This is a genomic window from Alteriqipengyuania sp. (genome assembly GCF_964222115.1).
Classification (GTDB): domain Bacteria; phylum Pseudomonadota; class Alphaproteobacteria; order Sphingomonadales; family Sphingomonadaceae; genus Alteriqipengyuania.
Map to the genome: position 1 here is coordinate 58,911 of NZ_CAXQBM010000023.1, position 54,809 is coordinate 113,719.

The following is a 54,809-nucleotide window of genomic DNA, read 5'->3' on the forward strand; positions in this document are numbered from 1 at the left end:
GGTCTTGGTGGGCGTGATATCGCGCACCGAGGCGATGATCTGCGCAGGCTCGTCCGCATTGCTCGAACGGATCGCCGAGCAATTGGCTTCGAGCCATCGGTCGGCTTGCGTTTCGGATCGGCGGATCGCCCGGAACGCGACAAGCGCGCGGTCGCGCTTCCCGGACAGGATATCGTCAACCGCGTCCGATACGGCAGGCAAATCCTCGGCGACGATCCCCTCGAACAGCTTTTCGCCCAGCAATTCCTCGACCGGACGCCGCAGGACATCGCTGGCCGATGGCGAGGCGTAGAGGCACGTCCCGTCGGGCGCGAGGCGCAGGATCGCATCGGTGATGTTGTCGGCCAGTTCGGTCAGCAGGCGGTCACGCTCCGCCAGTGCGCGGGTCATTTCGCGCTGTGCCGTGATGTCGACCGCGGCGCCGTAATACCCTTTCAGATTGCCTTCCTCGTCGAACTCCGCCGTATTGTAGGTTTCCATCCACAGGTCGGACCCGTCGGCAGCGCGAAAGTGGATTTCCCTGCGGCGCACCATGCCCGGCACGAAATTCCTGAAGGGCGGATCGTCGAGTAGCGGCTGGGGATCTGCGATCGATTCGAACCAGCCACGGCCCAGCATTTGCTCAACTGTGCGCCCGACCTTATCGGCCCACCACTGGTTGATATAGGTGAGGCCACCCTGCTTGTCGGCGCGGAACATGCCGACCGGAGCAGACTCGGCAATCATCCGGAAACGCGACTCGCTCGCCTCCAGCGCGCGTTCCTGCGCCTTTTCCTCGGTCACATCGCGAATATTGCCGATTGTACCGGCAAAAGTTCCGTCCTCGTCCTCGACCCGGCGAATACCGACCTCGATGGTGCGAACATCTCCCGACCGGTCGATAAAGCGCTGTACCAGATCGATCTCGTCGATCTCGCCAGTGGCAACCCTTGGATAAACGCTCTGCGTCTCGGCAAAATCTTCCGGGTGGAGCAGCCGTGTGGTCGGCCAGCCGAGACTCTCCTCGACCGGATATCCGGTCAGCTTTTCCCATGCGGGATTGAGCGATGTCCAGCGCCCTTCGGCATCCGCGCGGAAGATAATCTCGCGCACATTGTCCAGGATCTCACGCGTTTCGTCCCGGCTCCGCTTAAGCGCCGCACGATCCCGCGCACGTTCTGCCAGCAGGGCAGCAACGGGCAGGCCGACTGCGAAATTGGAAGCAAGGAACACCTGGAAGGCAACCAGCATCGCACCAGGGCCGCCCCGGACAAGAGTGATCGGGCCGCTGCCGAGCGCGGTCGCGACCGTGGCCACGATGGTTGCGATCAGGATTGCGGCAGCAGTGCCAGTTACCCCGGTGCGGAACGCAGCATAGACAACGAGTGGGGTGACGAGGAACAGGAAGGGATAGCGCGACTGCGCAAACACGCCGATGCTGCCGAGCGTGACCAGCAGCGCCATCACCGCCCATTCGCGGATCATTAGCTTGCTCGGAGTCTGCCGACGGCGAAACGTATCGATGGCGATCAGCGCAATTGGCAGCACGATCAGCAGGCTCAGGGCGTCGGCGACGAACCAGCGCTGCCAATTGGCGAACGAGAGGAATGCGCCATCGACCGACAGGCCGAGCATGGCAATCGTGGCCGATGCTGCTGCGCCCGCACATGTGGCTGCGATCAGCCAGCCATGATTGGCGATCCGGGCCATATCCGGTTCAGACCCGCAGGTTCGCCGCATGGTCCATACAACGAGGCCGATTTCCAGCGCGTTGGCAGCCGAGAGCGCACATGCGACCAGCCAGCCGTCACCGACGATCCGGTTCGTTACGATATTGGCGATAATGCATGCGACCAGGATGCCTGCTATCCGCCCCCCATTATTGCGCAGCAGCCACGCGGCGACCAGCGCGTTTGGCAGCCACAGAAGCGCGATACGGCTGGCTTCCCTCGTCAGGGCGATCCCGGCGTAGGCAGTTGCCGCAAACACGATGGCGATTACCAGCGCGGGCAAGATATCGCGGCGGAACAAGCTGATCATTCGGGCTCCCTATCCCGTTGAACCTGCCGCAGCCATCACACCTGCATGGTTAACGAACTGCAAATCGGCGGGGTGAACCGCCCAAACAGTCGTCGTTCGTCGTACGTGTCGATCAGCTCCCGTCTTTGTCCGTGCGTTTGAACTCGAAAGGCGGCAGGCGGTTGACCGCCTCGCGCAGCGAGATGCTCCACTGGTCGGATATCCGGCGGAAATAGGGGTCGTTCTCCGCCACGCGCTGCGTCTCGCCGAGGCGGTACGTATCCTTCTCGTGCACTGCGAGATCGAGCGGGAGGTCGACCGCTAGGTTCGACCGGATGGTTGAATCGAAAGACACCATCAACAGCCGGATCGCATCTTCGAACGGCATGCCCTTATCGTAGGTGCGCACAATGATCGGCCTGCCATACTTGGTCTCGCCGATTTGGAAGAACGGGGAATCATCGCCCGCTTCGATAAAGTTGCCTTCGGGGTAGACGAGGAACAGGCGCGGCTCGCTGCCCCTGATCTGGCCGCCCACGATCAGGCTGGCGCGAAAGCTCGAACTCGCTTCCTGCCCTTCGTTGCGGAGTGAGGCAATCACCTCGCGCAGAGTATCGCCCACGATGGTCGCGATCTGGAACATGGACGGGGCGGAAAGGATCGAGGGGTCGCGTTCAGCAGGGGCCTTCGTTCGCTCGTCCAGCAGGCTGACCACCGCCTGGGTGGTCGCCAGGTTGCCTGCCGAAAGCAGGGTGATGACGCGCTCTCCCGGGATTTCCCAATGGCGCATCTTGCACACCTGCGAGACATCGTCGACGCCTGCATTGGTGCGCGTATCCGACATGAAAACAAGGCCGCGGTCGAGCCGCATGCCCACGCAATAGGTCATTGTAGAACGGTCTCTCGTGGTGGTCTGGCTAAGTTATTGCTCGACCTTGAGGCTGACAAGCACGCCCTCGTCACTTCCCCCCATCCGCATGCCGCTGACCGGGGCCGCTTCGCGAAAATCCATGCCGGTGGCGATGCGGATATAGCGTTCGTCCGGCGAGTAGCCGTTGGAGATATCGAACCCGACCCAGCCGATCCCGTCGAAATGAGCTTCCGCCCAGGCATGGCTGGCGTCCTGTTCCACCCGGTCGTTCATCATCAGGTAGCCCGAGACATAGCGTGCGGGCAGGCCCATTGCGCGCGCGGCGGAACAGAAGATGTGCGCATGATCCTGGCAGACGCCGGTGCCGCCCGCGATGGCCTCTTCGGCAGTCGTGCCTGCGTGCGTATTGCCCCCCTCGTAGCCGACCGTCTTCAGGATCGCTTCGGAGAGCCGATGCCCGGTGGCGACGTTGCTGCAATCGACCTCGCCCAGCGATTCGATAATGCTGCGCACGCCCTCGCCCGCTTCGGTGAGATCGGACGAACGCCTGAAATGCCACAGCGGCAGGAAACCGCGATGCGCACCCAGCACGCCATCGCTTGCACTATTCTCGATCAGGCCGACGCAGCGGATCGCAGTTTCGGTCCGGCCCGGTTCGATCGCAATCATGTCGACCGCATTGCCGTTGTGATCCTCGTAGCGAAGCTGACTCTCGCCGCCCTCGATCTTGATTTCCCAGTCGAGCACTTTCTGCCCGCGGGTATCCTTGGGCCGCAACCGCACCTGCTGGAGGCCGTAGGCAACGGGCGCATCGTAGGAATAGCGCGTTTCGTGATCGACCCGCAGCCTCATGCCGTCACCTCGAACGAATAATCCTTGGCGATTTGCGTGGCGAGGCGTCCATTAGCGCCGAGGAAGCCCTCAATATACTCGTGCAGGCCATCGTCGAAGATCGCGTCCATCGAACGGCGCAGGTAGTCGAGATGGATGCGGTCCGCCGTTTCGCACGCCTCGGTCTTATTGTCGTAGTTCTTGGCCAGATAGCCCAGATTGTCGCAGATCTTGTTGTAACAGAAGGCGAGGCTGCGCGGCATCTGTTCGTGCAGGATCAGGAACTGCGCGATGTCGCGCGGATTTACCGTCGCGCCGTGCAACCACTGGTAGCTGCGCAGGGCGGAGACCGAACGCAGGATCGTCTCCCACTGCTTGATGTCCAGTGTAGAGCCGACCTGGCTGATCGAGGGCAGCAGCAGGTAATATTTCACGTCGAGGATGCGCGCGGTGTTGTCCGCGCGTTCGATGAAGGTGCCAAGCCGCAGGAAGTTGTAGCCATCATTGCGCAGCATCGTGCCGTTGGTCGCTCCGCGGACCAGCGCATTCTGCTGGCGGATCGTGGTCAGCGTATCAGGCAGGTCGGCCTCGGGAATCCTGCCTGTCAGCAGCTTGTCGAGCGTCATCCAGCTCTCGTTGGTCGCCTCCCACACCTCGCGGGTGAGCGCGATGCGCACGGCCCGGGCATTGTCGCGTGCGGCCTTGACCATGCAGATGATGCTGGAGGGATTGTCGCGGTCGCTCAGCAGGAATTCCATGACCTTCGCCGAAGTCGCTTCGCCATGGCGCTGCCTGAACGCGTCCAGCTGGCCGACAGTCGTCAATACCGATTCCCATTCCGAGCGAGACGAGCCGGCGCGAGTCAGCGCGATGCGGAAACCGGCATCGAGCAGGCGCGCGGTCGATTCCGCCCGTTCGAGGTGACGGAACATCCAGAACAGGCCAGCGGCGGTCTTACCCAGCATCGCGCGCCTCCGGGGTCATGGCGCAATCAGTCATCGAGCACCCACGTATCCTTAGTGCCGCCGCCCTGGCTCGAATTCACGACCAGCGACCCTTCGTTCATTGCCACGCGGGTGAGGCCGCCGGGTACGATGTCAATCGAGTTGGGCGCCATCAGCACAAATGGCCGGAAATCGACGTGGCGCGGAGCAAGTCCCTGTTCGGTAAAGATCGGCACGGTCGAGAGCGCGAGCGTGGGCTGCGCAATATAGCCTTCGGGCTTGGCCTTCAGCTTGGCACGAAACTCCTCGATCTCGGCCTTGCTCGCGGCCGGCCCGATCAGCATGCCGTAGCCGCCCGATCCATGCACTTCCTTGACGACCAGCTCGTCCAGCTTGTCGAGCACCTCGGCCAGCTGGTCCGGTTCCGAACAGCGCCATGTCGGCACGTTCTGAAGCAGCGGACGCTCCCCGGTGTAGAACTCCACGATGTCGGGCATGTAGCTGTAGAGCGCCTTGTCATCGGCGATGCCGGTGCCCGGTGCGTTGGCGATGGTGACCCCGCCCGCGCGATAGACATCGAAGATGCCCGGCACGCCCAGCATGGATTCCGGGTTGAAGTTCAGCGGATCGAGATACTCGTCGTCGATCCGGCGATAGATCACATCGACCGGCTTGTAGCCTTGCGTCGTGCGCATCGCGATACGTCCATCGACCACGCGCAGGTCCGACCCCTCGACCAGTTCCGCGCCCATCTGGTCGGCAAGGAAGCTATGCTCGAAATAGGCCGAATTGAATGTGCCCGGCGTGAGCACCGCTACCGTCGGCTTGTCGAGACATGCAGGCGGCGCGCAGGCGGAGAGCGAGCGGCGCAGCCAGCTTGGGTAGTCGCTCACCTCGCAGATCGGGATTTCCGCGAACAGCTCGGGGAACATCTGCAGCATGATCTCGCGGTTTTCGAGCATGTAGGACACGCCCGAGGGGGTCCGCGCATTGTCTTCCAGCACGTAGAATTCGTCCGGCCCGGTACGCACGATATCGGTGCCGATGATGTGGGTGTAGATGCCGCCGGGCGGATCGAACCCCATCATCTTGGGCAGGAAAGCCGCGTTGTTGGCGATCAGGCTGGTCGGCACGCGCCCTGCGCGCAGAATCTCCTGCCGGTGGTAGATGTCGTAGAGGAAGGCGTTGATCGCCCGCACGCGCTGCTCGATACCCTTGGAGAGCTTGCGCCATTCATTGCCCGAAAGCACGCGCGGCACGACATCGAACGGGATCAGGCGTTCGTCTGCCGCCTCTTCGCCATAGACATTGAAGGTAATGCCGATCTTGCGGAAGAAGTTTTCCGCCTGTTCGGATTTTCGGGAAACCCGGTTTTCCGGTTGCGCATCGAGCCATTTGCGAAATGCCTGGTAGGCCGGCCGGATATCGCCCGACTGGCCCCCGTCGTGTCCTAGCATCTCGTCGAAATTCAATTCGGCCCCGGCCTTTCCGATGTGTTCTGTTCTTTCCCTGGCATGCCGCAGCGCGGTATCACAAACCCAACAGACGCAGCGGAAGGTTTGTTCCGCAAGGCGAAATCTTCACGCCTAACCGCCAACGCGCCCTTCGATCAGCCTGTCGACCAGCGACGGGTCTGCCAGCGTCGAGGTATCGCCCAGCGATCCGTAATCGTCCTCCGCAATCTTGCGCAGGATGCGCCGCATGATCTTGCCGCTGCGCGTCTTGGGCAGGCCGTCGGTAAAATGGATACGGTCGGGTGTGGCGACTGGGCCGATTTCCTTGCGCACCCACTGGCGCAACTCGGCAGCCAGATCGTCCGAATATTCCTCCCCCGTATTCAGGGTGACGTAGCAATAAATGCCCTGCCCCTTGATATCGTGCGGGAAGCCGACGACCGCCGCTTCGGATACCTTCGGGTGCAGCACCAGCGCGCTCTCCACCTCGGCGGTCCCCATGCGGTGGCCCGACACGTTGATGACATCGTCGACCCGGCCAGTGATGCGGTAATATCCGCGCTCGTCGCGCAGGCAGCCGTCCCCGGTAAAATACTTGCCCTTGTAGGTGCTGAAATAGGTCTGCTCGAACCGCTCGTGGTCGCCATAGACCGTGCGCGCCTGCCCCGGCCAGCTGGCGGTGATGCAAAGGTTGCCCTCGTTGGCGCCGTCCAGCACGCCACCCTCATTATCGACCAGTTGCGGCTGCACGCCGAAGAACGGCAAGCCTGCACTGCCCGGCTTCATCGCGTGGGCATGCGGCAGCGTGGTGAGCATCACCCCGCCCGTCTCGGTCTGCCACCAGGTATCGATCACCGGCACACGCCCCTCGCCCGGCACGTCGCGATACCAGCGCCATGCTTCGGGGTTGATCGGCTCGCCCACCGAGCCGAGCAGGCGCAGCGAAGAGCGGTCATGCGCGGTCACGAATTCATCGCCCTCACGCATCAACGCACGAATAGCGGTCGGCGCGGTGTAAAAGATCGAAACCTTGTGCTTTGCGATGGCTGCCCAGAACCGCCCGTGATCGGGGTAGTTGGGTACGCCTTCGAAGATCACCTGCGTCGCGCCGTTCAGCAGCGGGCCATAGGTGACGTAGCTATGTCCGGTGATCCAGCCGATGTCAGCACTGCACCAGAAGATATCGTCGGGCCGGTGATCGAACACATAGTGGAACGTGGTCGCGGTCCACACGCCGTATCCGCCGGTCGTGTGCAGCACGCCCTTTGGTTTGCCGGTCGATCCCGAGGTGTAGAGGATGAACAGCGGGTCTTCCGCATTCATCGGCTCGCACGGGCACTGGTCGCTCACGCCTTCGCTCAGTTCGTGATACCAGTGGTCGCGCCCTTCCTTCATCGCGACCTCGCCGCCCGTGTGGCGCACAACCAGCACGCCTTTGACGGCAGCCTTCTCTACCGCAGCATCGACATTGGCTTTCAGCGCGATCGGCTTGCCGCCGCGCACGCCTTCGTCCGCGGTGATAACCCAGTCGCTTCCGCAATCGGCAATACGACCGGCGAGGGCATCGGGCGAAAAGCCCCCGAACACCACCGAGTGCACCGCGCCGATCCGCGCGCAGGCGAGCATTGCGATCACGCCTTCGGGCACCATCGGCATGTACAGGGTTACCCGGTCGCCCTTGGCAACACCCATTGCCCTGAGCGTGTTGCCCATCGTGCCGACCGCGGCCAGCAGCTGTTCGTAGCTGATTGTCCGCCCTTCGGCGTCGGGATCGTCCGCCTCGAAGATTAGCGCGGGCTTCTCGCCCTGCCCCGCCGCGACATGCCGATCCACCGCGTTGTGACACAGGTTGAGCGTGCCGTCGGCGAACCACTTGATGTCCACCGGATCATACGACCATTCGCCCCCTTTCGTCGGGGCCTCTATCCAGTCGAGCCGTTGCGCCTGCTCCAGCCAGAAACCGTCAGGATCGGAGATCGAACGCGCATATTGTGCTTCATACTGATCGGCGGTGCAATTCGTGTCGGTGGACTTGGGCGGCTGGATAAAATCGCTCACGGCGCGGTCTCTCCCTCTCAAACGGGCAATCGCTAACCGATCATTTCCGCTTTGGCGACCGTTCAGTCCCCCGCTGCTAGGTCGTGACGCCGATGCCTGCCACCGAACACGTGCTCTGGATGCTGAAAACCAGGCAGTCGGGATAAACCTCCCATTGCTTGGCAAATCGCAGGTAGATTTCGTTGAAGATCAGCACGACCACAAAAGACGCGAGGACGTAAAGATACCACTTACAGGCGCTGAACAGCATGAAGACCACGCAATACATGATGAAGGTCAGGTAGCGGTAGATCGAACTCGGCAGGAATATCAGCGAATTGATCAGAAACTTCCGGAACTGGGGGCTCTTGAAACGATCATGGGCATCGTGAGGCACCTGGTCGTCCAGTCGCGAAAGGCGCCTGAAACCCCAGATCAGGTATATCGTGAAAAGCCAGGCGGGCAGCGCATCGAGCGAGACGGCACGCCCTCCGAAAACGGCGATGATCAGCAGGACCGGTGCACAGAATGCAGCGGTTATCGTGACTAGCGCCGCAACCGCTGCATATTGCAGATCGCCGTCCTTCAGCCGGACTTCGGCCGACTTTTGCAATAATTGCTCGCTCACGAAGATCGTAAGCGCCTCCCAGAACACCATAGTCCCACGCAGCCTGAGGCTGTGAATGTTGGCCGCCGAGAAAAGGACACCGGCAAGGATCAGGATATCGACCGCCAGTGGCGGGATCTGGATGCCGAACAAGGCTGAAAGGTAAGCGACCAGAGGGCCGGTCAGGCCTTGGTAGAACGTCACGATCCAGTTCGCGACCTCCGACCAGCGGATGATATCCTGATCGAGCCCGATGAGCGAAATCAGGCCCGCGACGAAAAGAATCCGCTGCACCCACACGAGCTGCGGCTTTTTCGGCTTTACTTCGTCCCCGGTATTCGCCTGATTCATGCCGCCCGCCCCCTATGCCCGACAGTCCGATGAAAGCGCCCGCCCTCCCTGCCGTCAATACGCAATGGATCGGGTGTGCGCAGACATGGCGAGGTCGGCCCAGCCCGGATCAAACGCCAAGCCTGATCGATCAACGACATGGCCTTTCCCTTGCACCGGGAGGCCGGGATAAATAGCAGGTGATGCTGTAACATCGGCGCGATGTCCGCGTCGAAGACCGCATCAGGGGATACACATGCGTACCAGGGCCATCACCATCGCCGCCTTGCTGGCAGGCGTCGCAGTTCAGCCGCTTAGCGCCAAGGAGGGGATGTTCACCCCCGAACAGCTGCCCGAGATTGCAGACGACCTGCGCGAAGCCGGGCTGGAGCTCGATCCCGAAGCCCTGTCGGACCTGACCGGCTTCCCGATGGGTGCCGTCGTTTCGCTGGGCGGCTGCTCTGCCAGCTTCGTCTCCCCGAAGGGTCTCGTGGTCACCAACCACCACTGCGCGCGCGGATCGGTGCAGTACAACTCGACTGCCGAGAACAACTATCTCGAAAACGGCTTCCTTGCGAAGACCATGGGCGAGGAACTGCCCGCCGCGCCGGGATCGCGCATCTATGTGACGACCGAGTTCAGCGACGTGACACAGCGCGTTCGTGAAGCCACCGAAGACCTCTCGCCGAACGATCGTTACGACACGGTCGAGCAGCGCATGAAGGACATCACCGCCGAGTGCGAACAGGAAGCGGGCTTCCGCTGCCGGGTCGCGAGCTATTACGGCGGCGCGGAATACAAGCTGATCAAGCAGCTTGAAGTGAAGGACGTTCGCCTCGTCTACGCCCCGGCCGACTCGATCGGGAAGTACGGCGGCGATGTCGACAACTGGATGTGGCCGCGCCACACCGGCGACTTCTCGTTTTATCGCGCATACGTGGCGCCCGACGGTTCGGCAGCAGAATACGCCGAGACCAACGTGCCTTACGAGCCGGAGCATCACCTCAAGGTGAACGCAGCCGGCCTCGACGATGGCGATTTCGTGATGGTCGCGGGCTATCCCGGCTCGACCTCGCGCTATGCGATGCTGGCCGAAGTCGAGAACACCTTCGGCTGGAACTACCCGACCTTCCAGACCCTGCTGACCGACTGGATCGAAACCATCGAAACCGCGGCACCGGAAGGCTCGGACGCGCGCGTGAAGTACGAATCGCGCCTCGCCGGGCTCAACAATTTCGAGAAAAACCTGCGCGGCCAGATCGAAGGCGCGCGCCGTGTCGGCCTGATCGAACGTCGCCGCCAGCGTGAAGAAGCGCTTGCCGCGTGGATCGCCGCCGATCCCTCGCGCGCCGCGTACAGCAGCGCCATCTCGGACCTCTCCGACCTGTCGCAGGAAAGCGCCGCCGCCACCCGCACCAGCTTCTGGTACGGCAACGCGACCCGCGCACAGCTGCTCAACGTGGCCCAGCGTCTCTATCGCCTTGCGAAAGAGAACGAGAAGCCGAATGCCGAGCGTGACTCCGGCTATCAAGAACGCGACATGGCGTTCTTCCGCCAGGGCATGCAGGCGCTGGACCGGCGCTATGACGCTTCCGTCGACAAGGCCGAATGGTTGCTGTTTCTGGAAGGCTATCTCGCTCAGCCCGAAGCCGAGCGTGTCGCCGTGTTCGACGAAGCTCTGGGGCTGACGGGTATCGACGATGCGAAGCAGGTCGAAGCGATCCTCGACAGCTATTATGCGGGCACCTCGCTCGACGAGAGCGCCACGCGCCTGGCGCTGATGGATGCCAGCGTCGCCGATCTGGAAGCGAGCGACGATCCCTTCATGAAGCTTGCGATTGCGCTTTACGATTACGAGCAGGGCCTCAAGACCGAGGGCGAGGAACGTGCCGGTCGCGCGTTGGCGCTGCGCCCCGCCTATATGGAGGCGATCACGCAGTGGCAGAGCGAACAGGGCCAGCTGCCCTATCCCGATGCCAACTCGACCCTGCGTATCACCTTCGGCAACGTGATGGGCGGTTCGCCCTTCGACGGGATGGAATACCTGCCCTTCACCACGCTGGAAGGGATCACCCAGAAGGATACGGGCGAAGATCCCTTCAACGCTCCGGAGCGCCAGCTCCAGCTGATCGAGGCGAAGGATTACGGCAAGTACGAACTCGATTCGATCGACTCGGTGCCGGTGAACTACCTGTCCGACCTCGACGTGACCGGCGGCAACTCCGGCTCGGCCACGCTCAACGCCCAGGGCGAGCTGGTCGGCCTGCTGTTCGACGGTACGTTCGAAAGCGTGAATTCGGACTGGGACTTCGACCCGCGCACCACGCGCTCCATCCATGTGGACTCGCGCTACATGCTGTGGGTGATGGAAAAGGTCGACGGCGCGACCAACCTGATCGAGGAAATGGATATCGTCGACTAAGGCGACTTCCCTTGCGAAAACACGAAAGGGCGGCCCTCGGGTCGCCCTTTTTTGTCACCTATGCACCAACCCGAACTGCCGGAATGCCTCCAAAACCGTAACGGCATTTACCTTTCCTAGGGAAAGCTTCTCTAGGCTGCGCGCATGACGTTCGACGACGAGCCCGCCGATCTTTGCCCTGACAGGCCTGAAGGCTGTCTGCGCGCGGAGCGCGGCCCCCTTCCCTGGCTTATGCAATGGAGCCGGGGGACCCCGGTGGAACTGCGACCGGCGATGTACGGCGCCCTGCTCTCTTCACCCGGCGCGATCATCATGGGCGCGATCAACGGGCTGTTCGTCGCCGGCCTCGCCCATTTCACGATCGGCGGCGGCATCTTCGTAGTCATCATGATCGCTGAGTTGATCGTTCTGTCCACGCGGCTCGTCAGCCTCAGGCGGCTCCGGGCGGCCCGATCGAAGGGTGAGATTCCGCAGATCGACATACCGATCACGCTCTCCATCCTGTGGTGCACCCTGCAAGGCCTACTGTTCTTCTTCGCCATGCGCACGGGCAGCACGGCGATCATGGTGGTAACAGCTGCACACTGCATGGGCCTCGTTGGGCCATTATGCGCGCGCAACTACGCAGCGCCCCGGCTGGCGCTGCTGCTGGTCGGCCTTTGTGTGCTCCCCTTCGTTTTCGGCGCGGCCAGCACGGGCGAGCCGCTGATGCTTGCCCTAGTGGCGCTGCTTCCCGGCTTCGTGCTCGGCGTTCTGCAGTTGATGGCCCATTATCGCGGCGCGATGCTCACTGCGCTGAGCGCGGAAATGACCAATGCGGAACGCGCGCGCCACGATCCGCTGACCGGGCTGCTCAATCGTCACGGGTTGGAAAAGGTCGTGCAAGGCCTGTCGCGCGGCGAGGTCTTCTCGCTCGTGTGCTTCGATCTCGACGGGTTCAAGCCTATCAACGACCGTTTCGGCCATGCTGCGGGCGACCAACTGTTGCGCGAGGTCGCCGACCGGATGCGCTCGGCACTGTCCGACGGGCAGGTGCTGGCGCGAATCGGCGGAGACGAATTCCTCACGCTGCTCCCCGGCCAGGGGCCCGATGCCACCGAAGCCACGATCCAAGCCATCATCGCTGAGGTTTCCGGCACGCCCTATGCGGTCGAAGGCAAGAGCCTGGTCGAGATCGGCATGACCGCCGGCTTCGCGTGCTACCCCGATGATGCCACGGCAATGGCCGAACTGCTCGTCCTCGCGGATCGCGCGCTCTACGCGGCCAAGAACGCGGGCAAGGGGTTCGGCGCGCGCTACGCGCCCACATTGGCGGCCTGACGGCCACCCACCTCCCCTGCGCTCGATATAGTTGCAGGAAATGCAACATTTCGTGCAGATTCGGAGCTAGTGCAAACTTTTTGTAAATGATAAAGCGAGCGCATGTTCGATGGCTCAGACGCACTCTTGCTCGCCCGGATACAGTTCGCCTTCACGGTGAGCTTCCACTTCATTTTCCCGGCCTTTTCGATCGGGCTCGCGAGCTATCTCGCGGTGTTGGAGGGCCTGTGGCTCAAGACCGGCAAGCCGGTCTACATGGACCTGTTCAAGTACTGGCTGAAGATCTTCGCAATCGCCTTCGCGATGGGGGTCGTGAGCGGCATCGTCATGTCCTACCAGTTCGGCACGAACTGGTCGGTCTTTTCGGATATTGCAGGCCCCGTCATCGGCCCGTTGATGGCCTACGAGGTGCTGACCGCCTTTTTCCTGGAGGCTGGATTCCTCGGCGTGATGCTGTTCGGAATGAACCGGGTTGGCAAGAAGCTGCACTATGTGGCCACGCTGATGGTCGCAGTCGGCACTTTCATCAGCGCGTTCTGGATATTGTCGGTCAACAGCTGGATGCAGACACCCGTCGGCTACGAACTGGCTGCTAACGGGCAATACCTGCCCGGTGACAGCTGGATCGAGATAATCTTCAATCCCAGCTTCCCCTACCGCCTCGTCCACACGGTGCTGGGCGCCTACATCACAACCGCCTTCGTAGTTGGCGGGGTCGGCGCATGGCACCTGCTAAAGGATCGCGCGAACCTGCACGCACGCAAGATGTTCTCGATGGCGATGTGGATGGCCGCGCTGGTCGTGCCGATCCAGATCGTCGCAGGCGACATGCACGGGCTCAACACGATGGAGCACCAGCCGCAGAAAGTGATGGCGATGGAAGGCCATTACGAGAGCCACCCCGATGGCGCGCCGCTTTATATCTTCGGCCTGCCCAATGACGAGGAACAGCGGCTCGATGCGGCAATCGGCATTCCCAAGCTCTCCAGCTTCATCCTCAAGCACGAATGGGATGCGCCGATAGAGGGTCTCGACACGATCCCCGATGACGAGCAGCCGCCCGTCGCCATCGTGTTCTGGTCGTTCCGCATCATGGTCGGCCTCGGCTTCCTGATGCTGGGCGTCGGCCTGTGGAGCCTCGTCGCCCGCTGGCGCGGCAAGCTGTACGACTGGCCGTGGTTGCACAAGGCCGCGCTGGTCATGGGTCCGTCCGGCTTCGTTGCGGTGATCGCTGGCTGGATCACCACCGAAGTTGGCCGCCAGCCCTACGTCATTTACAACCTGCTGCGCACCGCCGATGCGGCGAGCCCGCTAGACGCGCCCGCGGTCGGTGCCTCGCTGCTGGCCTTCGTGGTGGTCTACTTCGCGGTCTTCGGTACCGGCACCTGGTATATCCTGCGCCTGATGGGCAAGGCACCGCAGGCCCACGAGACCGGCGTCAAGCGCGGCGACACGGGCCCGATCCGTACCGCCGGGATCACTCCGGGCCCCACGCAGGATCCGGGCAACCTGAGCCCGGATTCGCTCAGCTCGATCGAGTATGTCGAACCGCAGGATGACGACGCGCCGGATGTCGGCATAGGGCGCAAGGAGGACGGCGAATGATCGACCTGACCGTGATCTGGGCGTTCATCATCGCTTTCGCGATCTTCGCCTATGTGGTGATGGATGGGTTCGACCTGGGCATCGGCATCCTCTTCCCCACCTTTGCGCCGGGGCGCGAACGGGATCGGGCGATGAATTCCATCGCACCGGTGTGGGATGGCAACGAGACCTGGCTGGTGCTGGGCGGCGGCGGGCTGTTCGCCGCCTTCCCGCTCGCCTACGCGGTGATCCTGCCTGCCACCTACCCGCTGATCATCGCGATGCTGCTGGGCCTCGTCTTCCGCGGCGTGGCTTTCGAGTATCGCTGGCGCGACCCTGCACACCGCAAGTATTGGGACTTTGCCTTTACCGGCGGCTCTATCGTCGCCGCGCTGGCGCAGGGCATGATCCTGGGCGCGTTGTTGCAAGGCATCGAGATTACGGACCGCGCCTATTCGGGCAGTTGGTTTGACTGGCTGACGCCCTACACGCTGCTCACCGGAGTCGGCACGCTCGCTGGCTATGCACTGCTGGGCGCGACCTGGCTGGTATGGAAGCTCGATGGCGATGCGCAGGCCCATGCCCGCAAACTCGGCAAGCTGGCGGCGCTTGCAACAGTCGCGCTGATGGGTGCGGTTAGCCTGATGAACCTGTTCGTCCGGCCCGAGTATTCGGAACGTTGGCTGAGCGCACCCGAAGTCTATTGGGTTGCGCCCATCCCCATCGCCACGCTGATCGTGGCCGGGTTCATGTGGCACGCGCTTTCAAACGACCGGCATTCGAAGCCCTTCTGGCTGGCGCTGGCGCTGTTCTTCTTCGGCATGGCGGGTGTGGGCGTAACCATCTGGCCCTATGTGGCACCACCGTCGCTCACGATCTGGGACGCTGCCGCACCCGTGCGCAGCCAGGTGTTCATGCTGGTCGGCGTGGCCATCACCATGCCGCTCATCATCGCCTACACGATTTGGGCCTACTGGGTGTTTCGCGGCAAGGTTGGCGACGAAGGCTATCACTGATGGCGGATGAGGAAATCGACTCCCCGTTGTGGAAACGGCTCGGCTGGATGGCGGCCATCTGGGGCATGAGCGTGGGCGCGCTGGGCATTGTCGCCTACCTGATCCGGTGGTGGCTGGCACCCTAGGCACCATGCATCCACCCGGGTTGGGTCGCCAATCGAAACTTATTTTCGCGCACCCTCTCGCCAATTAGTGAACGGTGCCGTATAGGCTCGCGATATGCGCACCGCGATTCTCTCCGGGCTCCTCGCCCTTGCCCTTTCCGGTTGCGTCAACATGGCGCCGGAGCGCGCGCAGCCGGAAGTGACCGCGCAGCTTCCCGATGCCTTTCCAAACAGCGAAAATGTGGCGGCTTACCGCCCCGAAGCGTGGTGGACAGCGTTCCAGGATCCCGTGCTCGACGCGCTGGTGAAGGATGCGCTGGCCGACAATCTCGACATTGCCGAAGCATCTGCCCGCGTGGCTCAGGCTGCTGCGCAGGCGCGGGTAGCGCGTTCGGCATTATTGCCAGCAGTGAACGCCAGTGCCGATGCGAATTACTCGAACACGCCCTTGGCGGGCAGTGCATTCGGCGGGCTTGCGGGAGGCGGCGGCGCCACGCCCGACAGGATCGAGAACGATTCCTACTCGCTTGGCCTCGGCGCATCTTACGAGATTGACCTGTTCGGCCGCGCCCGCAAAGATTACGCCGCCGCGCGCGCCGATGCGGTGGCCGTGGAATACGATTACCGCACGGTACAGCTTGCCGCCGCAGCCGAGACCATCGCCACCTATTTCGAGATCGTCGACGGGCGCCGCCAGATCGAACTGACGCTGGAAACCATCGACCTGCTGGCCGAACGCACCGGACAAACCGAAGAGCGATTCCGTCGCGGCCTGACCCAGAGCTTCGAGCTTTACCAGGTGCAGCAGGACCAGCGGAACACGCAAGCGTCGCTGCCCCAGCGTGAAGCCGCGCTAGATGACGCGGAAGGGCGTCTCGCTGTTCTTGTGCGCACGTATCCGCAATCCATGGAGCAGCGGCTCGACCAGCCGCTGACGCCGCGCCTCGTGTTCGACGAAGTGCCTGCCGGACTACCCGCCGACCTGCTTGGCCAGCGGCCCGATGTCGCCGCGGCATGGGCGCGGCTGGAAGCAGCGCGGGCACGTGTGGGCGCGCGACGGGCGGAGCGGTTCCCTTCGATCACGCTGACCGCCGCGCCGGGCACGCAAGCAGGCGACATTGGCGGCGTCTTCGATATCGCGAACAACTGGGCCGTGAACCTCGCGGCGGGTCTCACCGCGCCGATCTTCAACGGCGGGCGGATTTCCGCCAATATCGAGGCTGCCCGGGCAAGCTACGACCAGGCGGCTGCCAACTACGCGCGCACCGTGCTGACCGCTTTTCGCGAGGCGAACAGCGCGCTGGAGGATTACGAAGAGAACCGCCAGCGATACCAGCTGATCTTGGCGCAGCGCGACGAAGCGCGCTTTTCCGCCGACCTGCAGGCCCGCCGTTTCGAAGCGGGCGTCGGAGATTATGTCAGCTACCTCGACGCCTTGCGGGCGCTGTACCAAGTCGAATCCTCGCTCTCATCGGCAGGGCGCGCGGTCGCGGTCTCCCGCCTCGGCGTGCACCGCGCACTCGGCGGCGACTGGGATGCCGATACCGAACCCAATCCCGTCACGCTGACCCCGGCACCACAGGAAGGAAATGCACAATGAGCCGTCAGGTCATCCTCGCGCTTGCCGTACTCGGCGGGGCAATCCTGCTTGCCGTGCTGATGGTGACCTTGCGGCCGGAACCCGAGGAGCAAGAACGGGTCGAGCAGGCTCCGCTGGTGGAAACGGTCGCATTTACGCAAGCCACCGGCCCGCTCGAAGTGCGCGGAAGCGGTACCGTGCAGGCGCGCGAGACAGTGACAGTGGGTGCCGAGGTCGGCGGGCGGCTCGTCTATGTGAACCCCGCCTTCCGCGAAGGCAGGATCGTGGGGCGCGGCGCGACCTTGTTCCGCGTGAACCCGGTCGACTACCAGAATCAGGTCCGCACCGCGCGCGCCGATGTCGCCGCGCAGGATGTCGCCGTGCTGCAGGCGCGCGAGGAAGTGGCTATCGCGCGTGACGAGCTGGAGCGCTTCGCCCAGCGGCAACAGTCGCGCGACGTACTGCAGGCGGGTATCGATCCCGATGACTATGCCGCGCGCATCCTCCCGCCGACCGTGCTCGCGCAGCAGGCCTTCGGTGTGCAGCAAACATCGGCCCCCACCCGTCTCGCCACGCGCGAACCGCAACTCCGCTCTGCACAGGCCGCGCGCGAACGGGCGGCAGCCAATCTGGAGGCAGCGCAATTGTCGCTTTCACGCACGCTGATTTCCGCACCTTTCGGCAGCCTCGTGCAGGAAGAAAGCGCCGCCGTCGGCACGCTGGTGCAACCCGGCCAGGTGCTCGGGACGCTGGTGGCGACCGACGCGTTCGAAGTCCGCGTCGCGCTGACCGAAGGCGAGGCAGCCCTGATTCCCGGTCTCCTGCGCTCAGGGTCGGGACGGACACCGGCCAGCGTCACCTTCGATTTCGGCGGCATCACCTACCGCTGGGACGCCTTCGTTGACCGCGCGGACCCGATCCTCGACCCCCAGACGCGCACGATCGACGTCTTCCTCCAAGTGCCCTCGCCCCTGCAAGCCGGACGCCCGGTGAGCGGCGAAGGCGATGCACCTGCGGGCCCGCCCCTGCTGCTTGGCAGTTTCGTCGAAGCACGGATTACGGGCGACACCAGCGTGCCCTTTGCGCAGATACCGATAGAGGCGCTGCGCCCTGGCAACCTCGTGTGGGTGGTTCGCGATGGCCGGCTGCGCATCCTGCCGGTGCGGGTCATCCAGCGGACCGACGAGATCGCTTACGTCACGACGCCCAGCCTGGCGGCTGGCGGCGCCATCGTGACCAGCAATGTCCGCACACCGACCGACGGCATGCGGGTGCGGACCGCCAACCAGCGCCCGCAGGGGCAACCGCGCGGTGAGTGACGGCGAAGTGCCTTCCGGTCCGGTCGACCGCTATGGCAACGAAGCGGATCGCGCGCGCGACCGCGGTGGCCCGATTGCCTTCATGGCGCGCAATGGCGTGGCCGCCAACCTGCTGCTGCTGGCCATGCTGGTCGCCGGCTATTTCTCCTACACCAGCATCGTGCAGGAGGTGTTCCCAGAAAGCAGCCTCGACACGATATCCGTCTCCGTAACCTATCCCGGCGCGACACCGGAGGAGATCGAGGAATCGATCATCCTCAAGGTGGAAGAAGCGGTCGAGGCCATCGACGGGGTCAAGGAAATCACCTCGGTTGCGTCCGAAGGCGGCGGGGTTACCAATGTCGAGCTGGAGCTGGGCACGGACATTGCTCGCGCGCTGGACGAGGTGAAGTCCGAGGTCGATCAGATCCAGACATTCCCGGACGAGGCGGAAGAACCCGATATCCGGGAGCTGACCACGCGGCAGGTGGTATTGCGCGTTGCCCTGTTCGGCGATGTGAACGAGCGCACCTTGAAGGAAACGGCCTACCAGCTGGAAGATGCAGCCGCCGCGCTGCCCGAGATCAGCTATGTCGAGACATCGGCGATCCGCAATTACGAAATCTACGCCGACGTGCCGCAATCGCACCTACGCGCGCTTGGCCTGTCGCTGCCGCAGGTGGCGCAGATCGTAGGTCAGTCCAGTCTCGACACGCCTGCAGGGGCGATTGAAACGGGACGCGAGGAAGTGCGCGTACGCACCATCGGCCAGAACTACGACCAGCAGGATTTCGAGAATATCATCGTCCTCACCACGCAAGGCGGCGCGACGCTGACCCTGGGCGACATTGCCGATGTTAAGGACGGGTTCGAGGACGCCGATCTCATCACCCGGTTCAACGACCAGCCGGTCGCCTTTGTCGATATCTACCGTACTAGCGACGAACGCGTGCTGGATATTGCCGACGCAGCGAAGAAACTGGTGGAAGAAGATTTCGACCTGCCACCGGGCATATCCCATGCGATCTGGGAGGACAGTTCCGAAGTCCTCGAAGACCGGCTGGACCTGCTGCTGCGCAATGCCGCACTCGGCCTGATCCTCGTGCTCGCGGCGCTGACCCTGTTCCTCGACCTGCGGCTGGCCGCGTGGACTGCTGTTGGCATCGGGGCGACCTTCGTGGGCGCGATCTTCATCCTCGACTGGGCCGGATCGAGCATCAACATGTTCTCCCTGTTCGGGTTCATCCTCGCGCTCGGCCTGGTGGTCGACGATGCGGTGGTGGTGGGCGAGAACGTGTATTCGGAGCGTGAGCGGGGCCGGACCGGTATCGGCGCCGCCATCGCAGGCGCGCAGCGGGTCAAGGTGCCGGTGTTCTTCGCGGTCGCCACCACGGTCACCGCGTTTCTCCCGCTGCTCGCGGTGGGCGGTGTGATCGGCAAGATCCTGGCCGATATCCCGCTGGTGGTGATCGCAGTGCTCAGCCTGTCGCTGGTCGAAGCGCTCTACGTACTCCCGCATCATCTCAGCACGCTGCCCGACCCCCATCAAGCGCCGGGCAATCCGGTGACCCGCTTCTTCGCGGGGGTGCAGGGATGGGTCGATGCGCGGTTCAAGGCATTTGTCGACGGCCCGCTCGACCGGGCGCTCACATTCGTGGTTGCGATGCCCTACTTCATCGTGGCGGCCGGCGTCGCGCTGCTGATCCTGTTCGTGGCCATGCTGCCCGGCGGGATCATCAAGTTCTCGTTCTTCCCCGAAATCGAGGGAGACATCGTAACCGCTACGCTCGAGATGCCGTCGGGCACGACGGTCGAGCGTACTGCTGACATTGCGGCACGGATCGAGGCCGCCGCAGATCGCGCCATCGCGCGCTTCGACGACACCCCACCCGGTGCCAAGCCCGAAGGCGAGCCCGAGACCGATGGACGGCCCTATTTCCTCGAAGCAGTTTACACCACAATCGGGCAGACGCAGGCCAACAACGGACCGAACGGCCCGGAGACTACGCTCCGCCCCAACCTTGCAAATATCCAGCTCAGCCTGGTGCCCGCGGCAGAGCGCGAAGTCTCCGCCCTGGCCATTGAGGAAGCATGGCGCGAGGAGCTTGGCGATGTTCCCGAGGCACGGTCTCTCACCATTTCTTCTTCGCTTCTGGGTGTGGGCGAACCGGTCAACGTCCAGCTCAGCCATCCCGACGATGCCGTGCTCCGCCAGGCATCGGACCGGTTGATGAACGAGTTGTCGAGAGTATCGGGCGTATTCGATATCGAAAGCGATCAGGACGCGGGCCAGCAGGAAATCGAACTGCGGCTGAAACCCGCAGCGCGCACGCTGGGCGTGACCTTGCAGGATGTGGCGGGTCAGGTGCGCGCCGCGTTCTTCGGCGCGGAAGCCGTGCGCGTGCAGCGCGGCCGCGAGGATGTGCGGGTCTATATCCGCCTGCCCGAAGAGGAGCGGGACTCGATCGCCGATATCGAACGCTACCGCGTGCGCGTGCCCGGAGGCGAGGTCGCGCTCTCCAGCCTGGCCGATGTATCCTTCGGCGAAGCGCCCTCGGTCATCCGGCGCGAAGAAGGGCATCGGATCGCCACGATCACCGCCGATGTGGAGAGCGAGACGATCACCGGGCAGGAAGTTGCCAACCTGCTCGACCAGCAGATCATGCCTGCATTGCAGGCGGACTATCCCGCCCTCGCCTACGATTTCGGCGGGGAGCAGGAAGAACAGCAGGAAAGCTTCGGCGATCTGGGGAGTGCATTCCTGCTCGCGCTGGTGGCAATCTATGCGCTGCTTGCCGTGCCCTTCCGGTCTTACGTGCAGCCACTCATCATCATGGCCGCGATCCCGTTCGGGATGATCGGCGCACTGATCGGGCACCTGATACTGGGAATCCCGCTCGGCATCCTGTCGATGTTCGGGATCATCGCCCTCTCGGGCGTCATCATCAACGGGTCGCTGGTCCTGATCGACTTCCTGAACGAAAATCTCGCCAACGGAATGACGCCTGAAGAGGCGATCATCGATGCTGCAAAATCGCGCTTCCGCCCGATCATGCTGACCGCGATCACGACCTTCCTGGGTGTCGCACCGATCACCTTCGAGACCAGCCTGCAGGCACAGTTCCTGATCCCGATGTCGGCCAGCCTCGGTTTCGGAGTGCTATTCGGAACCGCGCTGCTGATCCTGCTCATCCCCGCGCTGGCGATCATCCAGATGCGCGCCGTCGCCCGGATCCAGCGCTGGCGCGGCAAATCCGGCGAGGGGGCCGATCATGGTGGGGAGCCGATGGCGGCCTGAAGCCGCCACCGCCCTGCAAGTTCTATCAGGCGACCTTGCGACGCAGCAGGACCACGCCCGCTGCGAGGCCGAACAGGATCGCTACCGGAGGTGCGGGCACTTCGGTCGCTCCACCGCGGGTACCAGTGGGTTCGCCTTCGGGCGGATTGGTATAGGCGGCAGCGGGTACCGCGAAGGTCATGAATGCAATGCCTGCCAGAGCCGTAATCTTGTTCATTGGTGCCTCCCGTTGATGACCCGGCGATTTTGTGAACAACGGCGAGGCTGTGTCCACTGCGCAGCCGGGGATGGCCGAAATCGGGGCGAGGCAATCTTCGAAGGTTAACGCGCTTGCACTCCCCGATAGACGTGCACGAACCCTCAGTCGGGCAGGCTGGGGAGCCGAATTACGAGAGTATCTTGCGCACCAGGATGGCGCCAGCGGCGAGGCTGACGATCAGCGCCATCGGGAAAGCGGGATCGGGCTTGTGTGCGGGTTCCTGCTGTAGCGCGACAGACGGCACACTCTCGCCAGTCGGCACCGGCGCGGCGACCGCCATCATCGCTATTCCTACAATTCCTGCCAGCATGCCGCGTGCCCCCTCCTGTCCCCGAAGACAGGACGATGCTCCGATCAGCGGCGCTGTCCAGCGACAAGCGCAAGCCTGACCGGAAACGGCACGCTTGGGGATATATTGCTACTCCGCAGCTTCCGCCGGCATTGGTTCCTGAGTCAGGGGGTGTTCCAGCTTGTCGAGCATATCCTTGGGGCAAACCTGCCAGAATCTGCCGAGACTTTCCTCCCAGCGATCGAGCAGGCCACGTGCGAATGCGCTATCCGTGAGCTGTGCGTGGCGCTCCACCTGCTGGCGCAACCGCTCGCGCCAGTGATCGCTGGCGACACGTTGCCAAAGTATCGAACCCGCATTTGCCATGGCCGGAAAGTTGCCTTCCGCATCGAAGACAAAGGCCATGCCACCCGTCATACCTGCACCGAAATTGCTGCCCACCGGCCCGAGGATGACGGCCATCCCACCGGTCATGTACTCGCAGCCATTCGCGCCGCATCCCTCGATCACGGTATTCGCACCCGAATTGCGGACAGCAAAGCGCTCGCCAGCCTTGCCCGCCGCGAACAGGGCACCGGAGGTTGCGCCATAGAGTGCGGTATTGCCGATAATGCCATTGTGTTGGCTTTCGCGTGGCGCTCCGGCGGGTGGGTGGACCACGATCTCGCCACCCGACAGGCCCTTGCCGACATAGTCGTTGGCATCGCCCGCAACCGTCAACCGGATGCCGCGCGCCAGGAATGCGCCAAGCGATTGGCCCGCACAGCCGGTCAATTGCAGGTCGAGCGTGCCCTCGGGCAGTCCCTCTGGCCCATGCCGCGTGACAATATGCGACGAGAGCCGCGTGCCAACCGCACGGTGGACATTGCGCACTTGTGCGTGGAGCGTGGTTTGCGCGCCCTGCTCAATCGCCGGGCGCGCGCCCTCCATCACCTCGGCGTCGAGGCTGTCGGGCACGGGATTGCGATATTCCTCGATATTGAAGATGCGCGATTCGTCGGTCTGAACCTTTTGCAGGATCGGGTTGAGGTCGAGATCGTCCAGATGCTCTGCCCCGCGGCTGACCTGCCTGAGCAACTCCGTCCGTCCGATGACCTCTTCCAGCGACGCAACGCCTAGCTTCGCAAGGATGCGGCGCACATCCTCGGCCAGGAAATCCATCAGCTGGATGACCTTTTCCGGGCTGCCACCGAACATCGCGCGCAAGCGCGGATCCTGCGTGCAGACCCCGACAGGGCAGGTGTTCGAGTGGCATTGGCGGACCATGATGCAGCCCATCGCGACAAGGCTCATCGTGCCGATGCCGAACTCCTCGGCACCCAGGATCGCACCGATCACGATCTCGCGCCCGGTCTTGAGACCCCCGTCGACGCGCAGCTTCACCTTGTGCCTGAGGCCGTTGAGCGCGAGCACCTGGTTGACCTCGGCCAAGCCCATTTCCCACGGCGTGCCGGCGAACTTGATGCTTGTCTGCGGGCTAGCGCCCGTACCGCCCGTGTGCCCGGAGATCAGGATCGCGTCGGCATGCGCCTTGGCCACTCCAGCAGCAATCGTGCCGATCCCGGCTGCGCTGACCAGCTTCACGCATACGCGCGCGCGCGGGTTGATCTGCTTGAGGTCGTAGATCAGCTGCGCGAGGTCTTCGATCGAATAGATATCGTGATGCGGCGGGGGAGAAATCAGCGTCACGCCCGGGGTCGAGTGCCGCAGTTTGGCGATCACCTCGTCCACCTTGAAGCCGGGCAATTGCCCTCCCTCGCCCGGCTTGGCCCCCTGTGCGACCTTGATTTCGATCTCTTCGCAATTGTTGAGGTAGTGCGCGGTGACGCCGAAGCGCCCGCTCGCCACCTGCTTGACACCGCTATTGGCCAGGTCGCCATTGGCGCGCGGGGTGAAGCGTTCGGCGGATTCCCCGCCTTCGCCTGAAACCGCCTTCGCCCCGATCCGGTTCATCGCGATGGCCAGCGTCTCATGCGCTTCGGGGGATAGAGCACCCAGCGACATGCCCGGCGTCAGGAAGCGAGTGCGGATTGCCTCACCCGGTTCGACCTTGTCGAGGGCCAGCGGCTCGGCCTTGTCGGGGAAGCCCAGCAGGTCGCGCAGATAGATGGGCGGCTGCTTTTCGACCACGTCGACGAAGCGGCGCCACAGCTTCTCGCTGCCGGTGGCGCAGGCGGTTTGCAGCGCGTGCATGCCCTCGGCACCCCACGCGTGCGTCTCCTCGCCCGAGCGCTGGCGGTAGAAGCCGCCGATCGGCAAGTCTGCGTGGCGAGCACCAAATGCGCTCCTGTGCCGATCCTGTGCGCTCAGGTGTAGCGAGTCGTACCCTTCGCCAGAGATCTTGTTCGGCATGCCGGGAAACAGATCGTTCGTGATGGCGCGGCTGAGGCCGACCGCCTCGAAATTATAGCCACCGCGATAGCTGGAGATGACCGAGATCCCCATCTTCGCCATGATTTTCAGCAGGCCGTCTTCCAGCGACGTACGGAAGTTGAGCAGCGCCTGCTCCAGCTCTATCTCGCCATAGAGCCCGCGTGCATGACGCTCCGTCAGGGCAGCCTCGGCCAGATAGGGGTTCACCGTGGTCGCGCCCACGCCGATCAGCACAGCCAGCGTATGCGTGTCGAGGCATTCGGCAGAACGCACATTGATCGAGGTGAAGCTGCGCAGCCCCTCGCGGGTCAGATGCGTGTGAACGGCAGCCGCAGCCAGAATCATCGGCACGCCCATCCGATCTGGTCCGGTTGCCTCGTCGGTAAGGAAAATCTCCCCCTTGCGGTCCGCCGCGAAGGCTTCCGCTTCCGACCGGATGCGATCGATCGCCAGCCGCAGGTCCTCCGCCGTACCCCCGGCGGGGAAGGTGCAGTCGATCACGCCGATCTTGTCGCCAAAGCCCGCTTCCATCCGCGCCCATTCGCGCGAGAGGAGGATCGGGCTTTCGAGCACCAGCACGTTGTCGTTCTGGTCTTCCTCCTCGAGGATATTGGCCAGATTGGCAAAGCGCGTGCGCAGGCTCATCACATGCCGTTCACGCAAGGAATCGATCGGCGGATTGGTGACCTGGGCGAAGTTCTGGCGAAAGAACTGGCTGACGTTGCGAGGCTTGCCGCTGATAACGGCGAGCGGCGTGTCATCGCCCATGGACCCGATGGCTTCCTTCCCATCGAGCGCCATTGCATCGAGGATCAGCTCCAGATCTTCGGTCGTCATGCCCGCCGCGGTCAGGCGGCGGGTCAGTTCGTCGGGTTCGAAAGAAAGGCTTGCATCCTCGATCTCAGGCAGGTCCTCGATCCCGCGGAACCCGGCGACGAGATCGCCATAGGGCGCCTCGCGGGCAATCCGCGCCTTCAGCTCGTCATCGCGCAACAGCTCGCCTTCGTCGAGGTCGATGGCAATCATCTGGCCGGGGCCAAGTCGCCCCTTTTCGACAACGCGATCCTCTTCCAGCGAAACCATTCCGCTTTCGGAGCCGACCACAAGCAGGCCGTCCTCGGTCCGCGAAAAGGCGAGCGGTCGCAAGGCATTGCGATCGAGGCCCGCGACCGCCCAGCGCCCGTCGGTCATGGCGAGCGCGGCGGGACCATCCCACGGCTCCATCACCGATGCCATGTACTGGTACATCGCGCGGGTTTCGTCGGGAATGTCGGGCGAAGCCTGCCATGCTTCGGGGATCAGCATGGACTTTGCGGTCGGCATCGCCTTGCCGGAGCGAACGAGCAGCTCGATCGCCGCATCGAGGCTGGCGGTATCCGACGCACCGACCGGGATAACCGGCTTGATGTCGTCCGCCACACCCGAGAAGGCGAGGCTCGCCATCTTGATTTCGTGCGTGCGCATCCAGTTCTTGTTGCCGCGGATCGTGTTGATCTCGCCATTATGCGCCAGGGTGCGGAACGGCTGCGCCAACCACCATTGCGGGAAGGTATTCGTGGAATACCGCTGGTGCAGGATCGCCATCCGGCTGGTGAACAGCGGATCGCGCACATCGGGATAGAATGTCGCGAGGCTCTCTGCGAGGAAAAGGCCCTTGTAGACAATCGATCGGGCAGAGAACGACGCGATATAGAAATCGCGCAACTGTGCTTCGACGATCCGCCGCTCGATCCGGCGCCGCACGATGTATAACTGCTTTTCGAACTCGTCGCTCGATTGCTCGTGCGGCTCGGGCCCGGCGATCATCACCTGTTCGATCTCGGGCCGGGTCTCCTTCGCCTTGCGCCCGATCACGGACGCATCGACGGGCACCTGCCGCCAGCCATAGACGAACAGGCCCGCGCGGATCAGCTCTGCCTCCACGATTGTGCGGCAGGCATCCTGTGCGGCCAGATCGGTACGCGGGAGGAAAATTACGCCCACCGCTAGCCGTCCGGGACGCACCTCGTGCCCGCTCGCGTCAATCGCGCTGGTGAAGAATTCCACCGGCAGGTCGAGCAGCAGGCCCGCCCCGTCGCCGGTCTTGCCGTCTGCATCCACCGCGCCGCGGTGCCAGATGGAGGACAGTGCCTCGATTGCAGCATCGACGACCCGCCGCGTGGACTTGCCCGACACTTCGCCGATCAGCCCGACGCCGCAGGCATCGTGCTCGCTATCGGCATGGTACATGCCATCGCGCGCGAGGCGCAGCGCTTCTTCCTGCTGCCGGGTCATGCCGCTGCCGCGCTCGGCTTGCGTTGGCTGGAAAGGTAAGTGTCGATCTTGTCGGCCACGTCGCGCCCATCGCGTACGGCCCACACCACCAGGCTTGCCCCCCGTTCGATGTCGCCACCCGCGAACACCCCGGGAAGCGAGGTCATCATATCGTCATCGCATACCAGCGTGCCCCACTCGCTGACCTTCAGATCGGGATCGCCGAAAATTGCGGGCAGCGGCTCGGGTTCGAAGCCCAGCGCCAGCACGACGAGATCCGCATCGAGGGCAAAGCTGCTCGACGGGTCCACCACGGGGCGACGGCGGCCATCGGCATCGGGCTCGCCCAATTGCATGCGGTTCGCCAGCACGCGCTCGGCACGCTCTCCCCCCTCGATGGAGGCGGGGCCGGAGAGCCACAGGAATTCGACGCCTTCTTCCTCGGCATGGGCCACTTCAGTGCGGCTGCCAGGCATGTTTTCGCGGTCGCGCCGATACAGGCACTTCACGCTGGCTGCGCCCTGCCGGATGGCGGTGCGTACGCAGTCCATCGCGGTGTCGCCGCCACCGATCACGACGACGTTGCGATCCTTCGCCATCAGGCTGCCATCGGCATGGGCTGCGACCTCGTCCCCCAACCCGCTACGGTTCGAGGCGGTCAGGAAATCGATTGCGCGCACGACGCCCTGCTTGTCTGCCCCTTCGACGGTCAACTCGCGCGACTGGTAAACGCCCGTGGCCACGAACACCGCATCGTGGCGTTCGCGCAGTTCGGCCAGGGTCACATCCGTACCGACTTCGACCCCGCGATGAATCGCGATGCCGCCTTCCTCAATGCGCTGTACGCGCCGGTCGACCACGCTCTTGTCGAGCTTGAAGTTGGGAATGCCGTAGATCAGCAGCCCGCCTGCACGGTCGTGCCGGTCGTAGATATCGACCTCGTAGCCTGCGCGGCGCAGATATTCGGCGGCGGTCAGCCCGGCAGGGCCGGCACCGATGATGCCGACCGACTGGCCGTTCGACGGGCCGGGTTCTATCGGACGCACCCAGCCCTCTTCCCAGGCATTGTCGCCCAGGTATTTCTCGATGCTGCCGATGGTGACGGCACCGTGGCCGGAAAATTCGATAACGCAATTGCCTTCGCACAGCCGGTCCTGCGGGCAGATTCTGCCGCAAATTTCGGGCATGGTCGAAGTGCGGGCGGACAGATCGTAAGCCTCGCGTAGCCGACCCTCCGCCGTCAGGCGCAGCCAGTCGGGGATGTGATTGTGCAGCGGACAGTGCGACTGGCAATACGGCACGCCGCATTGCGAGCATCGGCCCGCCTGCGCACGCGCGGCATCATCGGCATAAGGCGCGCCAATCTCCAGGAAGTCGGCGCGGCGCGAATCCGGCGCGCGCTTCTCGGGATAGGCTTGCTCGCGCTCGACAAACTTATTGGTGGAATTACGTTCTATCGGTCCGGCCCAGCTGCAAGCGTGAAAATCTATGATTCGGAAAGTCGACGCCCCCTCCGGCGCACAACTTTTACAGCATTGGCTAGGCGGAGTGAAATTTCAATGCAAAAATATTGCGGTTGCGAACAAGCTGAGCTTTACGCGCCACAATTGCCAGGATCGGGAAGATGGTGAGCCGTGCTGGGTTCGAACCAGCGACCTACTGATTAAAAGTCAGTTGCTCTACCGACTGAGCTAACGGCCCGACCAGAGCGGGTCCCTAGGCAGGGGGCGCGAGCGGGTCAAGCGTGCGTGCAGATGGCGCAGCTTCAGTCCACCGGAGGTGACGTGCCAATCGTCGGCAATGAGCATGGCGGGATCGAGCACGAAGCGGCGCTCCGCCAGCCCGTGGTGCGGGATCTGTAGGCCACGCGAGTGCCAGATACCGCCGCTCCACAACACGATATCGAGATCGAGCACGCGGTCGCCCCAGGCCTGCCCGCGTCGCCGGCCGAATTCGCGCTCGATCTGCTTGAGACCGCGCAGAAGCTCTGGCGGAGGCAGCTCGCTCTCCAGCTCGATCACGGCATTGGCGAACATCCGCTGCGCCGCGCCCATCGCGGCGCTATCGATTACCGGACTGCGCTTGGTCACGGTGCCAAGCGAGGATAGCTCTTCCATTGCGGCACGTACGACCCCGTGCGGATACCCATATCCACCATGGGGTCGGTTGGAACCGAGCGCGACGAGATAGCGATGGTTCAGACGTCCTCCGCCAGACGGCCATACAAGTCGGGCCGCCGATCCCGGAAGAAACCCATGCCAGCCCGGTGCTTCGCCGCGGTGTCGAGATCGAGCGTGGCGACCAGCACTCCGTCTTCCTCGCGCCCGAACTCGACCAGCTTGTCGCCCCATTCGTTGGTGATGAAGGAGTGGCCGTAAAATGCCTGCCCCTCTTCCGTCCCGATCCGGTTGGCCGCGATCACGGGCATGCAGTTGGACACGGCATGGCCCTGCATCGCGCGCTGCCACATCGCGCTGGTATCGAATTCCGCGTCATAGGGTTCGGATCCGATCGCAGTCGGGTAGAACAGCAGTTCGGCGCCCATCAGCGCCATCGCGCGCGCGCACTCGGGGTACCACTGATCCCAGCAGATGCCCACGCCGATACGCGTGCCGAAGACATCCCATACCCTGAAGCCGGTATTGCCGGGACGGAAGTAGTACTTCTCCTCGTAGCCCGGCCCGTCGGGGATGTGGCTCTTGCGATAGACCCCCATGATCTCGCCATCGGCGCCGATCATCGCGAGCGAGTTATAGTGGTGCGGGCCGTCCTTCTCGAAGAAACTGGTCGGGATCGCCACGCCCAACTGCTTTGCCAGCTTCGCCATCGCACGCACCGATGGATGCTCAGCCACTGGCGCTGCGCGGGCGAACAGACCCTCGTCTTCGACCTTGCAGAAGTACGGGCCGTCGAACAGCTCGGGCGGCAGGATCACCTGCGCGCCGCGCGCAGCCGCTTCCTCCACCAAGGAAGAGACAGCCGCAATGTTCTCTGCTTCGTCCGGCGAATTGAGCGCCAATTGCAGGGAGGCGACGGTGAGCGTGGTCATGTCGTGCGCCTATGGTCCGGCATCGAGGAAGTCCAGATCAGCTGCTGTGGTCGGCGACGATGCGCCATCCGTCCGGCCCGTCTGCGAAGACGACCGAGGCTATGCCCGTGGCCGGATCGGCGCCGTCATATGCCAGGTGGTAACGCACGATGATGAGCGCATGGTCCGCCCCGAGCATCCGGAAGTCGAGCGTTTCGAAGCCGAGCGTCCCCTGATCGCCAGTAGTGAAGCCATAGCCACCACTATAGCGATCGCGGATCGCATCCACTCCGCGCAGCATGGCGTCGCCGCCGACATAACTGGTTGCCGGATCATCGGCATAGACACCCAGAAAACGGTCGAGATCGCCCTCGTTCCAGCCGATCGCCGAGTCGTCCAGCGCGGCTTCGACCGCCACCTGCTCTGCGGATTGTGCCCAGGCCGATCCTGCCGGGAGCAGCACTGCGACCGCCAGTGTGAGAGCAAGGCGTCCCATCACTGACGCTTCCTGAACAGCAAGGTCATCCGGTCGCTCTCGCCAATCTCACGCAGTTCCTCGCGCTTGGTGCCGAGCGTCGGCGGCAGTTCCCACACGCCGCGTTCCCAATCGGCGGTGTCGGCCGGGTTGGCATTCACATCGCTCATCCCCGCCAGCTCGAACCCGTAAGCCTGCATGAAGGCGATCACGTCGCTCTGGCGCAAGTAGCCGCGATTGCCATCGGTCATGTCGTAAGGTTGGCCTTCGGGTGCGCGGTGCTGGACAATGCCGACCATTCCGTCATCCGCCAGCATCTCGCGAATCGCCATGATCTCGGTATCGGCAATCCCCCAGCGCATCATGTTGTGCAACATGCGGATGATGAGCACGCGGTCCACCGTACCATTCACGTCTTCGGGTACCTGTGTGGCGATAAACGCGCTGACGTTTTCCGCAGGGATGCCGGTCTGTTCGATAACCTGTGCCCCGAAAGTTGCGGGAAAGGCAGTCAACCGATCGTTCATGCTTTCCGGCACACCGCCGCCCGGGCCGAAGTTCAACCCGATATACTGGCCATCCTGGCCCACATAGGGCGCGATCACGCGGGTGTACCAGCCACCGCCGGGTGCATATTCGGCCACCGTCATGTCCGGCCGGACACCGAAGAAGTCGAGCGTTTCGAACGGATGGCGATACTGGTCGCGAGCCCGATCATCGTCGCGCGCAGCAGAGGCAACCGCGGCTTTCAAGGCCGGATGGTGATCGTGCAGCTCGGGCGTGTAACCCGCGCCGCCCGTATCCGTGTCGGCCAATGCAGGTGTTGCGAAGGCGAGGCCGGCAACGGCAGTAAGAAGGGCAAGGCGCATCGTGATTTCTCCCCGGTTCGATGTTGCGCGCACACTAGGCCGCGTCCGCCCGATGACAAGAGGCCGCACGCTTCCTACCTCGCCCCCTGAAGGAGAATGACGACATGGCTGAGACCGCGATTTTCGGAGGCGGATGCTTCTGGTGCACCGAAGCGGTGATGAAGGACGTGATCGGCGTGGAAAGCGTCGAAAGCGGCTATATCGGAGGCACCGTCGAGAACCCGACCTACAAGCAGGTGTGCACGGGCAATACCGGCCATGCCGAGGCGGTGCGGGTCACCTATGATGCCGACGCGATTTCCTATGGCGAATTGCTCGACATGTTTCTGGGCACCCACGACCCAACCCAGCTGAACCGGCAGGGCAACGATGTCGGCACGCAATATCGCAGCGCGATCTTCCCGCTCGATGCCGCGCAGCGCGACGAGGCCGAGGCTGCGATCGGGCGCTGGAACGCGGCCAATGGCGCAATGGCCGTAACCACGATCGAAGGCTTCGACGGCGACACGCAAACCGCGACCTGGTATTCGGCGGAAGGCTATCACCAGGATTACTGGGACGGCGAAGGCCAGCGCAATCCCTACTGCCAGGCGACCATTCCGCCCAAGCTGATGAAGCTGCGCAAGAGCTTCCAGAAATACGTGAAGTGAGACCCCTGATTCACTCTTCGATTCCGAGCTTCTGACACACCTGACACAGTGTCTTAAGCTCAAAAAACCGCCGCCGGATCGGGCCTCGCAACAGGTGCCCCCGGCCGGCGTTTCCATATCGTGGCGCATCGCGCGAGCATGGCACGTCCAGCCCCCTGTAGGACAGTGCTGAGCAATACTTCACACGCTTGCGGCCTGGTCCATTTGACATCCGGGGTTGCGGCTTGCGAGGTTAGGGCCACCTAGGGTCCGTATCGAACACTCCCGTGGCCGCACCAATGCCTGTTCGGGCGCGCGCGGCCCCCATGCGCCACTCGCGCGCGCCAACAAAGAGGACAGCCAATGCCTACAGCCAAGAACGGCGACACCGTCGCCATCGATTTTGTCGTTAAGACCGATGCCGGACAGGTCGTCGGCAATACCGAGGAAAGCGGCCCGCAGGTCGTGACCCTTGGCAAGAACGAGATCTTCCCGCAGATCGAAGCCGCGCTGGACGGGATGGAAGTCGGCTCGGTTCAGCAGGTCAAGATCGACAGCGAAAACGCCTTCGGCGCGCGCAACGAACAGCTGGTGATCGACGTTCCGCGCGAAAACCTGCCGCCCGAACCCGCCCCGCAGCCGGGCATGCAGCTTTCCGCACAGGGCCAGGACGGCCAGCCGATCCAGCTCGTCATCACCGAAGTGGGCGAGCAGTCGGTAAAGGCCGACGGCAATCACCCGCTGGCAGGCGAAGACCTGACCTTCGGCGTGACCCTGGTCGAGATCAAGGAAGCCGCCTGATCGCGGACGGGCCGGAGCATCGCGCCCCGGCCCTCCCCCTTTTACAACGCCTTCCGGAAGATGACCTTGTCGTCATCGGCCGCGTAGTAATCGCGGATGCGCGCTTCCCGATCATAACCCAACTGGTCGTAGAAATGCCGGGTGCGCTCGAATTCGGGTGTGCCGGACGTTTCGACCAGCAGCACGCGCACGCCTTCGCCGGCCAGTTGCGCCTCGATATGGCGCATGAGACCCTGCCCGATGCCCTTGCCGTGGGTTTGGGGATCGACCGCAATCAGCAGGACATTCCACGTCCCTTCGGTCATCGGTTCGGGGATATAATAGGCCACGCCGGTGACCCTTTCCGTCGTCGCGACGATCCAGCGCTGGTCGGTGTCGCCGGAAAAATAGCCGGCGGTCATGTCGGCCAGCATGTCCGAGGGGAACATGGCGTTGCTGTCGACAAGATGTGCGACGCGCGGAAGATCGCTCCGCTCCAGCGGTCGTATGCCGTGGTTTTTCAATGCTTTTCTCTCAAATTCATGCAGACAGGAATCAGCACCGGCAGGCGTGGGAGCGTTCCGAGCAGGCTTCAGATATCCGTCATCGTATTTATCCTGTCACCGATCGATTGCGCCAACCCTCGCGCTCACGCATGTAACGCAGTCGACGCGCGATTGAAGGAAGACAGATGCAAGCCACCCCACAAAGCCCTGCCAACGGAGTCTTCGACACTCCGCAAGCCTTCGGCCCGGTCAGCCGTGCGCTGCACTGGATCATGGCGGCGCTGCTGCTGTGGCAGTTCTGCTCTGCCTTTTCGCATTTCTTCCTCGAGGACACCGCCGTCGAAAGCTTCTTCTGGGGCGGGCATTACCTCGTGGGTTTTTCCATTTTCGTCCTTGCTTTGCTGCGCGGCGCGTGGGGCCTGCTGAACCTTTCGCGTAGGCCGCCGCATGTTGCGGGGGCGCTGGGCAAGGCGGCGGTTGCCGGCCAGACGCTCATGTACGTCCTGATGATCGGCGTCCCTTCGCTCGCCCTGTTGCGCGCATGGGGCGGGACACGGGGCTTCGAGCTGCTTGGCGTTCAGATTTTCGCTCCGCAAACGAACGAGATCGAGTGGACTGGCGCGCTCGCGGGGCAATTCCACGGCGAGCTTGGCTGGGTGCTGTTCGCGGCGATTGCAGGCCATATCGCGATGGCCTTCCTGCACCCTAAGTTCGGCGGCGAAAACGTGCTGCCGCGCATGGGCGTGGGCAGCTAGGCCTTCCGCCAGCGCGCGACGAAAAACCCGTCGAGCCCGCCATGTTCGGGCAGCATTCCCGGGTCGGTGCGCAGGTGGCCGTCTGGCGTGGGCGACAGCCCCTCGGGAAGCTCGTCCGCGCGGATCGGATCCGGCGCGAGCACAACCTTCGCGGCCTGCGCTTCCCCCTCCACGCTTTCCAGCGAGCACACCGCGTAGACCAGCGTGCCTCCGGGTGCGAGCCAGCCGCTTGCGCGCTCGGTCAGGCGTGCCTGCACGTCCGAAAGGTCCGCGATCTGGCGCGGGCCGATCCGGTGCAGCACATCGGGATGGCGGCGCGCTGTCCCCGTCGCGGTGCATGGCGCGTCGATCAGGATCGCGTCGAAGGGTGCCTCAGGCTCCCACTTGAAGGCATCGGCGGCGATAATGTTGGCCAAAAGGCCGGTGCGCTTGAGGTTCTCCTCGAGCAGCTTGAGCCGCTTGGCCGAGATGTCGAGCGCGGTCACATCCCACCCCTGCGCCGCCAGTTGCAGAGTCTTCCCGCCGGGCGCGGCGCACAGATCGAGCGCGCGCTTTCCTCCGCCCTCGCCCAGCAGGCGCGCAGGCAGCGATGCGGCGAGGTCCTGCACCCACCACACGCCATCCTCATACCCTTCGAGCTCGTGCACTGCCTGCCCGCGCGAGAGGCGCAGGTGCCCGGGTGCAAGGCTGTCCGCACCCAGCTTCACCGCCCATTCCGCCGTCTGCGACGCGTCCTTCAGCGTCAGGTCGAGCGGGGGCGGTTCAGCGAGACCGGCGGCGATGGCACCAGCCCTCTCGCCCCAGCGCTCAGCCACCGGGTCGGGTAGCGTCGGTGATGGCGGCAGTTCGACACCGCGCTTGGTGAGTGAACCAAATACGCCATGCGCCAACCGCTTCGGCCCGCCCGACAGCAGCGGCAGCGCGGTCGCAACCACCGCATGCGGCGGGGTATCGAGCCGCAGCCATTGCGCCAGCATCAGCCGCAGGACGGCGCGCGGCTTGGCATCCTCGGGCAGGTTCTCGCGCGTCGCGGAATCTACAGCCGCATCGAAGTCGACCAGCCAGCGCAAGGTCTCTGCCGCTATGGCTCGCGCCAGCCCGGCATCGGATGCGGGCAGGCCGCGCAAGGCAGCGGCCTCGTTCTGCTCCAGCGTCTCGCCCCGGCGCAGCACGCCATCGAGCATGCGCAGCGCTGCCCGGCGCGCGGGCAGGCCGGGAACCTCTTCTGCCTTAGCCATGCTTGAAACCGGCGCTCCGGCACGTCATCTTGGTCATATGCAACGCGCTACTACACGCCCCGCAGAGTTCAAGAAGCCAGCGCACTGGAACGACGATCCGCCGCCCGCGCCAGAGGCTGCCGACGAGAGCGAGGACGATCCCAAGGGCCTCAGCCCCACGCGCTATGGCGACTGGGTGAAGGACGGAATCGCAATCGATTTTTAGTCGAGCGGCTTCAGAGTGACCCGCAACCCATCCTTCGGCTGCGGGATCGGCCACGCCTGCCATTCGGGCGCATAGCCTTCCGCCACGTCGATCCGGTAGCGGGTCAGCATGTGCGCCATCAGGATCTTGATCTGCATGTAGGCGAAGTGAAGGCCCAGGCACATATGCGCGCCGCCGCCGAAGGGCACCCAGGCATATTTGTGCCGCGCCTTTTCCGCTTCGCGGGTGAAGCGCATCGGGTCGAAAGTCTCGGGCGAATCCCAGATTTCCGGGTCGTGATGGACAAAGTGCGGGTTCACGCCCACCGGCGTACCGGCAGGGATGCGGTATCCCCCGAATTCGAACGATTCGAGCGCGCGACGCGGAATCGTGGGCACCGGCGGCATCATCCGCAGCGCTTCCTTGAACGCCATCTCGGTCAGCTCCGCCTGGCCAAGCTCGTCATAACCAAGCGTGCGCCCTTCCCCACCGATGATCGCCCTCAGTTCGTCGCGCAAGCGATCCTGCCACGCCTGGTCCTTCGCGAGATAATAGACCAGCGTGGTGGCAGAAGAGGTGATCGTGTCGTGCGCCGCCATCATCAGGAAGTTCATGTGGTCGACCACTTCGTCGACCGGCAGCAGCTCGCCATCCTCGCGGGTTGCAGTCGCGAACTGGCTGAACATGTCCTGCCCGCCGCCCTCGGCGCGGCGGCGCTCGGTTTCCTTTGTGAAAAAGTCGACCAGGTACGCACGCCCGTCGACACCCTTCTTCAGTTTGGTGAACGGCAGCGGGCGCCGGATCGGCGCGACCGATGCCTGCACCATGTCGACGAAGGCCTGGTTCACCTTCTGCGATTCCTCGCCGAACGGTATCCCGATGAAGCTGTCTGCCGCGAGGTCGAGGGTCAATTGCTTGATCGCGGGGTAGAAGCGCATGTCGCCGGCTCCCCACTCGTCCATCCGCTGGTCGATGCCGTGGTTGAGCGCGCCGACATAGTGGCGCATCGGCGCGGGCTTGAACGCGATCGACAAGGCCTTGCGATCCGCCCGATGATGGTCGAAATCCATCAGCATCAGGCCCCGCGGGAACAGCTGGTCGAGGATCGGGCCCCAGCCCTGCTCACTGGAGAATATCTTCGCGCGGTCGAACAGGACGAGCTCGTTCGCGTCCGCACCGATCAAAGAGACGACATTCCCGCCAAACGCGTTGTTACGATAGACGCGCCCGTATTTCTCCACCATCGCGCGGGTAAAGGCCGGGGGATCGGCCAGCATCTTGAAGGTGTTGCCCACTATGGGCAGCCCGCTCTCCCCGGGAATATGCGCGAGATCCGCCGGAGTAGGGTTCTCGTCCTTCCAATGGGTCGGGCGCGCAATCGTGGGTTCGTGGGCTGCGAGAGTGGCCATCGGGGTGCTCCTTACTTACCCCAATGTAAGTTATTTGCGTGGTCAAATCCAGCCGGACAATTCGCGCCGCAGCAGGCTCTCCAGCATCGCAAGGCCCGCATTCGACGTATTCAGGCAGGATAGCGCGGCAAATTGCTCCCCGCCTGCATCGACGAACTGTGCACGTCCTTCGATGGCCAGCTCTTCGAGCGTTTCGAGACAGTCTGCGGAAAACCCGGGAGCGACCACGGCGAGTCGCCTTGTTCCCTTGCCCGCCTCTTCCATCAGCACCGCATCGGTCGCAGGCTCAAGCCACTTGGCCCGCCCGAAACGCGACTGGAAGCTGGTGCGAAAGCGCAGGCCGGGGTGTACACCGGATTGGCCAAGCTTCGCCTCCAGCAATCGCGCGGTTTTCTGGCAGTGGCAGTGGTATGGATCGCCCAGCTCCAGCGTGCGCGCAGGCATCCCGTGGAAGCTCATCAGCAGCAGTTCGGGCGTGAAATCGAGGCCATCCAGCTGCCGCTCGATGTCATCCGCCAGCGCGTCGATATAGAGCGGATCGTCATGGTAAGGCGGCAGGGTGCGCATGCTCGGCTGCCAGCGCTCGCCCGCCAGCCATGTATTCGCCTTGTCGACCACGGTCGCGGTCGTCGCCGCGCAATATTGCGGGTAGAGCGGCGCGAGAAGAATGCGTTCGCACCCGGCGTCCTTGAGCGCGGCCAGCCGGTCCGGGATCGAAGGCGCGCCGTAACGCATCGCCCAGTCGACCATCACCGCCTCGCCAAGCGCACCGGCCATCGCCTCTGCCTGCGCCCTGGTGATCGCGGCGAGCGGAGAGCCTTCCTCGGTCCACACCTTTGCATAGGCCTTGGCCGATTTGGCGGGGCGGGTGTTCAGGATGATCCCGCGCAGGATCGGCTGCCATGCGATCGGCGGGATTTCGACCACGCGCCGGTCGGACAGGAATTCTCCCAGATACCGCTTCACCTCGGGCGCACGCGGCGCCTCGGGCGTGCCCAGATTGACGAGCAGCACCGCGACCTTGCCGGAGCGGACAGGCGGGTGATCGGTTGGAAGCTGTTGGCTTTGCCAGGTCATGCAATTTGCCAAGGCGAAGCGTGCGCCTGCGTCAAGCCAAAGCGCCTCGAACCAGCGCGCATCATGCCGCCTGCGCCGCCGCCAGATCGAGCGGCAGGCTGCGGAACCTCTGCCCCGTGGCAGACGACAGCGCATTGGCAATCGCGGGCCCGGCAATCACCGTGCCGAGTTCGCCCGGATCGAAGGACGGAGTGTCGCTGGACACAAAGTCGATCGCGATTTCCGGGCTATCGGCGAGTGTCGGCAGGTTGAGGCCGGCAAGACGGCTGGTGGTCGGGAAACCCTTGGTGAAACCGACCGCCGATCCCAGCGCCAGCGACAAGCCGTAGGTCAGCCCGCCCTCGATCTGCTGGCGCGCAAGGTCGCGGTTGACGATCCGGCCGATATCGGCGGCCACGCTCAATCGTTCGACCCGCACGCCGCCTTCGCCCGGGCCTGCCTGCGCAACGCAGGCGATCCGCCCCATCCGCTCGCCCAGCTGCATGCGGTGGCAGGCAAGGCCTTGCCCGCTCGCGACTTCGCCGCCACTCCATTCGGCCAGCCGCGCCGCCCTTTGGAGCACTTCGACCATCTTGAGGTCCTGCCCGAGCATTGCGACCCGGTAAGACAGTTTCTCGCGGCCCAGTTCCTCCGCCAGTTCGTCGACGAAGCACTCGGTGAAAAAGGCGGTCAGCGCGTCGCCACCCCCGCGCATCCGGGCGACGGGCAGGTCGATGTCCACCGGCACGTGATCGACCGCGAGATTGGGAATGGCATAGGCAGGCACGGCGCCCGAGAGCGCAAGCGGATCGCCCTGCCCCGCGCTGTCTTCGCGCGCGGCCCAGGTTGTTCGATTGTCGAACAGGCGGGCGCCCTGTTCGCGCATGAAAGGCGGCATCGCGACCTTGGTGGTCAACGCGATGATGCTGCCATCGCGCCCCAGCCGTGCGCTGACATGCGCCGCGGCAGGTGCGCGTGGCGGGCTCTTGAGCATTTCCTGCCAGCGCGACCAGACAAGCTGCACGGGGCGGTCGAGCTCGCGCGCGATCACTGCCGCTTCAATGGCGTGCGTATGGTCCAGCCGCGCGTCGAAACTTCCGCCCGCCGCCATCGGCACGAGGATGACATCCTCGACCCCGATGCCGATGGCGCGGGCCGCAGCCGCCCGGGCGCGCTCGGGCACCTGGCTGGCCATCCACAGCGTCAGCTTGCCATCGTCCAGCCACGCGGTCGCGGTCGCGGTCTCGATGGGGGCATGCATGGCCGGTGCTACATCGTAGCGGCGAGAGAGCGTGGGCTTGCCGTCGATCACCTCGCGCGCACCGACCTGCGCCAGCCGCTGGGGTGATCCCTTGTTGACCCCGTTTTCCAATGCGGTGGCAATCCGGTCGCTGTCGGCGCGATCACCGCCGGTGAAGACCGGCTTCATGGCGGAAAGCGCCTTCTCTGCCGCCCACCATGTTTCGCCCGCAGCGGCGAGCCAGCGATTGCCTTCGACGATCCCGACCAGCCCGCGCACCTTTGTGCCTGCGTCCTTGTCGAAGCTTTTCAGGCGGGAACGGTCTATCGGGCCGTGGCGGATCGCGACATGGACCATGCGCGGCAGGCGGATATCGCCTGCGAACAGGAAACTGCCATCGACCTTGGCGGGCAGGTCGAGCCTCGGGAAGGCCGTTTCTGCGTCCGACCCGGCGCCCGTCGGCGGTTCGGCGGGCGGCTCGGAGAGCAGAGGTGGAACGTCGGGCGGATCGCGCTGCGCGGCACCTTCGGCCAGTTCGGCGAAGCGCAGCTGCCGGTTGCCGGCTACGACGAAGCCATCGGCTGCGCGGCACTGCTCGGGCGCGATCTTCCACCGCGCAGCCGCCTCTTCGATCAGCATGGCGCGCGCACTGGCTGCTGCCTCGCGAGCGGGCATTTCGTACGCGGCCAGCGTGGTCCCCGCAGCGGTTGCGTTGAAGCGGGTGCGCTCGGCAAAGCGGCGCGCGAGCAGCGAATCCTCGTCGCTGGCAATATCCGCGCCGCCAGCCAGCCACAGCCGCGCCCAGTGGCTCGCCAGCGCGGTATTCGGGTAGGCGCCGGTGGGCGGAGCAGGTTCGACTGCGATCTGGCGCCAGTCCGCGCCCAGCTCCATAGCGACGATCTGGGGGATCAACGTGGTGACGCCCTGCCCCATTTCGCATTGGGGTACCGCCACCGTGATGACGCCATCGCTCGCGATCTTGAGCCACGCGTTGAACCCGGCCTCTCCCTCGGTCGGATCGAGGGGCGCGCCGAAACGCTGGGGCATCAGCCAGAACGCGACCAGCAGGCCGCCACCGGCCGCTGCGCCCGCCAATACGCCGCGCCGCGAAACCTTCATCCGGCAGTCACTCCGATGGCGTCGGCAATGGCTTTTGCGATGGCGTGGTAGGCTGCGGCCTCGGGCGTGTCGCCCAGCGCCACGGGTGTCCCGGCATCGCTCGCCTCGCGAATCGCGTGGCTCAGCGGAATGCGCCCGAGGAACGGCAGTTCCAGCCGACGCGCCGCCGTTTCCACCCCGCCGCTGCCGAACGGATCGCTCGCCTCGCCGCAATGGGGGCAGACATAGCCTGCCATGTTCTCGATCAGCCCCAGCACGGGCACCTCGCCCTGGTCGAACAGCGAACCTGCCCGCGCCGCATCGGCCAGCGCAAGGTCCTGCGGGGTCGATACGATCACCGCCCCATCGGGCCTGAATTTCTGCAGCATGGTGATCTGCACGTCGCCAGTACCCGGCGGCAGGTCCACCAGCAGCACTTCGGCATCGCCCCAGTTCGCTTCGAACAGCTGCGCCAGCGCACGCCCTGCCATCGGCCCGCGCCAAGCGAGCGCGCGGCCTTTTGCCACGAGGTGCCCCATCGACAGCATGGGAATATCCGCTGCACCGACCACCGGCTGCAAGGTCTCACCCTCAGCTTCGGGCTTCAGGTGCTCGCTCCTGAGCAGGATCGGCTGCGAGGGCCCGTAGATATCCGCGTCGATCACGCCCACGCGCACACCCGCCTTTTTCAGCGCGACCGCAAGGTTCGCGGTCACGGTCGACTTGCCGACCCCGCCCTTGCCCGATCCGACCGCAATGATCCTGCGGCGCACGCGTTCGCCCATGAAGGCAACCGCGATTTTCTCGCCCCCCGCCTTGCCGGCAAGGCCCGATCGCAGGTCCGCTTCGACCGCCGACTGCGCCTTTTCGTCCAGCCCGCTGCCATCCACCACCAGCGAGATTGCGCCCTCGCGCCGCCGCACTGCGGCCACCCGCCGGGCCAGTTCGGCAGGCAGGGCAGCCTTCACCCTTTCAAGCTCGTCCGTCGCACCGATCGTCATCGCAGCGTCAATAACAGCAAAAATGCGCGGGCAACCCCTGTTTTTCGCGCGAAGTGCTTCCTATAAGGAATGCTATGAAAATCTTGGACGGGTTCCACTCGAGAATCGCGCTGGCGATGGCCGGCAAAAATCCCTGGGGCAGTTCTTCCGACGATGATGGCGGCGATCGATCAGACCCGCCGAAGGGAGAGGGTAACGGATCGGGCGACAAGCCTGCTTCCGACAAACCCAAGGGGCCGCGCAATCCATGGCTGCCGCAAGGCGGCGGCGATGGCTCGGACAGGGGCGGGCGTCGCTCTGCCTCGATAGAGGATATCTTCAAAAATCGCGGGCCCGAAGGTCCGCGTCGTCGCCCCGGTGGCCCGGGCGGGCCCGGTGGCCCCAACTTCCGGATGCCCGAACGCCCCGGCGGCAAGAGCTGGGTGCCCGTTATCATTCTGGTGGTGCTGATCATCTGGGCGCTGGTCACCAGTGCGCACCTGATCGGGCCGCAGGAAAAAGCGGTGGTGAAGACGCTGGGCAATTACACCCGCACGCTCGATTCCGGCCTCCAGTTCACCGCGCCCTTCCCTATCGAAACGGTCGATATCGAGGATGTCGAGGGCGTGCGCTCGGTCCGCATCCCGGGCGGTGACAGCCAGGCGAAACTGATCCTGACAGGCGACCAGAACCTGGTCGACCTCAGCTACATCGTGCGCTGGAACATCAAGGATCTGGAAGTCTTCAAGTTCCGCGTGGTCGACCCGATCGAAACCGTGAACGAAGCTGCCGAGGCTGCAATGCGTGCTGCCGTTGCCGAGACCGAGCTGGACGAGACATTCTCCGGCCAGGGGCGCGCCGCGATCGAACTGGACGTGCGCGAGCGAATGCAGGCCACGCTCGACAGCTATGGTGCGGGCATTCGTGTGCTGGGTGTCGAAATCGAAAAGGCCGATCCGCCGGCGCAGGTGGTCGACGCCTTCCGCGACGTGCAGGTCGCCGAACAGAATGCCGACGCGGCGCGCAACCAGGCGCGCGGCTACGCCCAGCAGGTGCTGGCGCAGGCCGAAGGTGAGGCGCAGGCCTTCGACAAGGTGTACGAGGAATATCGTCTTGCACCCGAAGTGACGCGCCGACGCCTCTATTACGAAACCATGGAGCGTGTTCTGAGCCAGACGGACAAGACGATTGTCGAAACCGACAATGTCACGCCGTACCTGCCGTTGCCCGAAGTGAACCGGCGTCGCTCGACCGGCACTTCGTCGCAGTCCTCGCAAACCGTTGTTGCACCGCAGGGGAGCCAGTGATCATGGTCAGGTTGTGGGAAGAATACCGCCTCGCGGTCATCCTCGTTGCAGTGGCCCTCGTTGGCCTCCTGATGAGCGTCTATATCGTGCCCGAGGAAGAGCAGGTCGTGATCGTGCGGACCGGTAATCCGGTCGGCACGGTCAACACGGTCAGCGGCGAAACGAACGCAGGCCTGTACCTGCGCGTACCGTTCATCGATTCGGTCCGCCGCGTCGAGAAGCGACTGCTCGATCTGGAAATGAACGACGAGGAAGTGCTCTCGGCAGACCAGCAGCGCTTGCTGGTCAACGCCTATGCCCGGTTCCGCATTACCGATCCGGTCCGCATGGTCGAACGTGCCGGGACGACGGATGGCGTGCGCAATGCGCTCGAACCGATCCTCAATTCGGTGCTGCGCCAGGAACTGGGCCGCCGCACATTCCAGGCAATGCTGACCGCAGAGCGCGGCAATGCACTCGCCAATGTACGCGCGAACCTCGATCGGCAGGCACGGCAGTACGGAGCCGAGGTGGTCGATGTGAAAATCATGCGCACCGACCTGCCCGAAGCTCCGCTGCAATCCGCTTTCCGTCGGATGGAATCGGATCGTGAGCGCGAAGCCCGCACCATCCGTGCAGGCGGCAGCCGCGATGCGCGCATCATCCGCGCCGATGCCGATGCCGAAGCCGCGCGAATCTATGCCGAGAGCTTCGGTCAGGATGCCGACTTCTACGATTTCTACCGCGCGATGCAGAGCTATGATGCAACCTTCGCGACGGGTGAGAACGGCGAACGGTCGAGCGAGAGCAGCATCATCCTGTCTCCGGACAACGAATACCTGCGGCAGTTCCGCGGACGCCGTTGACGGTTCGTCGAGCGCGCCCGGTCATCCAGCAGGATGATCGTGGCTCGTTCAATCGAGATTAAGCGCCCGCAGCCTTCATTCAGGCGTGGGAAAGAGAGCGACCCTTCGTGCGTTGGACGTGCGTAGTCGGTCGATGACTAGAAAAGGAACCAGAAGGACGTGAGACCCGTGCGATATGCTTATGGCCTGACCTCCGCGCTGCTGCTTGGCGGCGCAACCATCTCCCTCATCACCGGACAGCCTGCGGGAGCGCAGGTGGCGCAGAACGATGACGCCCGGATCAACACCGTGGTCCCGCGCGCAGGAGCGCCTGCCAGCTTCGCCGACTTGACCGAGCAGCTCGCCCCGGCGGTGGTCAACATCTCCACCCGCCAGCGTGTCGAAGTGCGCAGCAGCAATCCCTTCGCTGGCACCCCGTTCGAAGGCATGTTCGGCGATCGCGGCGGCGGCGAGCCGACCACGCGCGAAGGCCAGTCGCTCGGCTCGGGCTTCATCATCTCGGCGGATGGCTACGTGGTGACCAACAACCACGTGGTGTCCCCGCAAGGTCGCGGGACCATCGAAGAGATCACCGTGACCATGCCCGACGGGGCGGAGTACGAAGCCGAACTGATCGGCAAAGACCCCGAATCCGATCTCGCGGTCCTCAAGATCGAGCGGCGCGAGCCCTTCCCCTTCGTCCAGTTCGGCGATTCGGAGAATGCCCGCGCGGGCGATTGGGTGGTCGCCATCGGCAACCCCTTCGGCCTTGGCGGCACCGTGACCAGCGGGATCATCTCCTCGGTCCTGCGCACCGCGGGCGCCGGCGCCTATGACCGCTTCATCCAGACCGATGCGGCGATCAACCGCGGCAACTCGGGCGGTCCGCTGTTCGACATGCAGGGCAATGTCATCGGCATCAATAACGCAATTCTTTCGCCCACCGGCGGCAGCGTCGGCGTTGGCTTTGCGATCCCCGCAGACACTGCCGCACCGATCGTCGATCGCCTGCGCAACGGTGAAAGCATTGAACGCGGCTATCTGGGTGTCGGCATTGCGCCGGTCACCGATGATTTCGCCAACGCACTCGGCCTGCAGCGCAATCGCGGCGAACTGGTGCAGTCGGTCGTCGAAGGCGAGGCAGCCGCACGCGCCGGGATCGAAGCCGGCGATGTCGTGATCTCTGTCAATGGCAAGGCCGTGACGCCCGACCAGACGCTGTCCTTCCTCGTGGCCAATGTGAAGCCGGGTACCACCATCCCGGTCACCCTGATCCGCGATGGCAAGCGCCGCAACCTGCAGGTAACCGTGGGCAAGCGGCCCAGCGCGGAACAGCTCGCCCAGTCGCAGATGTTCGGCCAGGGCGACGATGACGAAGACGCGATGAACGCGCCGATGGACGATGGCGAGTTCCTGGCCAAGAAGCTTGGCCTGGGTGTCGTGCCGATTAACCCCAATATCGCGCGCCAGCTTGGCGTCTCTGCCGATACGACCGGACTGGCAATCGCCGGAGTGGTCCGCAGTTCCGATGCCGCGCGCAAGGGACTGCAACGGCGCGACATTATCCTGTCCGCGAACTACCAGGAAATCTCGACCACCGAGGAACTGGAAGCAATCGTGCGCGAAGCCGAAGAAGCGGGCCGCGACGCCGTGGTCCTGCGGATCCAGCGAGCACGTGGCCAGACCGGTTACTTCGCTGTGCGCATCCAGCGCTAAGCCCGCGACAACCCGAACATGAGAAGCCCCGTCGGAGCGATCCGGCGGGGCTTTCTCTTTGCGTCTTGCCAGCGTGTGCCTGTCGCCCGGTCAGTTGCCCTGCTGGCGCTGGCTGGGAGGTAGCGCGGGCGCTTCGCCCCGGCCCGGCTGCGAGGGCGCAGGACGGGGGAGCGGTTGTGGCGGCGGTTGCTGTTGCGGCGGCTGGGGCCGCGCGCCCTGCCCACCCTGCACGCCGCTGCTGGTCTGGCCATTGCCGATCGCGCGTTCGAGGAAGTCGTCGTCGACCGCTTGCGGCTCGCCATCGGCACCCTGCCCGGGACGCGGGCGCTCCGTCGCGCCTTCGCTCGCCGGGCCAGGCTCGCCCGCCCCGCGACCGGGCTCGATAAGGTTGCCCTGCTCGTCGATCAGGTAATAATCGTCCGGATCGCCGTAGTAGAATTCCTCGTCGGGCTCGACCTGCCAGTCGGGCAGGTCGGTCGAGGTGTCGAACTGTTCAACCGGGCGGTTCTTCACCGCAAAGCGCATGAAGGCGGCAAAGGCCTGTGCGGGTGCACGGCCACCCTGCAGCCCGCCTACCCTCTTGTTGTCGTCGCGGCCCATCCACACGCCGGTGGTGATGCCCGAGGAAAAGCCGACGAAGTAACCATCCTTGTTCGAACTGGTCGTGCCCGTCTTGCCCGCAACCGGTCGGCCGATCTGCGCGGCCTTGCCCGTGCCGGTCTGCACGGCAGCCTGCAGCAGGTCGGTCATCTGCGCGGCGACATAATCCGGCACCAGCCGCACTTCGCGCGGTTTTTCATGCTGGTAGAGCGTTTCGCCCGAGGTCGTCGTCACCTTGACGATGCCGTAGGGCTCCACCGCCATGCCGCCAGCCGACACTGCGGCGAAAGCGCGCGTCATGTCGAGCAGACGAACCTCCGAACTGCCCAGAACCATTGCCGGGAAAGTGGAGATGTTCGAGCTGATCCCGAAACGGCGCGCCATCGAGGCCACGGTCCCGAAGCCCACTTCATTGCCCAGCTGCGCCGCGACCGTGTTGACCGAATAGGCGAAAGCCTGCCGGATGGTCATTTCACCGGCAAAGCGGCCGGACGAGTTGCGCGGGCTCCACCCGTCGATGGTGATCGGAGCGTCGACCACTTTATCATCGACCTGGTAGCCAGATTCGAGCGCGGCGAGATAGACGAACAGCTTCCACGAAGACCCCGGCTGGCGCTGGGCCACCGTGGCGCGGTTGAAATTGCTGGTGACGTAATCCGTCCCGCCGACGAGCGCACGGATCGCCCCGTCCCGGTCCAGTGCAACAAGGGCGCCCTGCGCGCCGGATGGGGCGTTGGACTTGATCGCAGCAGTTGCGGCGCCCTGCATCCCGGTGTCGATCGTGGTCCACACCTCGATCGGTTCGAGCGTGTTGGGCAGCAGGATATCGAGCTGCGGCAGCGCCCAGTCGGTGAAATAGCGGACCGAGTTCTGCCCCGCTTCCTGCTTCAGCTTCACCGCCGATGGATCGACCGAGGCCTCTTCGGCGGTGATCCGCCCCTGCTCGCGCATCAGGCGCAGCACCACCTGCGCACGGCCGACAGCGGCATCGACATCGGCGGTGGGCGAATATCGGCTCGGCGCCTTGACCAGCCCGGCGATGATCGCCGCCTCTGCGGTCGAAAGCTCCGTCGCAGGATGGCTGAAGAACTTGCGACTCGCAGAATCGACGCCATAGGCGCCGCCGCCGAAATAGACCTTGTTGAGATAGAGCTCGAGGATCTGTTCCTTGTCGAAGCTCATCTCCAGGGCCATCGCCAGCACGGCCTCGCGCAGCTTGCGGTCCATCGTGCGGTTGGAATTGAGGAAAATGTTACGCGCGAGCTGCTGCGTAATGGTGGAGGTGCCGCCAACGCGCGAACGCCGCCCGGTCATCGGTTCGATCAGCGCGCCGCCGGTCCGCCAGATATCGATGCCGAAGTGCGAGTAGAACCGCCGGTCCTCGACCGCGATCATCGCCTGCTTCATGGCATCGGGAATCTCTTCCTTGTCCAGCCATTCGCCATAGCTCGGCCCGAGCTCCAGGATTTCGCTGCCATCGGCTGCGCGCACGACGATGGTCGGCGCAGTCGGCGCGGCCTTAAGCTCTTCATAGGAGGGAAGCGAACGTGCGGTGAAAGCGACCGCCAGGATCAGGAAGATCACGCTGAGCGCAGCCAGCCCGCCGGTCCACATCAGGGTGAGCTGCAGCCAGCGCGGCGCCTTTTCCCACGTCTCCGCACCGGGAAAGCGGCGCTGCTTCTCGCCACGCGTGGTCGTGTACCTGGCCATTAAAGCCCTCTATCCCAGACTATGGCGCGGCGCGACACGCACCCGAGTTTTCGCATCTCGCCTATGCATGGGCAAAGCTCAATGGCGAATGAACGGCCGACACTTTTTTGCCGTAATTCTTCACTCAGTTTCCTACGGGCGGATCGCCCGCCGCCTCGAACTCAAGTGCAGCGGAATTGATGCAATAGCGCAGGCCGGTCGGCTGCGGGCCATCGGGAAAGACATGGCCGAGATGGCCGTCGCATTTCGCGCACATCACCTCTGTCCGGGTCATTCCGTGCGACGTGTCCTGCTCCACCTGTACGGCATCCTCGTCGACCGGCGCGTAGAAGCTGGGCCAGCCCGATCCGCTGTCGTATTTCTCGGCGCTGCGAAACACCAGGTTGCCGCAGCCAGCACAGTGATACTCGCCATCGTCCTTCAGCTTGTCGTAGGCGCCGGTGAAGGCGCGCTCGGTGCCCGCTTCGCGCAGGACATGGAACTGTTCGCGCGTCAGGCGGTCGCGCCACTGGGCTTCGGTCAGTTCAAGCTTGTCGGACATGATGCGGGTTCTCCTTTGCAAGCTTATCGGGCGGGAGCTTTGAAAACAGATCAGTCGTCGAGCTGGGAATAGTGAGGGGGCGGCTGGATAACATCCATGCGTTCGGACAGCAGCGGGCCAAAACTCGGCCTGCTCTTGAACGCGGCGTACCAGTCGCGCGTCGGCCCGTGATCCTTCCAGTCGATCCCGCCGAGATAGTCCGCGACGGAAAGCTGCGCGGCGGCGGCAATGTCGGCCAAGCTCAGCTGCGGCCCGGCAATCCAGGCGCGGTGATCGAGCAGCCAGTCGAGGTAATCGAGATGCGCGTGGGCCAGCTTCATCGCCTCGCGAATGATCCGGGAATCGGGTGGCTCGCGCAGCACGATGCGCTTCTTCATCCGTTCGTGCAGCAGCGGCATGGTGACGTCGCCGAACAGGTTTTCCTCGAACAGCGCGACCAGCCGGCGGATTTCCGCGCGGTTTAGCGCAGACCCGTTGATCATCGGCGCCTTGTCGACCGTCTCTTCGAAAAATTCGCAGATCGCGGTCGAATCGCTCAGCACGATGCCCTTCTCGGTTTCCTCCAGCACGGGCACGCGGCCCGCGTGGTTCATGTCGAAAAAGTCGTCCTCCGCCTTCCAGGGGTCGAGGCGCTGGAGGCCGAAGGGCACGCCCTTCTCGCGCAGCAGGATACGGACCTTGCGGCTGAACGGGCACAGAGGGAATTGGTGGATGGTCCACATGCGCGCCCCAGATGGGGCAAGCGCGCCCGCAAATCCAGAGGCTTGGGAAAGCTTATGCGACCTGCAGTGTCAGCTGTGCGTCAGAGCCCTGATGCATCAAGCAGCAGAAGGCACGGCGGCATGATTTCGTCCAGCGATCCTTCGGCGACGATGGCATCCGCCTCCGCCCGCAACCGCGCTTCTATGGCGGCGCGATCAAGGCCCGCTTCATCCATCAGCTGGGCATTCGAGCGGACGAAGAATTCGCGGCCACGCGCTGCCAGCAGCGGATATTCCAGCGCCGCGGGATCGCCCTGCTTCTGCCGCTCGGCAATGAGGGCAAAGGCGGCCGAACACCGCAAGGCGCCCTGCTGGGACACGTCGAGCGGCTGCAGCTGAACGCCATTTGCGGGGTCGGCAGTGCCCGACACAGGCTGAAGGGCAAGAAAAACGAGCGGTAAGAGGTTGGCGATCATGGTCGGGGACTCTACCTGAAGGCCAAGCCTCGCGCTGCCCCTTTCTGGGCGATGGTGCGAAAACAAGACGAACTGAGATCAAGAGGAGCCTATAAGCATGTCCGACCATTCCTCCCTCCACCTTCTGATCGGCGGCGAAAAGCTCTCTGGCGGCGGGCGCGAAACCGCCGACGTGATCGACCCGGCCACCGCCGAAGTGCTCGGCGCGCTGCCGCACGCCACCAAGGACGATCTCGACCAAGCGCTCGCCAATGCAGACAAGGGCTTCCACGCCTGGCGCAAGGAAAGCGCGGACAAGCGCGGCGCCGCGCTCAACAAGGCGGCATCGCTGATCCGCGAGCGCGCGGGCGATATCGCCCAGCTGCTGACGCGCGAACAGGGCAAGCCGACCAAGGAAGCCTACGGCGAAGTCATCTTCTGCGCGATGCTGTTCGAGTTCTACGCCGGTGAATGCAAGCGCACCTATGGCCGCACGCTGGTGCGTCCTGAAGGCCAGGGCGCGCGCGTCATTTACGTGCCCGTCGGCCCGGTGGCGGGCTTTGCTGCGTGGAACTTCCCCGCGATCAACGTAGCCCGCAAGGTCGGCGGTGCGATTGCCGCAGGCTGCTCGGTCATTGTGAAACCGTCCGAAGAAACGCCCGCTGCAGGTCTCGCGCTGGTCCAGTGCCTGCTCGATGGCGGAGTGCCCGGCGACGTCTGCCAGGTCGTGTTCGGTGTGCCGGACGAGGTGAGCCGCCACCTGCTCGCCAGCCCGGTGATCCGCAAAGTCACCTTCACCGGCTCCACTGCCGTGGGCAAGCACCTCTCCAAACTGGCAGCGGAAGACCTGAAGGTCACCACCATGGAACTGGGCGGACACGCGCCGGTGATGGTGTTCAAGGACAGCGACGTCGACACCGTGCTCGATACGATGGTCGGTGCGAAGTTCCGCAATGCCGGGCAGGTCTGCGTCAGCCCCACCCGCTTCCTGATCGAGGAAGACCTGTTCGAAAGCTTCCGCGACGGGTTCGTGGAGCGTGCCAAGGCGATCAAGATCGGCAACGGCACGGACAAGGACACGCAGATGGGCCCGATGGCGAACGAGCGCGGGCCCGAAGGCCTGATCAAGAAGATCGCCGACGCGAAGGACAAGGGCGCGAAGCTGGAAACCGGCGGCGACCGGATCGGCAACCAGGGCTTCTTCTTCGAGCCCACCGTGCTCAGCGAAGTGCCCACCAATGCCGAGATCATGAACGAAGAACCGTTCGGTCCGGTGGCGCTTATCAACCCGATGCCCAACGCCGATGCGATCGTCGAAGAGGCGAACCGCCTGCCTTATGGCCTCGCCGCTTACGCCTGGACCAACGACCCCAAGCTGCGCAGCCGCCTTGCAGCCGAGGTCGAGGCCGGGATGCTGGCGATCAACGGCGCCAATGTGAGCGCGCCCGATGCGCCGTTTGGCGGGGTCAAATGGTCGGGCTTTGGCCGCGAGGACGGCGAAGAGGGCGTGATGCACTGCATGGTGCCCAAGACCATCCACGAAAGCTGATGGGTGTGGCGGGGGTGCGCCCCCGCCTCCCCCGCCTCAGCGCCCCGGCCGCGCCGGATCGACCCATTTGCGCAGTTCGATCTTCTTTTCCTGCAAGTCGACGACCAGCAGCTCGTCCCGGTCGGGATAGCCCAGCAGGATCGACAGCCGCGCCTGGTCGAGCATTTCCATATGGTGGATGCGCGCATAGCCGCGTGCGACCAGCGAGGATGAGAAATCGTCCAGCCCGCCGATCAGCAGCCGCCGCGAGGCCGGGTTGGCGCGGCCGCGATTGTCGCGCAGCTCCGCGTCGAGCACGAAATGCGTCGGAACGGGCGCGGCGCCTTCATCGAAGGTCGACGTGCCACTGGCAACGACGCCAGCCACCGGCCAGATGATCCGGTGGTCGCGCACAATGTTGCGTTCGTTTGGGAGAAGCGAGATGCTCGCCCCGGTTTCCTTGTCGAGGATGACGATATTGGCGACCGCGACCCCTGCATAGCTGGAGCTGGAAGCCGAAGCATCGCGCCGATCGTTCGGCCACCCGACCCGTGCCAGCAGCCAGTCGGTCCCCGCGACAGGCGCAGTGTCGATAATGCTGACCCCGGGTGCAGCCTGCATCTGATCGGCAGCGCCGAAATCGGCATCGTCTTCGCGGTCGACCGGCAGCAGGGGCTCGCACGCGGCCAGCATCGCGCCCATCACCAACAGCGGCAGAATCTTCATCGGCTTTTCTCCCCTTGCACCGCCATGATGCCACGCCTTGGCGCCAAGACCTATCCCGCATTTTTTGGCATTCCGCATTATCGCGATTGCCCGCTGCGAGCGCGATGGTATGCGGATCGGGCAACCCATAGGGAGAGAGAAATGTTCAGCCATGTGATGCTCGGCGCCGACGATATCGACGCTTCCAAGACGTTCTACGATGCGTGCTTCAAGGCGCTGGGCGGGCGCGAAGGTTCGGTCGATCCCAAGGGCCGGGTAATGTATATTCACAATGGCGGCATCTTCATGCTGACCAAGCCGATCGACGGGAAGCCCGCGAGCTGCGGCAACGGGTCGACCATCGGCTTTGCCGCAGCGAGCGAGGAAGAGGCGAACGCGTGGCACGAGGCGGGCCTTGCTGCAGGCGGCACCGCTATCGAAGACCCGCCGGGCATCCGCGAAGGCGCAGGCATGAAGCTGTATCTCGCCTACCTTCGCGATCCGTCGGGCAACAAGATTTGCGCAATGTATCGTCCGGGTTAGGTCCCCTTCCTCCCCTCCCCGTGGGGAGGGGTTGGGGGTGGGGGTTCCCAGCCATCGACCTTGGCACACCCCCACCCAGCCTCCCCCTCAAGGGGGAGGAGAAGTGAGACTTATGGCGGGGGTCAGTCTTTACCCCTAACCACCAGGAACAGCGCAAACTCGGCCCGCAGGTTCGCACCGCGTGCTCCGATGGGGCGCCCCTTGGCAAAGAACCAGGAGCGTTCGATCCGGGCACCGCAATCGGCCACCAGCTCGCGAAAGTCGACCACGGTCAGGTTGCGGATATTGCCGGTCGCGTGCCACGCCTCGGGCAAGGCGGGCGTCACGGGCATGCGCCCACCCAGCCCCAGTGCCACCCGCATCCGCCAGTGCGCAAAATTGGGGAAGCTGACGAAGGCGGCGCGCCCCACGCGCAGCAATTCCTCCAGCACTTCTGCCGGGCGGTCCACCATCTGGATCGTCTGGCCCAGGATCGTGAAGTCGAACGCATCGCCAGGGTAATGCGCAAGGTCCCGCTCGGCATCGCCCTGCACCACGGAGAGCCCGCGAGACACGCAGGTGGCGACGCATTCAGCGTCGATCTCCAACCCGCGCGCATCGACCCTCTTGTGCTCGGCCAGCGCGGCCAGCAGCGTCCCCTGACCGCACCCGATATCGAGCACGCGTGCGCCATCAGGGATCGCCTGCGCAATCGTCGCCAAGTCGGGTCGCAAGGCAGCCAGCGTACTCATCCGACGAACCCCCGCACCACCTCGTCCAGCCCCGGCGTATCGAGCAGGAATCCGTCGTGCCCGTAGGGAGAGGACAGTTCCACGAAGCTGACCGGCGCCCCTGCCGCATTGAGCGCGCGCACAAGGTGCTGGCTCTCCGCCGTCGTATAGAGCCAGTCGGTATCGAAGCTGACAACGCAAAACCGTGCACCGGTCCCGGCGAAGGCATCGGCAAGGCGCCCGCCATGCTCCTCTGCAAGGTCGAAATAATCGATCGCGCGCGTGATATAGAGATAGGAGTTGGCATCGAACCGCTGGGTAAACCCGCTGCCCTGGTAGCGCAGGTAGGATTCGACCTGGAAATCGGCTTCGAACCCGAAGGATTTCGTATCGCGCTCATGCAGGCGTCGCCCGAATTTCTCGGTCAGGCCCGCTTCGGAAAGATAGGTGATATGCGCCGCCATCCGCGCCACGGCGAGGCCTGCGTCCGGGTGCGCGCCGTCGTAGTAATCGCCGCCGTTCCAGTTCGCGTCGGCCATGATCGACTGCCGCCCGACCTCGTGGAACGCGATGTTCTGCGCCGACTGGCGGGCCGCACTTGCCAGCACGAGAACGCGCTCGGCACGCCCGGGAAAGTCCGATGCGAAGGCGAGCGCCTGCATGCCGCCCATAGAGCCGCCGATGGCCGCGTGGACCTTTGCGATGCCCAGCGCATCGAGCAGTCGGGCAATGCCCCGCGCCATGTCGTGCACGGTCACCACGGGGAAAGACGTGCCATAGGGCTTTCCGCCCGGCCCATCGCTGGCTGGGCCGGTCGATCCCATGCATCCGCCGATCACATTGGCGCAGATCACGCAGAAGCGATCCGTATCGACGGGCTTGCCCGCGCCGACCATGCGATCCCACCAGCCGGGTTTGCCCGTCACCGGATGTTCGCTGGCGACATACTGGTCGCCTGTCAGCGCATGGAAGATCACGATCGCGTTGCTGCGATCCTCCGCCAGCGCCCCATATTGCTGGTATGCCATGGTGACCGGCGACAGCTGCGCGCCGCTATCGAGCGGCAGTGGATCGGGCAGGGTCAGGGCGTTGGCGAGGTCTTGCATGGCTTTGTGCGGTGAGAGACCAAAAACTCCCCTTCGACAAGCTTGGGCCACACGGTATGGGCAACTCTCCTCAACTAATCCACGAACGATGAAAAGCAGAGCACCTCAACCCAAGCCCTATATCCTCGACATCGCGCCCTACGTGCCGGGGGTGGCGAAAGCGGCAGACGGGCGCGCGCTGGTCAAACTGTCGGCCAATGAGAATCCGCTGGGCTGCAGCGATGCGGCGGCCACGGCGCTGGCGAAGCCGCACGACGCGGCGCGCTATCCCGATCCCGACTCCATCGCCCTGCGCACCGCGTTGGGCGAATTGCACGGGATCGATCCGGCACAGATCGTGTGCGGCACCGGGTCGGACGAACTGCTCAACCTCGCGGCGCAGGCTTTTGCCGGTGTCGGTGACGAGGTGCTGATGCCGCGCTACTCTTTTTCGGTCTACCCGATTGCCGCGCGGAGGGTGGGTGCCACGCCGGTGGAGGCAGAGGCGCGCGATTATGGCGCCGATATCGATACGCTGCTCGCCGCTGTGACCGACCGCACGCGCGTGGTCTTCATCGCCAATCCCAACAACCCGACCGGTACTCACCTTTCGAATGAAGATCTCGCACGGCTGCATCTGGGCCTGCCCGATGACGTGCTGCTGGTGCTGGACCAAGCCTATGCCGAATATCTGGAGGATGAAGGCGCGGCGGGGCTCGCCTTGGCGGGCGCGGCGCAGAACGTGCTCGTCACCCGCACATTCTCCAAGATCTATGGGCTCGCCTCGGCACGGGTGGGCTGGGCCACTGGCGCCCCGCATCTGATCGATGCCCTCAACCGCATCCGCGCCCCGTTCAACGTGACAGGAGCCACGCAGTCAGGCGCGCTGGCCGCTCTGGGCGACCAGGATTTCGTGCGGCATTCGCGGCGCGAGAACGCGCGGGTTCGCAAAGCCTTCGTCGCCCGGCTGGCGCAACTGGGCAATCATGGCGTGCGCACAGTGCCCAGCGAAGCAAACTTCGTGCTCGTGTTCTTCCCCGACCAACCGACGGCGGAGCGGGTGCGCGACAGGATCGCGGACGCCGGCTATGCGGTGCGGCACCTGCCGGGCCAAGGCCTCGGCGACGCATTGCGCATCACCATCGGTCGTGATGACGACATGGTGAAGGTCGGCGATGCGATAGAGGCTACTCTTATTTGCGAGGTTCGCTAGCGCGAACCTGCCCTTTCCGCCCCGCCTCCCCACCCGGCCAGCAATGATCCCATCAGG

46 protein-coding genes and 1 tRNA gene (1 of these 47 only partly in view) are annotated in these 54,809 nt (G+C 64.3%); 18 read left to right on the plus strand and 29 right to left on the minus strand.

Annotated features, from left to right (window positions below; all coding sequences use genetic code 11):
* From ACEQXE_RS04525 to ACEQXE_RS04555, 7 genes are all read right to left on the minus strand, one after another.
* Positions 1–2,019, minus strand: partial view of a PAS domain S-box protein gene (locus ACEQXE_RS04525; RefSeq protein ID WP_370177761.1) — the 5' portion only. The gene continues 1,515 nt to the left of window position 1, outside the view; 2,019 of the gene's 3,534 nt are visible here — the first part of the coding sequence; the start codon lies at positions 2,017–2,019; its stop codon lies beyond the left edge, outside the window.
* A gap of 112 nt (positions 2,020–2,131) precedes the next feature.
* Positions 2,132–2,887: a peptidase gene (locus tag ACEQXE_RS04530; RefSeq protein ID WP_370177762.1), complete on the minus strand. Its 756-nt coding sequence runs from the start codon at positions 2,885–2,887 to the stop codon at positions 2,132–2,134.
* Between the two features lie 33 nt (positions 2,888–2,920).
* Positions 2,921–3,721, minus strand: coding sequence for a transglutaminase domain-containing protein (locus ACEQXE_RS04535; RefSeq protein WP_370177763.1), 801 nt, complete (start codon positions 3,719–3,721; stop codon positions 2,921–2,923).
* Complete coding sequence (locus ACEQXE_RS04540; RefSeq protein WP_370177764.1) at positions 3,718–4,665, minus strand: alpha-E domain-containing protein; 948 nt, start codon at positions 4,663–4,665, stop codon at positions 3,718–3,720. Before ACEQXE_RS04540 ends, ACEQXE_RS04535 begins: the two co-directional genes overlap by 4 nt.
* A gap of 26 nt (positions 4,666–4,691) precedes the next feature.
* Complete coding sequence (locus ACEQXE_RS04545; RefSeq protein WP_370177806.1) at positions 4,692–6,101, minus strand: circularly permuted type 2 ATP-grasp protein; 1,410 nt, start codon at positions 6,099–6,101, stop codon at positions 4,692–4,694.
* 129 nt (positions 6,102–6,230) lie between these two features.
* The gene (acs, locus tag ACEQXE_RS04550) at positions 6,231–8,156 is read right to left on the minus strand and encodes an acetate--CoA ligase (RefSeq protein ID WP_370177765.1); all 1,926 of its coding nucleotides are present in this window, start codon (positions 8,154–8,156) and stop codon (positions 6,231–6,233) included.
* Positions 8,157–8,232: 76 nt separating this feature from the next.
* Positions 8,233–9,093, minus strand: a complete 861-nt coding sequence (locus tag ACEQXE_RS04555) for a hypothetical protein (RefSeq protein ID WP_370177766.1) — start codon at positions 9,091–9,093, stop codon at positions 8,233–8,235.
* Positions 9,094–9,328: 235 nt separating this feature from the next.
* On the opposite strand from ACEQXE_RS04555, the gene ACEQXE_RS04560 reads away from it, so the two are divergent.
* From ACEQXE_RS04560 to ACEQXE_RS04595, 8 genes are all read left to right on the plus strand, one after another.
* Positions 9,329–11,494 carry a S46 family peptidase gene (locus ACEQXE_RS04560; protein ID WP_370177767.1) on the plus strand — a complete coding sequence of 722 codons (2,166 nt, stop codon included), beginning with the start codon at positions 9,329–9,331 and terminating at the stop codon, positions 11,492–11,494.
* Between the two features lie 255 nt (positions 11,495–11,749).
* On the plus strand, positions 11,750–12,814 hold the full coding sequence (locus tag ACEQXE_RS04565; protein WP_370177768.1) for a diguanylate cyclase domain-containing protein: 1,065 nt from the start codon (positions 11,750–11,752) through the stop codon (positions 12,812–12,814).
* Positions 12,815–12,916: 102 nt separating this feature from the next.
* A complete protein-coding gene (locus ACEQXE_RS04570) occupies positions 12,917–14,419 on the plus strand; it encodes a cytochrome ubiquinol oxidase subunit I (protein WP_370177769.1) in 1,503 nt (500 codons plus the stop codon).
* Positions 14,416–15,414 (plus strand): cytochrome d ubiquinol oxidase subunit II, encoded by a 999-nt coding sequence (cydB, locus tag ACEQXE_RS04575; protein ID WP_370177770.1) that lies wholly within the window; start codon positions 14,416–14,418, stop codon positions 15,412–15,414. Before ACEQXE_RS04570 ends, cydB begins: the two co-directional genes overlap by 4 nt.
* Positions 15,414–15,539 (plus strand): DUF2474 domain-containing protein, encoded by a 126-nt coding sequence (locus ACEQXE_RS04580; RefSeq protein WP_370177771.1) that lies wholly within the window; start codon positions 15,414–15,416, stop codon positions 15,537–15,539. The genes cydB and ACEQXE_RS04580 overlap by 1 nt, the downstream gene beginning before the upstream one ends.
* A gap of 94 nt (positions 15,540–15,633) precedes the next feature.
* Complete coding sequence (locus tag ACEQXE_RS04585; protein ID WP_370177772.1) at positions 15,634–17,118, plus strand: efflux transporter outer membrane subunit; 1,485 nt, start codon at positions 15,634–15,636, stop codon at positions 17,116–17,118.
* Positions 17,115–18,416, plus strand: coding sequence for an efflux RND transporter periplasmic adaptor subunit (locus ACEQXE_RS04590; RefSeq protein ID WP_370177773.1), 1,302 nt, complete (start codon positions 17,115–17,117; stop codon positions 18,414–18,416). Before ACEQXE_RS04585 ends, ACEQXE_RS04590 begins: the two co-directional genes overlap by 4 nt.
* On the plus strand, positions 18,409–21,693 hold the full coding sequence (locus ACEQXE_RS04595) for an efflux RND transporter permease subunit (protein WP_370177774.1): 3,285 nt from the start codon (positions 18,409–18,411) through the stop codon (positions 21,691–21,693). Before ACEQXE_RS04590 ends, ACEQXE_RS04595 begins: the two co-directional genes overlap by 8 nt.
* 25 nt (positions 21,694–21,718) lie before the next feature.
* Here ACEQXE_RS04595 and ACEQXE_RS04600 read toward each other — a convergent pair whose 3' ends face one another.
* The 9 genes from ACEQXE_RS04600 to ACEQXE_RS04640 form a co-directional block, all read right to left on the minus strand.
* Entirely contained in the window at positions 21,719–21,910 is a 192-nt protein-coding gene (locus ACEQXE_RS04600) for a PEP-CTERM sorting domain-containing protein (RefSeq protein ID WP_370177775.1), read from the minus strand.
* 169 nt (positions 21,911–22,079) lie between these two features.
* Complete coding sequence (locus ACEQXE_RS04605; protein WP_370177776.1) at positions 22,080–22,262, minus strand: hypothetical protein; 183 nt, start codon at positions 22,260–22,262, stop codon at positions 22,080–22,082.
* Between the two features lie 108 nt (positions 22,263–22,370).
* Positions 22,371–26,888, minus strand: a complete 4,518-nt coding sequence (gltB, locus tag ACEQXE_RS04610; protein ID WP_370177777.1) for a glutamate synthase large subunit — start codon at positions 26,886–26,888, stop codon at positions 22,371–22,373.
* Positions 26,885–28,324 (minus strand): NAD(P)-dependent oxidoreductase, encoded by a 1,440-nt coding sequence (locus ACEQXE_RS04615; RefSeq protein WP_370177807.1) that lies wholly within the window; start codon positions 28,322–28,324, stop codon positions 26,885–26,887. The genes gltB and ACEQXE_RS04615 overlap by 4 nt, the downstream gene beginning before the upstream one ends.
* 168 nt (positions 28,325–28,492) lie before the next feature.
* Positions 28,493–28,568 (minus strand) — tRNA-Lys (locus ACEQXE_RS04620).
* Positions 28,559–29,068, minus strand: coding sequence for a 2-amino-4-hydroxy-6-hydroxymethyldihydropteridine diphosphokinase (gene folK / locus ACEQXE_RS04625; protein ID WP_370177808.1), 510 nt, complete (start codon positions 29,066–29,068; stop codon positions 28,559–28,561). The genes ACEQXE_RS04620 and folK overlap by 10 nt, the downstream gene beginning before the upstream one ends.
* A complete protein-coding gene (gene aguB, locus ACEQXE_RS04630) occupies positions 29,065–29,916 on the minus strand; it encodes an N-carbamoylputrescine amidase (protein ID WP_370177778.1) in 852 nt (283 codons plus the stop codon). The genes folK and aguB overlap by 4 nt, the downstream gene beginning before the upstream one ends.
* A 37-nt stretch (positions 29,917–29,953) precedes the next feature.
* Positions 29,954–30,391: a nuclear transport factor 2 family protein gene (locus tag ACEQXE_RS04635; protein ID WP_370177779.1), complete on the minus strand. Its 438-nt coding sequence runs from the start codon at positions 30,389–30,391 to the stop codon at positions 29,954–29,956.
* Positions 30,391–31,239 (minus strand): class I SAM-dependent methyltransferase, encoded by an 849-nt coding sequence (locus tag ACEQXE_RS04640; RefSeq protein WP_370177780.1) that lies wholly within the window; start codon positions 31,237–31,239, stop codon positions 30,391–30,393. The genes ACEQXE_RS04635 and ACEQXE_RS04640 overlap by 1 nt, the downstream gene beginning before the upstream one ends.
* A gap of 104 nt (positions 31,240–31,343) precedes the next feature.
* Between ACEQXE_RS04640 and msrA the strand changes: the two genes are divergently transcribed.
* Positions 31,344–31,889 carry a peptide-methionine (S)-S-oxide reductase MsrA gene (gene msrA / locus ACEQXE_RS04645; RefSeq protein ID WP_370177781.1) on the plus strand — a complete coding sequence of 182 codons (546 nt, stop codon included), beginning with the start codon at positions 31,344–31,346 and terminating at the stop codon, positions 31,887–31,889.
* A gap of 342 nt (positions 31,890–32,231) precedes the next feature.
* The gene (locus ACEQXE_RS04650; RefSeq protein WP_370177782.1) at positions 32,232–32,669 is read left to right on the plus strand and encodes a peptidylprolyl isomerase; all 438 of its coding nucleotides are present in this window, start codon (positions 32,232–32,234) and stop codon (positions 32,667–32,669) included.
* A gap of 41 nt (positions 32,670–32,710) precedes the next feature.
* Here the strand turns inward: ACEQXE_RS04650 and ACEQXE_RS04655 are convergent, their stop codons facing one another.
* Positions 32,711–33,172, minus strand: a complete 462-nt coding sequence (locus ACEQXE_RS04655) for an N-acetyltransferase family protein (protein WP_370177783.1) — start codon at positions 33,170–33,172, stop codon at positions 32,711–32,713.
* A 167-nt stretch (positions 33,173–33,339) separates the two neighbouring features.
* On the opposite strand from ACEQXE_RS04655, the gene ACEQXE_RS04660 reads away from it, so the two are divergent.
* Positions 33,340–33,909: a cytochrome b gene (locus ACEQXE_RS04660; RefSeq protein ID WP_370177784.1), complete on the plus strand. Its 570-nt coding sequence runs from the start codon at positions 33,340–33,342 to the stop codon at positions 33,907–33,909.
* Here ACEQXE_RS04660 and ACEQXE_RS04665 read toward each other — a convergent pair.
* On the minus strand, positions 33,906–35,147 hold the full coding sequence (locus ACEQXE_RS04665; RefSeq protein WP_370177785.1) for an RsmB/NOP family class I SAM-dependent RNA methyltransferase: 1,242 nt from the start codon (positions 35,145–35,147) through the stop codon (positions 33,906–33,908). The genes ACEQXE_RS04660 and ACEQXE_RS04665 overlap by 4 nt on opposite strands.
* A gap of 37 nt (positions 35,148–35,184) precedes the next feature.
* On the opposite strand from ACEQXE_RS04665, the gene ACEQXE_RS04670 reads away from it, so the two are divergent.
* Positions 35,185–35,352 (plus strand): DUF1674 domain-containing protein, encoded by a 168-nt coding sequence (locus tag ACEQXE_RS04670; protein ID WP_370177786.1) that lies wholly within the window; start codon positions 35,185–35,187, stop codon positions 35,350–35,352.
* Here the strand turns inward: ACEQXE_RS04670 and ACEQXE_RS04675 are convergent.
* The 4 genes from ACEQXE_RS04675 to ACEQXE_RS04690 all read right to left on the minus strand — a co-directional run bounded on the left by ACEQXE_RS04675 (position 35,349) and on the right by ACEQXE_RS04690 (position 41,135).
* On the minus strand, positions 35,349–36,740 hold the full coding sequence (locus ACEQXE_RS04675) for a cytochrome P450 (protein WP_370177787.1): 1,392 nt from the start codon (positions 36,738–36,740) through the stop codon (positions 35,349–35,351). The genes ACEQXE_RS04670 and ACEQXE_RS04675 overlap by 4 nt on opposite strands.
* A 42-nt stretch (positions 36,741–36,782) precedes the next feature.
* Entirely contained in the window at positions 36,783–37,817 is a 1,035-nt protein-coding gene (gene hemH / locus ACEQXE_RS04680; RefSeq protein WP_370177788.1) for a ferrochelatase, read from the minus strand.
* Between the two features lie 61 nt (positions 37,818–37,878).
* Positions 37,879–40,155 carry a molybdopterin cofactor-binding domain-containing protein gene (locus tag ACEQXE_RS04685; RefSeq protein WP_370177789.1) on the minus strand — a complete coding sequence of 759 codons (2,277 nt, stop codon included), beginning with the start codon at positions 40,153–40,155 and terminating at the stop codon, positions 37,879–37,881.
* The gene (locus ACEQXE_RS04690; RefSeq protein WP_370177790.1) at positions 40,152–41,135 is read right to left on the minus strand and encodes a P-loop NTPase; all 984 of its coding nucleotides are present in this window, start codon (positions 41,133–41,135) and stop codon (positions 40,152–40,154) included. The genes ACEQXE_RS04685 and ACEQXE_RS04690 overlap by 4 nt, the downstream gene beginning before the upstream one ends.
* 74 nt (positions 41,136–41,209) lie before the next feature.
* Here ACEQXE_RS04690 and hflK point away from each other — a divergent pair, with 74 nt between their 5' ends.
* The 3 genes from hflK (at position 41,210) to ACEQXE_RS04705 (ending at position 44,961) form a co-directional block, all read left to right on the plus strand.
* Positions 41,210–42,421 carry a protease modulator HflK gene (gene hflK / locus ACEQXE_RS04695; protein WP_370177791.1) on the plus strand — a complete coding sequence of 404 codons (1,212 nt, stop codon included), beginning with the start codon at positions 41,210–41,212 and terminating at the stop codon, positions 42,419–42,421.
* 2 nt (positions 42,422–42,423) lie between these two features.
* Entirely contained in the window at positions 42,424–43,266 is an 843-nt protein-coding gene (gene hflC, locus ACEQXE_RS04700) for a protease modulator HflC (RefSeq protein WP_370177792.1), read from the plus strand.
* Between the two features lie 168 nt (positions 43,267–43,434).
* Entirely contained in the window at positions 43,435–44,961 is a 1,527-nt protein-coding gene (locus ACEQXE_RS04705; RefSeq protein ID WP_370177809.1) for a Do family serine endopeptidase, read from the plus strand.
* A 90-nt stretch (positions 44,962–45,051) separates the two neighbouring features.
* Here ACEQXE_RS04705 and ACEQXE_RS04710 read toward each other — a convergent pair whose 3' ends face one another.
* From ACEQXE_RS04710 to ACEQXE_RS04725, 4 genes are all read right to left on the minus strand, one after another.
* Positions 45,052–47,271, minus strand: a complete 2,220-nt coding sequence (locus ACEQXE_RS04710; protein ID WP_370177793.1) for a transglycosylase domain-containing protein — start codon at positions 47,269–47,271, stop codon at positions 45,052–45,054.
* Between the two features lie 124 nt (positions 47,272–47,395).
* The gene (msrB, locus tag ACEQXE_RS04715; protein ID WP_370177794.1) at positions 47,396–47,812 is read right to left on the minus strand and encodes a peptide-methionine (R)-S-oxide reductase MsrB; all 417 of its coding nucleotides are present in this window, start codon (positions 47,810–47,812) and stop codon (positions 47,396–47,398) included.
* Positions 47,813–47,862: 50 nt separating this feature from the next.
* Positions 47,863–48,534: a glutathione S-transferase family protein gene (locus ACEQXE_RS04720; RefSeq protein ID WP_370177795.1), complete on the minus strand. Its 672-nt coding sequence runs from the start codon at positions 48,532–48,534 to the stop codon at positions 47,863–47,865.
* An 80-nt stretch (positions 48,535–48,614) separates the two neighbouring features.
* The gene (locus tag ACEQXE_RS04725; protein WP_370177796.1) at positions 48,615–48,989 is read right to left on the minus strand and encodes a hypothetical protein; all 375 of its coding nucleotides are present in this window, start codon (positions 48,987–48,989) and stop codon (positions 48,615–48,617) included.
* A 97-nt stretch (positions 48,990–49,086) separates the two neighbouring features.
* Between ACEQXE_RS04725 and ACEQXE_RS04730 the strand changes: the two genes are divergently transcribed.
* On the plus strand, positions 49,087–50,517 hold the full coding sequence (locus tag ACEQXE_RS04730; RefSeq protein WP_370177797.1) for an NAD-dependent succinate-semialdehyde dehydrogenase: 1,431 nt from the start codon (positions 49,087–49,089) through the stop codon (positions 50,515–50,517).
* A gap of 36 nt (positions 50,518–50,553) precedes the next feature.
* Here ACEQXE_RS04730 and ACEQXE_RS04735 read toward each other — a convergent pair whose 3' ends face one another.
* On the minus strand, positions 50,554–51,222 hold the full coding sequence (locus ACEQXE_RS04735; protein ID WP_370177798.1) for a hypothetical protein: 669 nt from the start codon (positions 51,220–51,222) through the stop codon (positions 50,554–50,556).
* 141 nt (positions 51,223–51,363) lie between these two features.
* On the opposite strand from ACEQXE_RS04735, the gene ACEQXE_RS04740 reads away from it, so the two are divergent.
* A complete protein-coding gene (locus ACEQXE_RS04740; protein ID WP_370177799.1) occupies positions 51,364–51,744 on the plus strand; it encodes a VOC family protein in 381 nt (126 codons plus the stop codon).
* 122 nt (positions 51,745–51,866) lie between these two features.
* Here the strand turns inward: ACEQXE_RS04740 and metW are convergent, their stop codons facing one another.
* The gene (metW, locus tag ACEQXE_RS04745) at positions 51,867–52,475 is read right to left on the minus strand and encodes a methionine biosynthesis protein MetW (protein WP_370177800.1); all 609 of its coding nucleotides are present in this window, start codon (positions 52,473–52,475) and stop codon (positions 51,867–51,869) included.
* Positions 52,472–53,560 carry a homoserine O-acetyltransferase gene (locus ACEQXE_RS04750; RefSeq protein WP_370177801.1) on the minus strand — a complete coding sequence of 363 codons (1,089 nt, stop codon included), beginning with the start codon at positions 53,558–53,560 and terminating at the stop codon, positions 52,472–52,474. The genes metW and ACEQXE_RS04750 overlap by 4 nt, the downstream gene beginning before the upstream one ends.
* Positions 53,561–53,648: 88 nt before the next feature.
* Between ACEQXE_RS04750 and hisC the strand changes: the two genes are divergently transcribed.
* Positions 53,649–54,752 (plus strand): histidinol-phosphate transaminase, encoded by a 1,104-nt coding sequence (gene hisC, locus ACEQXE_RS04755; protein ID WP_370177802.1) that lies wholly within the window; start codon positions 53,649–53,651, stop codon positions 54,750–54,752.
* Positions 54,753–54,809: the final 57 nt, after the last annotated feature.

Coding starts and splice junctions, on each gene's coding strand:
- ACEQXE_RS04530 (WP_370177762.1), bottom strand. CDS start 2,887: ATGACCTATTGCGTGGGCATGCGGCTCGACCGCGGCCTTGTTTTCATG.
- ACEQXE_RS04535 (WP_370177763.1), bottom strand. CDS start 3,721: ATGAGGCTGCGGGTCGATCACGAAACGCGCTATTCCTACGATGCGCCC.
- ACEQXE_RS04540 (WP_370177764.1), bottom strand. CDS start 4,665: ATGCTGGGTAAGACCGCCGCTGGCCTGTTCTGGATGTTCCGTCACCTC.
- ACEQXE_RS04545 (WP_370177806.1), bottom strand. CDS start 6,101: ATGCTAGGACACGACGGGGGCCAGTCGGGCGATATCCGGCCGGCCTAC.
- ACEQXE_RS04555 (WP_370177766.1), bottom strand. CDS start 9,093: ATGAATCAGGCGAATACCGGGGACGAAGTAAAGCCGAAAAAGCCGCAG.
- ACEQXE_RS04560 (WP_370177767.1), top strand. CDS start 9,329: ATGCGTACCAGGGCCATCACCATCGCCGCCTTGCTGGCAGGCGTCGCA.
- ACEQXE_RS04570 (WP_370177769.1), top strand. CDS start 12,917: ATGTTCGATGGCTCAGACGCACTCTTGCTCGCCCGGATACAGTTCGCC.
- cydB (WP_370177770.1), top strand. CDS start 14,416: ATGATCGACCTGACCGTGATCTGGGCGTTCATCATCGCTTTCGCGATC.
- ACEQXE_RS04580 (WP_370177771.1), top strand. CDS start 15,414: ATGGCGGATGAGGAAATCGACTCCCCGTTGTGGAAACGGCTCGGCTGG.
- ACEQXE_RS04585 (WP_370177772.1), top strand. CDS start 15,634: ATGCGCACCGCGATTCTCTCCGGGCTCCTCGCCCTTGCCCTTTCCGGT.
- ACEQXE_RS04590 (WP_370177773.1), top strand. CDS start 17,115: ATGAGCCGTCAGGTCATCCTCGCGCTTGCCGTACTCGGCGGGGCAATC.
- ACEQXE_RS04600 (WP_370177775.1), bottom strand. CDS start 21,910: ATGAACAAGATTACGGCTCTGGCAGGCATTGCATTCATGACCTTCGCG.
- ACEQXE_RS04605 (WP_370177776.1), bottom strand. CDS start 22,262: ATGCTGGCAGGAATTGTAGGAATAGCGATGATGGCGGTCGCCGCGCCG.
- gltB (WP_370177777.1), bottom strand. CDS start 26,888: ATGACCCGGCAGCAGGAAGAAGCGCTGCGCCTCGCGCGCGATGGCATG.
- aguB (WP_370177778.1), bottom strand. CDS start 29,916: ATGACCACGCTCACCGTCGCCTCCCTGCAATTGGCGCTCAATTCGCCG.
- ACEQXE_RS04635 (WP_370177779.1), bottom strand. CDS start 30,391: ATGGGACGCCTTGCTCTCACACTGGCGGTCGCAGTGCTGCTCCCGGCA.
- ACEQXE_RS04640 (WP_370177780.1), bottom strand. CDS start 31,239: ATGCGCCTTGCCCTTCTTACTGCCGTTGCCGGCCTCGCCTTCGCAACA.
- msrA (WP_370177781.1), top strand. CDS start 31,344: ATGGCTGAGACCGCGATTTTCGGAGGCGGATGCTTCTGGTGCACCGAA.
- ACEQXE_RS04650 (WP_370177782.1), top strand. CDS start 32,232: ATGCCTACAGCCAAGAACGGCGACACCGTCGCCATCGATTTTGTCGTT.
- ACEQXE_RS04660 (WP_370177784.1), top strand. CDS start 33,340: ATGCAAGCCACCCCACAAAGCCCTGCCAACGGAGTCTTCGACACTCCG.
- ACEQXE_RS04665 (WP_370177785.1), bottom strand. CDS start 35,147: ATGGCTAAGGCAGAAGAGGTTCCCGGCCTGCCCGCGCGCCGGGCAGCG.
- ACEQXE_RS04670 (WP_370177786.1), top strand. CDS start 35,185: ATGCAACGCGCTACTACACGCCCCGCAGAGTTCAAGAAGCCAGCGCAC.
- ACEQXE_RS04675 (WP_370177787.1), bottom strand. CDS start 36,740: ATGGCCACTCTCGCAGCCCACGAACCCACGATTGCGCGCCCGACCCAT.
- hemH (WP_370177788.1), bottom strand. CDS start 37,817: ATGACCTGGCAAAGCCAACAGCTTCCAACCGATCACCCGCCTGTCCGC.
- ACEQXE_RS04685 (WP_370177789.1), bottom strand. CDS start 40,155: ATGAAGGTTTCGCGGCGCGGCGTATTGGCGGGCGCAGCGGCCGGTGGC.
- ACEQXE_RS04690 (WP_370177790.1), bottom strand. CDS start 41,135: ATGACGATCGGTGCGACGGACGAGCTTGAAAGGGTGAAGGCTGCCCTG.
- hflK (WP_370177791.1), top strand. CDS start 41,210: ATGAAAATCTTGGACGGGTTCCACTCGAGAATCGCGCTGGCGATGGCC.
- hflC (WP_370177792.1), top strand. CDS start 42,424: ATGGTCAGGTTGTGGGAAGAATACCGCCTCGCGGTCATCCTCGTTGCA.
- ACEQXE_RS04710 (WP_370177793.1), bottom strand. CDS start 47,271: ATGGCCAGGTACACGACCACGCGTGGCGAGAAGCAGCGCCGCTTTCCC.
- msrB (WP_370177794.1), bottom strand. CDS start 47,812: ATGTCCGACAAGCTTGAACTGACCGAAGCCCAGTGGCGCGACCGCCTG.
- ACEQXE_RS04720 (WP_370177795.1), bottom strand. CDS start 48,534: ATGTGGACCATCCACCAATTCCCTCTGTGCCCGTTCAGCCGCAAGGTC.
- ACEQXE_RS04725 (WP_370177796.1), bottom strand. CDS start 48,989: ATGATCGCCAACCTCTTACCGCTCGTTTTTCTTGCCCTTCAGCCTGTG.
- ACEQXE_RS04730 (WP_370177797.1), top strand. CDS start 49,087: ATGTCCGACCATTCCTCCCTCCACCTTCTGATCGGCGGCGAAAAGCTC.
- ACEQXE_RS04735 (WP_370177798.1), bottom strand. CDS start 51,222: ATGAAGATTCTGCCGCTGTTGGTGATGGGCGCGATGCTGGCCGCGTGC.
- ACEQXE_RS04740 (WP_370177799.1), top strand. CDS start 51,364: ATGTTCAGCCATGTGATGCTCGGCGCCGACGATATCGACGCTTCCAAG.
- metW (WP_370177800.1), bottom strand. CDS start 52,475: ATGAGTACGCTGGCTGCCTTGCGACCCGACTTGGCGACGATTGCGCAG.
- ACEQXE_RS04750 (WP_370177801.1), bottom strand. CDS start 53,560: ATGCAAGACCTCGCCAACGCCCTGACCCTGCCCGATCCACTGCCGCTC.
- hisC (WP_370177802.1), top strand. CDS start 53,649: ATGAAAAGCAGAGCACCTCAACCCAAGCCCTATATCCTCGACATCGCG.